This is a genomic window from Caloramator sp. CAR-1 (genome assembly GCF_030546345.1).
In the GTDB taxonomy this organism is placed as follows: Bacteria; Bacillota; Clostridia; order Clostridiales; family Caloramatoraceae; genus Caloramator; species Caloramator australicus.
The window spans coordinates 1-47,898 of sequence record NZ_JAUONW010000005.1; the positions used below are offsets into that span (position 1 = coordinate 1).

47 protein-coding genes are annotated in these 47,898 nt (G+C 31.1%); 40 read left to right on the forward strand and 7 right to left on the reverse strand.

Going from position 1 to position 47,898, the window contains the following annotated elements; all coding sequences use genetic code 11:
- From Q3V94_RS00995 to Q3V94_RS01015, 5 genes are all read left to right on the forward strand, one after another.
- Positions 1-219 (forward strand): zinc ribbon domain-containing protein (locus Q3V94_RS00995; protein WP_303524659.1); only part of this gene is annotated, 219 nt, incomplete at its 5' end.
- Between the two features lie 224 nt (positions 220-443).
- Positions 444-1,871 carry a carbon starvation protein A gene (locus Q3V94_RS01000; RefSeq protein WP_303524661.1) on the forward strand — a complete coding sequence of 476 codons (1,428 nt, stop codon included), beginning with the start codon at positions 444-446 and terminating at the stop codon, positions 1,869-1,871.
- Positions 1,872-2,201: 330 nt separating this feature from the next.
- A complete protein-coding gene (locus Q3V94_RS01005; RefSeq protein ID WP_303524663.1) occupies positions 2,202-2,567 on the forward strand; it encodes a hypothetical protein in 366 nt (121 codons plus the stop codon).
- A gap of 39 nt (positions 2,568-2,606) precedes the next feature.
- Entirely contained in the window at positions 2,607-2,927 is a 321-nt protein-coding gene (locus Q3V94_RS01010; RefSeq protein ID WP_303524664.1) for a hypothetical protein, read from the forward strand.
- Between the two features lie 118 nt (positions 2,928-3,045).
- Complete coding sequence (locus Q3V94_RS01015; RefSeq protein WP_008909263.1) at positions 3,046-3,555, forward strand: ferritin; 510 nt, start codon at positions 3,046-3,048, stop codon at positions 3,553-3,555.
- Positions 3,556-3,720: 165 nt separating this feature from the next.
- On the opposite strand, the gene Q3V94_RS01020 is transcribed toward Q3V94_RS01015, so the two are convergent.
- Positions 3,721-5,064: an amino acid permease gene (locus Q3V94_RS01020; protein ID WP_008909262.1), complete on the reverse strand. Its 1,344-nt coding sequence runs from the start codon at positions 5,062-5,064 to the stop codon at positions 3,721-3,723.
- Positions 5,065-5,312: 248 nt separating this feature from the next.
- Between Q3V94_RS01020 and Q3V94_RS01025 the strand changes: the two genes are divergently transcribed.
- Positions 5,313-6,431 carry a DUF362 domain-containing protein gene (locus Q3V94_RS01025; protein WP_008909261.1) on the forward strand — a complete coding sequence of 373 codons (1,119 nt, stop codon included), beginning with the start codon at positions 5,313-5,315 and terminating at the stop codon, positions 6,429-6,431.
- Positions 6,432-6,450: 19 nt separating this feature from the next.
- On the opposite strand, the gene Q3V94_RS01030 is transcribed toward Q3V94_RS01025, so the two are convergent.
- Both Q3V94_RS01030 and Q3V94_RS01035 read right to left on the reverse strand, forming a co-directional pair.
- The gene (locus Q3V94_RS01030; RefSeq protein ID WP_303524666.1) at positions 6,451-7,488 is read right to left on the reverse strand and encodes a GerMN domain-containing protein; all 1,038 of its coding nucleotides are present in this window, start codon (positions 7,486-7,488) and stop codon (positions 6,451-6,453) included.
- A gap of 90 nt (positions 7,489-7,578) precedes the next feature.
- Positions 7,579-8,532, reverse strand: coding sequence for an SLAC1 anion channel family protein (locus Q3V94_RS01035; RefSeq protein ID WP_303524667.1), 954 nt, complete (start codon positions 8,530-8,532; stop codon positions 7,579-7,581).
- Positions 8,533-8,693: 161 nt separating this feature from the next.
- Here Q3V94_RS01035 and Q3V94_RS01040 point away from each other — a divergent pair, with 161 nt between their 5' ends.
- On the forward strand, positions 8,694-9,050 hold the full coding sequence (locus Q3V94_RS01040; protein ID WP_008909258.1) for a NifB/NifX family molybdenum-iron cluster-binding protein: 357 nt from the start codon (positions 8,694-8,696) through the stop codon (positions 9,048-9,050).
- 15 nt (positions 9,051-9,065) lie between these two features.
- On the opposite strand, the gene Q3V94_RS01045 is transcribed toward Q3V94_RS01040, so the two are convergent.
- From Q3V94_RS01045 to Q3V94_RS01055, 3 genes are read right to left on the reverse strand one after another with little or no spacing between them, the layout of a single operon-like run.
- Positions 9,066-9,695: a TetR/AcrR family transcriptional regulator gene (locus Q3V94_RS01045; RefSeq protein ID WP_303524668.1), complete on the reverse strand. Its 630-nt coding sequence runs from the start codon at positions 9,693-9,695 to the stop codon at positions 9,066-9,068.
- A 6-nt stretch (positions 9,696-9,701) separates the two neighbouring features.
- On the reverse strand, positions 9,702-11,927 hold the full coding sequence (locus tag Q3V94_RS01050) for an ABC transporter permease (protein ID WP_303524670.1): 2,226 nt from the start codon (positions 11,925-11,927) through the stop codon (positions 9,702-9,704).
- Complete coding sequence (locus Q3V94_RS01055) at positions 11,927-12,625, reverse strand: ABC transporter ATP-binding protein (protein WP_303524672.1); 699 nt, start codon at positions 12,623-12,625, stop codon at positions 11,927-11,929. The genes Q3V94_RS01050 and Q3V94_RS01055 overlap by 1 nt, the downstream gene beginning before the upstream one ends.
- A gap of 136 nt (positions 12,626-12,761) precedes the next feature.
- On the opposite strand from Q3V94_RS01055, the gene sfsA reads away from it, so the two are divergent.
- The 8 genes from sfsA (at position 12,762) to Q3V94_RS01095 (ending at position 21,217) form a co-directional block, all read left to right on the forward strand.
- Positions 12,762-13,448 carry a DNA/RNA nuclease SfsA gene (gene sfsA, locus Q3V94_RS01060; protein ID WP_303524674.1) on the forward strand — a complete coding sequence of 229 codons (687 nt, stop codon included), beginning with the start codon at positions 12,762-12,764 and terminating at the stop codon, positions 13,446-13,448.
- A 61-nt stretch (positions 13,449-13,509) separates the two neighbouring features.
- On the forward strand, positions 13,510-13,935 hold the full coding sequence (locus Q3V94_RS01065; RefSeq protein WP_274767245.1) for a hypothetical protein: 426 nt from the start codon (positions 13,510-13,512) through the stop codon (positions 13,933-13,935).
- A 14-nt stretch (positions 13,936-13,949) separates the two neighbouring features.
- Entirely contained in the window at positions 13,950-15,239 is a 1,290-nt protein-coding gene (locus Q3V94_RS01070; protein WP_303524675.1) for a Na+/H+ antiporter NhaC family protein, read from the forward strand.
- Between the two features lie 3 nt (positions 15,240-15,242).
- Positions 15,243-18,161, forward strand: coding sequence for an insulinase family protein (locus Q3V94_RS01075; protein WP_303524677.1), 2,919 nt, complete (start codon positions 15,243-15,245; stop codon positions 18,159-18,161).
- 90 nt (positions 18,162-18,251) lie between these two features.
- A complete protein-coding gene (locus Q3V94_RS01080) occupies positions 18,252-19,547 on the forward strand; it encodes a nucleoside-triphosphatase (protein ID WP_303524679.1) in 1,296 nt (431 codons plus the stop codon).
- Positions 19,525-20,052: an ECF transporter S component gene (locus Q3V94_RS01085; protein ID WP_303524680.1), complete on the forward strand. Its 528-nt coding sequence runs from the start codon at positions 19,525-19,527 to the stop codon at positions 20,050-20,052. The genes Q3V94_RS01080 and Q3V94_RS01085 overlap by 23 nt, the downstream gene beginning before the upstream one ends.
- A 4-nt stretch (positions 20,053-20,056) precedes the next feature.
- On the forward strand, positions 20,057-20,530 hold the full coding sequence (locus Q3V94_RS01090) for an HAD family hydrolase (protein WP_274767253.1): 474 nt from the start codon (positions 20,057-20,059) through the stop codon (positions 20,528-20,530).
- A 36-nt stretch (positions 20,531-20,566) separates the two neighbouring features.
- Positions 20,567-21,217 (forward strand): molybdenum cofactor guanylyltransferase, encoded by a 651-nt coding sequence (locus tag Q3V94_RS01095; RefSeq protein ID WP_274767254.1) that lies wholly within the window; start codon positions 20,567-20,569, stop codon positions 21,215-21,217.
- 37 nt (positions 21,218-21,254) lie between these two features.
- On the opposite strand, the gene Q3V94_RS01100 is transcribed toward Q3V94_RS01095, so the two are convergent.
- Positions 21,255-23,021 carry a M3 family oligoendopeptidase gene (locus Q3V94_RS01100; protein WP_303524681.1) on the reverse strand — a complete coding sequence of 589 codons (1,767 nt, stop codon included), beginning with the start codon at positions 23,019-23,021 and terminating at the stop codon, positions 21,255-21,257.
- A gap of 140 nt (positions 23,022-23,161) precedes the next feature.
- On the opposite strand from Q3V94_RS01100, the gene Q3V94_RS01105 reads away from it, so the two are divergent.
- From Q3V94_RS01105 to Q3V94_RS01225, 25 genes are all read left to right on the forward strand, one after another.
- Positions 23,162-25,000 (forward strand): alpha-amylase family glycosyl hydrolase, encoded by a 1,839-nt coding sequence (locus Q3V94_RS01105; protein WP_303524682.1) that lies wholly within the window; start codon positions 23,162-23,164, stop codon positions 24,998-25,000.
- Positions 25,001-25,066: 66 nt separating this feature from the next.
- Entirely contained in the window at positions 25,067-28,135 is a 3,069-nt protein-coding gene (locus Q3V94_RS01110; protein WP_303524683.1) for a PD-(D/E)XK nuclease family protein, read from the forward strand.
- A gap of 4 nt (positions 28,136-28,139) precedes the next feature.
- The gene (locus tag Q3V94_RS01115) at positions 28,140-31,361 is read left to right on the forward strand and encodes an exodeoxyribonuclease V subunit beta (protein WP_303524685.1); all 3,222 of its coding nucleotides are present in this window, start codon (positions 28,140-28,142) and stop codon (positions 31,359-31,361) included.
- 77 nt (positions 31,362-31,438) lie between these two features.
- On the forward strand, positions 31,439-32,290 hold the full coding sequence (locus Q3V94_RS01120; RefSeq protein WP_303524687.1) for a formate/nitrite transporter family protein: 852 nt from the start codon (positions 31,439-31,441) through the stop codon (positions 32,288-32,290).
- A gap of 93 nt (positions 32,291-32,383) precedes the next feature.
- Entirely contained in the window at positions 32,384-32,698 is a 315-nt protein-coding gene (locus Q3V94_RS01125) for a hypothetical protein (RefSeq protein WP_274767266.1), read from the forward strand.
- Between the two features lie 137 nt (positions 32,699-32,835).
- Entirely contained in the window at positions 32,836-33,207 is a 372-nt protein-coding gene (locus Q3V94_RS01130) for a DUF6514 family protein (RefSeq protein ID WP_274767267.1), read from the forward strand.
- Between the two features lie 74 nt (positions 33,208-33,281).
- Complete coding sequence (acpS, locus tag Q3V94_RS01135; RefSeq protein ID WP_274767268.1) at positions 33,282-33,644, forward strand: holo-ACP synthase; 363 nt, start codon at positions 33,282-33,284, stop codon at positions 33,642-33,644.
- A 1-nt stretch (position 33,645) separates the two neighbouring features.
- The gene (locus Q3V94_RS01140) at positions 33,646-35,169 is read left to right on the forward strand and encodes an NAD(P)H-hydrate dehydratase (protein ID WP_303524688.1); all 1,524 of its coding nucleotides are present in this window, start codon (positions 33,646-33,648) and stop codon (positions 35,167-35,169) included.
- 56 nt (positions 35,170-35,225) lie between these two features.
- The gene (locus tag Q3V94_RS01145; protein ID WP_303524690.1) at positions 35,226-35,813 is read left to right on the forward strand and encodes an outer-membrane lipoprotein carrier protein LolA; all 588 of its coding nucleotides are present in this window, start codon (positions 35,226-35,228) and stop codon (positions 35,811-35,813) included.
- Positions 35,814-35,833: 20 nt separating this feature from the next.
- Positions 35,834-36,994: an alanine racemase gene (gene alr / locus Q3V94_RS01150; RefSeq protein ID WP_303524692.1), complete on the forward strand. Its 1,161-nt coding sequence runs from the start codon at positions 35,834-35,836 to the stop codon at positions 36,992-36,994.
- 134 nt (positions 36,995-37,128) lie between these two features.
- On the forward strand, positions 37,129-37,452 hold the full coding sequence (locus Q3V94_RS01155) for a CopG family ribbon-helix-helix protein (RefSeq protein WP_274767270.1): 324 nt from the start codon (positions 37,129-37,131) through the stop codon (positions 37,450-37,452).
- Positions 37,412-37,768 (forward strand): type II toxin-antitoxin system PemK/MazF family toxin, encoded by a 357-nt coding sequence (locus Q3V94_RS01160; RefSeq protein WP_008909234.1) that lies wholly within the window; start codon positions 37,412-37,414, stop codon positions 37,766-37,768. The genes Q3V94_RS01155 and Q3V94_RS01160 overlap by 41 nt, the downstream gene beginning before the upstream one ends.
- 59 nt (positions 37,769-37,827) lie before the next feature.
- Positions 37,828-38,658, forward strand: a complete 831-nt coding sequence (locus Q3V94_RS01165; protein WP_303524694.1) for a transketolase — start codon at positions 37,828-37,830, stop codon at positions 38,656-38,658.
- Entirely contained in the window at positions 38,651-39,589 is a 939-nt protein-coding gene (locus tag Q3V94_RS01170) for a transketolase family protein (protein ID WP_303524696.1), read from the forward strand. The genes Q3V94_RS01165 and Q3V94_RS01170 overlap by 8 nt, the downstream gene beginning before the upstream one ends.
- Before the next feature lie 92 nt (positions 39,590-39,681).
- Positions 39,682-40,029, forward strand: coding sequence for a hypothetical protein (locus Q3V94_RS01175; protein WP_303524698.1), 348 nt, complete (start codon positions 39,682-39,684; stop codon positions 40,027-40,029).
- Positions 40,030-40,042: 13 nt separating this feature from the next.
- A complete protein-coding gene (locus Q3V94_RS01180; protein ID WP_303524700.1) occupies positions 40,043-40,888 on the forward strand; it encodes a YitT family protein in 846 nt (281 codons plus the stop codon).
- Between the two features lie 113 nt (positions 40,889-41,001).
- The gene (ftsE, locus tag Q3V94_RS01185) at positions 41,002-41,688 is read left to right on the forward strand and encodes a cell division ATP-binding protein FtsE (protein ID WP_303524701.1); all 687 of its coding nucleotides are present in this window, start codon (positions 41,002-41,004) and stop codon (positions 41,686-41,688) included.
- The gene (gene ftsX / locus Q3V94_RS01190) at positions 41,672-42,565 is read left to right on the forward strand and encodes a permease-like cell division protein FtsX (RefSeq protein ID WP_303524703.1); all 894 of its coding nucleotides are present in this window, start codon (positions 41,672-41,674) and stop codon (positions 42,563-42,565) included. Before ftsE ends, ftsX begins: the two co-directional genes overlap by 17 nt.
- Positions 42,566-42,587: 22 nt before the next feature.
- Positions 42,588-43,751, forward strand: coding sequence for a murein hydrolase activator EnvC (locus tag Q3V94_RS01195; protein ID WP_303524705.1), 1,164 nt, complete (start codon positions 42,588-42,590; stop codon positions 43,749-43,751).
- A 70-nt stretch (positions 43,752-43,821) separates the two neighbouring features.
- A complete protein-coding gene (locus Q3V94_RS01200; protein ID WP_303524707.1) occupies positions 43,822-45,021 on the forward strand; it encodes a S41 family peptidase in 1,200 nt (399 codons plus the stop codon).
- Between the two features lie 48 nt (positions 45,022-45,069).
- Positions 45,070-46,374, forward strand: coding sequence for a PDZ domain-containing protein (locus tag Q3V94_RS01205; RefSeq protein WP_303524708.1), 1,305 nt, complete (start codon positions 45,070-45,072; stop codon positions 46,372-46,374).
- 291 nt (positions 46,375-46,665) lie between these two features.
- Entirely contained in the window at positions 46,666-46,830 is a 165-nt protein-coding gene (locus Q3V94_RS01210) for a hypothetical protein (RefSeq protein WP_303524710.1), read from the forward strand.
- Between the two features lie 22 nt (positions 46,831-46,852).
- Entirely contained in the window at positions 46,853-47,242 is a 390-nt protein-coding gene (locus tag Q3V94_RS01215) for a hypothetical protein (RefSeq protein ID WP_303524712.1), read from the forward strand.
- A gap of 35 nt (positions 47,243-47,277) precedes the next feature.
- Positions 47,278-47,607 (forward strand): hypothetical protein, encoded by a 330-nt coding sequence (locus Q3V94_RS01220; protein ID WP_303524713.1) that lies wholly within the window; start codon positions 47,278-47,280, stop codon positions 47,605-47,607.
- A 105-nt stretch (positions 47,608-47,712) separates the two neighbouring features.
- Positions 47,713-47,898, forward strand: a 186-nt coding sequence (locus Q3V94_RS01225) for a UPF0236 family protein (protein WP_303524714.1), incomplete at its 3' end; no start/stop codon positions are given.

The following is a 47,898-nucleotide window of genomic DNA, read 5'->3' on the forward strand; positions in this document are numbered from 1 at the left end:
GAATTTAGAAGGATGTTAGAATATAAAGCAAGATGGTATGGCAGAGAAATAATAATAGCACCACAAAATTATGCATCAAGTCAAACATGTAGTGAATGTGGATATAAAAATCCTGATGTAAAGAATTTAGCATTGAGAGAATGGAAATGTCCAAAGTGTGGTGCAGTTCATGATAGAGATATAAATGCAAGTAAGAATTTGCTAAAATTAGCCATGTGATTGGTATATATGGGGAAGGAACAGCCCTTTGAGCGTGGGATAACTTACTCCGCTTTGAGTATTGACCACGAAGCCACCACTTCTATAAGTGGGGTAGTTCACTGCATTTTAGGACGAAAATTTTGCATTTTGGGTTTAATTTTTTACAATTTACCCCTCGATAATTGTCGGAAAAATTTGATATGTGATAGCATAAAGGTGATAAAAAATATAGGAGGGGTATTATGTTATCCTTTATTGCAGGTATTGTAGTTTTAGTTTTAGGTTATTTTATTTATGGTAAATTTATTGAAAATCTATTTGGAGCTAATGAAAACAGGAAAACTCCAGCATTTACAATGCAGGATGGAGTAGACTATGTTCCAATGCCTACATGGAAGGTTTTTTTAATTCAGCTCTTAAATATTGCCGGCTTAGGACCTATATTTGGTGCAATTCAGGGGGCACTCTTTGGACCGGTTGCGTTTTTATGGATAGCATTAGGAAGTATATTTGCAGGAGCTGTTCATGATTATTTATCCGGTATGATTTCAGTAAGACATAACGGCGCAAGCTTATCAGAAATTCAAGGGGTTTATTTAGGTAAGAAAATACAGAATATAATGAGGGTATTTACAATAGTTTTACTTGTTCTTGTTGGTGTTGTATTCGTTACAGGACCTGCAAAGCTACTTGCAGCAATAACTCCTGATTATATGACATTAACCTTTTGGGTGGTTGTTGTATTTGCTTACTATTTCCTTGCAACTATTTTACCTATTGATGTTATTATAGGTAGGCTTTATCCACTATTTGGTATTGCCCTTGTTATAATGGCAGTTGGAGTAGGTGGAGGAATTCTATTAAAGGGTTATCATATTCCTGAAATACAATTTGTTAATATGCATCCTAAGAACTTACCAATTTTCCCAATGATGTTCATAACAATTGCTTGTGGTGCTATTTCAGGTTTCCATGCAACACAATCACCACTTATGGCAAGATGTATGGTTAATGAAAAGGAAGGAAGAAGAGTATTCTACGGTGCTATGATAGCTGAAGGAATAATAGCTATGGTTTGGGCAGCTGCGGGTATGGCCTTCTATGGAGGTGTTCAGGGACTTGCTGGAACTTTAGGAAAAGTTGGCCCAAGCGGTGCGGTTCTTGAAATTACAAAGACTCTTTTAGGACCATTAGGCGGTGTTCTTGCAATGCTCGGTGTTATTGCTTGCCCTATAACATCAGGTGATACTGCTTTTAGAGGCGCAAGACTTATGATTGCTGATATGATAAATTATAAGCAAGATAAAATATCAAAAAGATTACTTTTAGCAGCACCTTTATTTGCAGTAGGTATAGCGTTAACATTTATTAACTTTGATATAATCTGGAGATATTTTGCTTGGGCAAACCAAACTCTTGCAATGGTTACCCTCTGGGCAGCTGAAGTTTACCTTGTGAAGAAGAATAAGAACCACTGGGTTGCAACTATTCCAGCAACATTTATGTCCTATGTAAGCTCAAGCTATATATTACAGGCAAAGGAAGGGTTTAAACTTCCAGCAACAATGTCAAACATAGCAGGGATTTTAATAGCAATAGCTTTACTTGCAATATTTATGACAGCAGGAAAAAGATTTGCACAAACTATAGAACTTGAAGAAACAGCATAGTTAAAGGGACGGTTCATAAGAAATATTAATTTTTTAGCAAATAAGCACATATTTAGATATAAACACCCCACTTTTCATAGAGTGGGGTTTAATATTATAGTAAAAGAATAAAACGGAAGATTTTAAGAATGAAGAAAGGCATGTGAATCATTAATATGGAAAAAATTTACATAAGTAATTATATATACTATAATTATATTATATAATCGTTTTATTTAATGTTTTTAATTTAAAGTCTAGAAGGAGGAGGGGTTATGAGGAGGTTAACATCCATTTTGTTAATTTTGTTATTTTTGTTTAACTTTTCGAAGGGGGTTTTTGCTGAACAAAATGGAATTAATTTTAACTATGCCTAATCTATTACCTTCAGAACCGTATGCTGAAATTATATATGAATCTGTAAAAAAAACCTATAACAATAATGATGTTAAGATTGCTGCTGAATTTATAACTTCCTTCTTAATTAGTAAGATTCCGGTTAAAATAACTAAAAACTTTTTGTTAAATTTTGTATTAAACAAATTAACTTCTTGGACAGATGTAATTAAACCAACCTATGTTGAAGCATGGGGGTGGAGGACTTACAGTTATTCAGAAAAGTGCTATATTTATTATGTGACATTAGTTCACTATTCTGATAGTTCTTTTACGAAACCAATTCACACTAGTGTAATTGAAGTAAAAAGGGAATATTAATTTTACTATATATCTTTATTTTAAAAAGGGGGAAAAGAATTGAAGCTTAATAAACACTTTTATATTTACGAATTTTTAGTATTATTTGTATGTTTAATAGCCTACATTATAAAATATAAAGTTGATAATCCAATTACTATATTCTTAGCGATATTTATTTTTGTTGTTATGTTGGCATACTATAGAAAGTTAAGTAATTTTAAAATCTTTAAAAAAATAAAAGCAAATAAAATTTATTATTATTTATTTATTATATTATCTATTATACTTATTTATTTTACTTGGTCTAAACCTAATGCAATTATATTATATATACTAATATTAGCTTTTGAAATATTAATTATAGGGGACGGTTCATAAATATTTAAGTAAAAGAATCAAATACAAGATTCTTAGAATATTATAAAGTTTATGAACCGTCCCTTTCTTTTTTTGGGAAGAAGTGATAAAATAAAGTAAAAAACAAAGGAGTGGTCTTATGGTATCAGAAAGATTGTTTAACGCTCTAAACGATCAATATAACTTCGAGTTATATTCTGCTCATATTTATGTGGCTATGGCAGCATATTTTGAAGACCAAGATTTAGAAGGTTTTGCTAACTTTTTTAAGGTTCAAGAGCAGGAAGAAAGATTCCATGCATCAAAGTTTTATACATACATAGCTGAGAAAAATGGAAGGATTAGGGTGGATGGCATTCCAACACCAGAAAATGATTTTGAGTCGATTATAGATGTATTTAAAAAAGCTATTGAACATGAAAGAAAGGTTACAGAAAGAATATACAATCTTATGAATATAGCAATGGAAGAAAAGGAACATGCAACAGTTAGCTTTTTGAAGTGGTTTGTAGATGAGCAGACAGAAGAGGAGGCTATGTTTAATAAGATTATTAAAAAGCTTGAGAGGATAAAGGATGACCCAAATGGAATTTATATGCTTGATGCAGAACTTGCACAAAGAGTTTTTACACCACCAGCTAATGCGTGAAAATTAGATTTTTGTCTATATTTAGGGTGGGCAATTTACCTAAATGCCCACCTTTCTTATTAGGGACGGTTCATAAAAATTATAAATTTATTTCCTTAATGAATTAATAACTTAAAGTAAACGTTATTAGTATTTTGATAAAATTATGAACCGTTTCCTGAAATTTTATTCGTTACTAATATCTCCATTTTGTATTTTTTGATATACATAGAATGGTATTCCAAGAAGCATCAATATGAAGCCATACATAACAACTTCTGCACCCGTTCCATAGATTGCATAAATAGAGTATGCAAAAGCTAAAAGCGCTATAAATGAACTTTTAATAAAGTTCCAGAGATTAAAGTTTTCGGACTTATTTCTCAAAAGAAGTATTTCAGCTGCAGCAGTAAATGAATATGCAGGTAAAAATGCTAAAGTCGCAAGTAAAAGCATAAAGTTAAATGCAGCTGTAAGGCTCGATACATAGTTCATTATAAGAAGAATATTTGCTGCAATACCGCTTATAATTAGTGATGCAGAGGGAGTATTATATTTAGGATGAACCTTTGCAAAAATCTTTGGGAACATTTTATCCTCTGCAGCAGCAAAGGAGCTTCTTGCAGTTACAAGAATCCATCCTGAAGTTGCACCAAGGGTTGATATAAGGGCACCTAAAGCTATAAAGGTTCCTCCCCAAGTTCCACCTGTTGCAAAGTTTATTATATCCGCTAAAGGAGCGTTAGACTTTGCAAGTTCAACCTGAGGCATCGCGCCTATTGCAAAGATGCTTATTAGGATGTATATTAAAGCTGTAATTAATGTTCCGTAAATTGTGCTAAGCCTTATATTTCTTTCAGGGTTTTTAATTTCTCCAGCTGGAATTGTTGCACATTCAAGTCCGACAAAGGACCAAAGTGTAATTGCAATCGCTGCAGGGATTGTTGACATTCCAGCAACCTCAGGTGCTGAAACTGTTGAGAAATATGAAGGATTAAAATGCATAGCAGCAATTATTGCAAAAACAATTAATGGAACGATTTTTAGAACTGTTGTTATGATACTTACTATTCCAGCTTCTTTGACACCTTTATAATTGATGTAGGTTAATATCCATAGAATTGCTGAGGAAGCTATAAATGCAGCAGCTCTGTTATTACTGAAAATCGGGAAAAAGTATGAAAGATAATTCATAAGTGCAGTGATAATAGCTGCATTTCCTACCCAAGAACCAACCCAATATGTCCATGCAATTAAAAAGGCAGCAAATTTTCCAAAGGCCGCTCTTGTGTAAACTATAGGACCTCCAGTTTGAGGCATTTTAGCTCCTAGCTTTGCAAAGCTTAGAGCAATAAGCATTGAACCTAAAGCTGTAATTAACCAAGCTATTATAGTTGCCTTTGGATTTGAGGCAGCCGCAAGACCTTGTGGAGCCATAAATATTCCAGAACCGATCATATTTCCAACCACTATCGCTGTCGCAGCTACAAGACCTAATTCTCTTTTAAGATTAGTATTATTGTTTTCCATTTTCTTCACCTCGATATATTTTTTTCTGCCCGGGCGTTTTTTAAAAATTATATTAATAAATATACAACAATTTTCGACAAAGTCAATATATAAATTTATAAATATGCAAAGTTTTTATATTCAAAATTGGATGAATTGTGCAAAAATATTTGAACTAATGAATAAATATTATAAAATATTCTATTTGAAGTTTGAATATAATCATTTATAATTATTTTTATAAGACTTTTTCCTTTGGAGGTGTTGACATGTCAAAATCAAAAGTGTATTTTACGGATCTTAGAACTAAACCTGGTTATAATATGCTCGACAAACTTGAAAGACTTGTAAAATCTGCTGGAATAGAAAAAATAGATTTTAAAAATAAATATGTAGCCATAAAAATTCATTTTGGTGAACCGGGCAATTTAGCATATATAAGACCTAACTATGCCGCAAGAATAGTAAAATTAATAAAGCAGCTGGGGGGTAAACCCTTTTTAACGGATGCTAATACCTTGTATACAGGAAGAAGACATAACGCATTGGACCATCTTGATGCTGCTTATGAGAATGGATTTAACCCATTAACTGTGGGTTGCCAAATAATTATAGCTGACGGTTTAAAAGGAACAGAGTATAGAGAAATTGAGGTTAATTTAAAGCATACCAAGTCAGCCAAAATAGGCTCGGCAATTGCAGATGCCGATATTATAATTTCCATGAATCATTTTAAAGGACATGAAATGACGGGATTTGGAGGAGCTTTAAAAAACATTGGAATGGGTTCTGGTTCAAGAGGCGGAAAGCTATTTATGCATTCCTCATCTAAGCCTGTAATAAAGCTTAAAAACTGCGTTGGTTGTGGAATGTGTGTAAGAAGCTGTGCCCATGATGCAATTACTTTAAATGAAAATAAAAAAGCTGTAATTGATTACGAAAAATGTGTAGGATGTGGGCAATGCGTTGCTGTATGTCAATTTAATGCTGCGCAGGTTAAATGGGATGAAGCAGCAGTTGTTGCAAGTGAAAAGATAGCTGAATATACATATGCAGTATTAAAGGATAAACCCCATTTCCATATTAATTTTATTATGGACGTTTCACCAAATTGCGATTGTTGGTCAAACAATGATATGCCGATTATTCCTAATTTAGGAATAGCTGCATCCTTTGACCCAGTTGCACTTGATAAGGCGTGTGCTGATATGGTAAATAATGCACCAATGCTTCATGGATGTGCCCTCGAATCAGTTGAGCATGTTCATGTAGATGGGGAATTTGATAAATTTACAAGCCTTTACCACAAAACAGATTGGAGAGCTACGTTAAAGCACGGAGAAGAAATTGGACTTGGAAGTCTTGAATATGAGCTTATTAAAGTATGAAAAGCTGCCAAATGGCAGCTTATTTTAATTCAATTGCATTGTTATAATCCACCTTAAAATATTCATCCTTGCTGATTGCAATATGACCTGATTCATAAGGTCTTCCGTCTAAAGAAATATATACTTTATCAACGTTATAATAATCACCAAGGGTATTCACAAGACTTTGAATTATCATAGCCTCAAGGGAGGAACCTGCATTCATATCGCTTACAAATTCCTTTGATAAATCGATATAAACTTTATTTTCATTTGGTATTAAATATAAGCTATTTATTTTTGAATTAGGACCGAGTATCTTAGTTAACCCTTCCTTTGGAGGAGTTTTAAGAAAAGATTCAAACTTTTGAATTACAGTATCATTTGTTTTGAATTCTAATTTTTGTTTTACAAAAGCTATTCTATCATTTTCAAAATCAGGGTAGTAAAATTTTACGGTTTGAACAACGGGAATATCTTGTTCTATTTTTTCAATGGTAGTTTCTATTTTATTTCCGTTAAAGTCAAAAACACTTTTTACATGGCCGACATTTATAACATAATAGTCATAGGTTTTATAATCCTTACCTTCTGTCGTAACCTCCAAAGCCTTAAAGGAACCATAAGGGGTTACTATTTCCTTTTCTAAATCAGAAATATACCTTTTATTTCCTTCCCTTGTTGTCCAGGTTGTTCCAACTTCAATTGGTTCTTTTAAAAGAATTTCATAATTTGAGTTTTGAGAATCTATTATATTGTCCCTATAATAGAATTCCTCTTGAGATCTTATAAACCTAAGTTCTCCATCTTTGATTTCATAAACTTGAGCTAGAGTTGTTCCAGGGTTTATAACTCTAAGCTGAATACGATTGTCCTTTATAAAATCCACATAAACATCTTTTTCGGCATATTCATTGCCTATACCTTGGTATTTCATTCTTCTATCAGCAACAAAGGGGAAATAATCTTTAACAGTGTATTTTTTAGATGGTTCATTATTTTGATTTGTATTTGGCAACTTTTGAGCACAGGATATAAAAAACATTGATATTAAGAATATGACAAATATTTTTTTCATACGAACTACTCCCTTCTAAAATGGAACCTTAATTATATTATTACACTAATTAGCTTAAAAGTCTACAAAAAAAAGGAATGAGCTGAAAGCTCATTCCTCCTCTATACATATTTGCTTTTTTGATATAGCGTAAATTGTTTTATAGGATATTATTACTACTAAGAGAATTATCAGAAGGAAAATAGCTGTAAACAATGTTTTGAAAAATATAAGCTTTGTATTATTTAGCATTACAAAGGTTGCAACCGAAAAGGCTGAAAGTGGAAAAATGTATGCCCACCATGATAGATAGAATTTTATTTTTGTAAACATTTTATATTGCGAGAAAACTAATAACAAAGTAAATAATGCAAAATAATACAAGATCCTAGCAAAGTTATCTATACCTTCAGTTAGTTTAAAATATGCTATCAATCCAACCGAAGGTGGAGCAATAAGGATAAATAGCGTTGGCATTAGTTTTTCCGGTAGATTGTTATGAAAAATTATTCTATACAAAAGCATCGTTAAAAAGGGAAGATAAAAAGCAATCCCTATACTAAAAAAGAACCATAAAATTTCCTTTGAAATAAATTTTGTTCCTGCTATTGGAACTAATAAATTACCTAATATTGGGATAAACCAAGCAGGATTAAAATGTTGAATTTGAAAATTTGTGTGCTGGACCCATTTAGTTATTGTGTTTAAAGAGAAAAATAGATGCAGTGGAGCACCAATAAAAAATAAAGTTTTTGAAATAGATGCATCGATTTCTAAAAAGGCAATAGAAAGCAAAAGCATACTTATAGATATAGTTGGAACAAACGCCATTCTTATTGGATGGTTGAAGTCTCCTTTAACTTCATCATTATATTTAATAAATTTTAATACATATGTTAATAATATTATAAGAAATAAAGTTAAATCAATATAACCTAATGGGTGGCTCAGTTTAAAAGTTTTATAAATTATTTCAAACTTTTGCATTGCTATTATAGATCCTGAAAGACCCATAATAATTGAAAAAAATGATATTGGAAAATGTTTTAAACGTGAAGTTGTCATATATTTACCCTCCTTAAAAATGTTATTATAGGCATATGTTCAAAATAAATTATATTAAAATTATGGGTATATGTCAAATTATTGTTTAAGATTATTGAAATAACAAAAGCAATAAAATATAATTAAATTAAACATATACCCAAAATAAAAGAGGTGATCGTATGAAAATTGCTATTGCTGTAATTGGCAACGAAGTTTCACAACATTTTGGCCAAAGTGAGAGCTTTTATATTTATGAAGTTGAAGGAAGGGAAATAAAAGCGAGGGAGATAAAAAAATCACCAGGACATGGACACGCTTTAATTGGAGGATTTTTAAAGGAAAATGAAGTAGAGCTTGTAATTTCAGGCTGCATGGGTGAGGGTGCCTTTAATGGTTTGAAGGCCCAAGGAATAAAAGTATTGACAGGTGCAGAGGGAACTCCTGATGAGATAATTAAAGATTACATTGAAGGCAAACTAAACTTAAAAGAAGATGGATGTATCCATGCCGGTGGACACCATCACGGACATCATTAATTAAAGGGGCTAAAATTAGCCCCTTATACATCCATATTTTAATATTTCTAAATATTCATCTATATCCTTTAATATTCTTTCTGTATCTATTACTATATTCCCCTCATTATCCATATTCTCCTTCATATATTTATTGCCGTAATTTTCTAAGGTCCAAACTATTGTTTCTACTGCTTTGTTTTTATCTATACCATCTCTAAATTTTGAATAATCGATATTAGCAAATAAAAGTTTAAATCCTTCTTGAGCATAATTTTGATATCTTTTTAAGACTTCTTCTTTTACTTCCTCAGGAATATCTGAAAAGGCTCTTATTAAAAATTTGCTCTCTAAGGATAGCTTTTCAAATATATTAAGCTTAGCAACCTGCCAATTTTTTAATCTCTCAAAGAAATCCCCTATATTCATATCTGCAGTTTTAAAAAATTCATCGAAAATTACTGGAATTACATAATCGATGAGATATAAATATAATCTCTTTTTATTTTTAAAATAGTGAAACAGAAGGCCCTTTGAAATTTCAGCCTTTTCAACTATTCTATTAGTAGATGCCTTTTCATATCCATTGTTTGCAAACTCCTCAAGGGCTGCTTTAATTATTTTGTTTCTTTTTTCTTCTGAAAGTTTTTCAAATGCCTTTAACAAGTTGATCTACTCCCTTTGTGTTTTAAGTGCTTCCGACATAGGAATTTTGAATATATTTTTCTTTGAGAAATATTTTGAGACTTCAAAGGTAATATAAAGAATTAAAAATCCTAAAATTATGGAAACAGTGTTTAGCTTTAACGGAAAAGCAAAGTCAATGTTTTGAGCAAAGCTGTTTAACAATGTATCCATTGACTTTATTAACAATGGGATGGAAAGAATGAAACCTATTATAATAGGAATAGTGAAGGTATTTAAAATTAAATCGTTTATTTCTTTGTGAGTATAACCTAATATTTTAAACATCGATATATTGGTTTTATTTTCTTCAATCGAAAGTCCTGTTACTACATATATTACAATAAGAGCTATAAAAAATGCAACAAAGGATACAAGTCCTAATGAAACTCTAAGAGGATTTATTATAGCTTTAAAAGCCTCTTTAATATCATTTTTGGTTTCAAATTTTAATATTTTTTCCTCAGGAATGTTTAATTTTTCCTTTGAAAAAATTCCAATAAAGCTGTTGGAATCAAATCCTAATAGATTGTTTAGTTGAGAAAGCGGCATATAAATATTGTTTCCTGTATAGATTTCAGCAATTTTATCTATTTTTATAGTATAATCATCGTTATTATATTTATTTGTGATTACTATAGTATCTCCCTCTTTTACCTTTAATGTTTTGGCAAGAGGTTTAGTTATTATTACATTATTCTTTGAAATAGGATTACTATTTTTATCGACGAGATTTATATATTGTGAATTTGGGTTTATTCCAAATACAACAAAACTTTCTACCTTTCCATTAACCTTAAAAACAGAAAAGTTATATTCTTCGCCTCCATAGATGTTACTAGTCTCATAGGACTTTAAAACATAATTATACTCGTATTTAAAAACATCATTTAAACTTTGATTTAAAAGATAGTCTATAGAATTTCTATATAAGAAACCTAAAAGAAGGAACATCGAGGCAAGTGTAATTCCAAAGATTAGGACAAAGAGCCTTGGAATGCTTTTTGCGATTTCCCTGATTTTAAATTTTGCAGGAAATCTCAGCTTTTTTAAGTTTAGACTTTTTTCAATAAAACCAACTTTAGAATTCTCAGTTTTTCCTCTCATCAATTTTACAGGCGAATATCTTAATGCTTTAAATAAGACTATCAGGATAGTTGGAATTATAAAAATATAGGGGATTAATAAACTGCCTAGGATATACTTATAATCAAAGGAATTATCTATAAGAGGAATGTTAAAATAAAAAGTAAAATACTCTGATAAAGGCTTAACCAAGAATAGTCCAAATATTGTTCCAATTATTCCTCCAGTTAAAGCGATTATATTAACAAAGGACAAATAGTGCAGTCCTATTTCCTTTTTAGAATATCCTAAAGCATATAAAGTTCCAATCTGAGTAAATTCGGTTTTTATCATTCGCCAAAGGACAACGGCAACCAGCAGGGAGGTTAATAGGAGAATCATAGCAGGAAGAGCGATTGCCATCTTTGCTGAGCCCATAAGCTTTGCATTTACAAAGGAGAATCTTGGGTTGTCGTTAATTTCCTGCCAGAATATTATGAAATGATTCTCTCCAAGGTATTCTTTGATTTCTTCTAAACTATTAGAGTGAGATTTTAAAAGATAGTAGACAGTTCCTTTAATAGGCATTTCATTCATCGCTTTATCTGATATTATAGCAGTTCCAAATATCTTATAATTGACCATAATATCTCCTTCGGATTTTAAAGGATATATATAATCTGGCATTGCAAAGAATCCAACTATTGTAAACTCTTTATCCAAAATATTAATCTTATCACCTAAATTATATCCGTTGGTTTTTGCAAAGTTAGGCTCAAGGAGTATTTCGTTCATGTTTTTAATATCATTGCCTTCTACTATATATGGAATATTTACTTTGCTTGTTTTTTCAAATACTCTAATGGTAGTATTTTCACTTATATTAGTATCAAACTGACGTCTTGCCTCTATGGAAATATTAAATTTGTCCTCAAGCTTCTTTATATCATCGATAGGCCTTTGCAGTATTGCCTTTGCATCTTCAACCTTAGTTTTTTCTAAAAATAAATCCTTGTTTTTCTCAACGTTTTTCATTGCAATATTTAAATTAGAATAAAGCAAAGAACTTAACATAACAAGCACTATAGAGCCTATATAAATAGCCTTTTGCTTTAACAGAACCCTAAAAATTCTTTTATTTAAAATCATTACCACTCAACTCCTTCAGCAGAAATTTTTGCTGAATTAACCTTGTCTTCCACAATTTCACCACTTCTTAATCTAATAATTCTATCTGCCATTCCACTTATTGCAGTATTGTGGGTTACGATGAATATTGTAGTATTGTATTCCTTGTTTATTTTTTCAAGTAGCATTAATATTTCTTTTGCAGTTTTAAAGTCAAGGGCACCGGTGGGCTCATCGCATAGAAGTATTTCGGGATTTTTAGCAAGGGCTCTTGCAATTGAAACCCTTTGTTGCTCTCCACCGCTTAATTCCTGAGGAAATTTATCTTTTTTATCTAGCATACCGACCGAATCTAATACTTTTTCAAGGCTAAGGGGGTTTTTGCTTATATTTGCAGCTACCTCTACGTTTTCGTAAACATTAAGGTTGGGAATGAGATTATAAAATTGAAAAACAAAACCTATCTTGTTTCTTCTATAAAGAGTTAGGTCCTTATCACTTAGCTTAGAAATATTCATATCCCCAATTAAAATATCTCCGCTATCAACCCTATCAATTCCTCCGATTAGATTTAAGAGTGTTGATTTTCCTGAACCTGATGGACCAAGAATTGTAATTATTTGTCCTTTGTTTACATTAAAAGAAATGTTTCTGAGGGAAAAGACTACATTTTTGCCACTTGTAAATTCTTTGTTTACATTGTGAAGTTGAATAAACATTAAATCACCCCTTTAATATAATTGACCATATGGTCAATTATATTATATACCTTTTTTTGTAAATAATCAATACCTAAACTTGACATTTTAAAAGGTGGCTGATATTCTTTAGAAAAATAGTTTAGGAGGCATAAGGATGGGATATAAAATACCAGGAGAAAAGATAGAAGGAAGATTTATAAAAAGGCTAAATAGGTTTGAAGCCATAGTTGAAATAGAAGAAAAAGAAATACTTTGCCATGTGCCAAACACAGGCAGATTAAGGGAGCTTTTACTTCCAAATGCCAAAGTGTTTTTGGTAAGAAGCAACAATAAAAACAGGAAAACCGAGTGGACATTGATGTTTGTTGAAAAGAATAAAGGGTTAGTTTGTATAAATTCTGCTATGGCAAACAGGGTGCTAGAAAGTGCCATTAAGGAGAATGTAGTTAAATTAGAAAAGGGAGTTTTAAAAAGGGAGGTTAGTTTTTATAATAGTAAATTTGATTTTTTTATAGATGGAAATGAAAAGACATTTATTGAAGTTAAATGTGCTACCTTTGAGGAAAATGGCATTGCAAAATTTCCAGATGCTCCAACCGATAGAGGAAGAAGGCATATTGAGGAGCTTATAAAGGCGGTTGAATTAGGCTATAAGGCTAAAATTATTTTTGTTGCCTTTATGGATTTTGTAAATCTTTTTACGCCATATAAGGAGATGGATGAAAAATTTGCATTAACTTTAAAAAAAGCAAAGGAAAAGGGTGTTGAAGTTATAGCATATAGATGTAGTATAGAATTAGATGAAATAAATGTAATAGATAAGATAACGGTTGAGCTCTAAAACAATGTTGAGATATGGAATTTATTGGTTTATAATAATTTTAAATGGAAGGGGGGATTTTATGTTTAAAGTGGGAGATAAAGTTAAGATCCTTTCTGTCGGGGAGGGGATAGATAAAATATTCATAAATAGAATAGGATACATCGATAAGATAGATCCTAAAAGTTATTATCCATATCATGTTAGATTCGAGGACATAATTTTAAACGAAGAAGCAAGGTATTTATGGTGGAATGAAGAAAATTTAGCTTTGACGGATGAAAAGGATCCAGCAAAAGTTGACTATGAAAATTTAAAATGTTTAAGATGTGGTGGGAAGATGAAATTTTTAAAGGAATACAGATTTGATACCCAAAAGGAATATAGAGATTTTATATCAACGATTATTGATTATGAAGAGGCTATAGTTTTTAACGTTTATGTTTGCGAAGACTGCAGGCATACAGAATTTTTCTTTGTAGGAATAAGAACAGGAATAGATGTTTAACTAAGGGGGATAAAATGGTTTACTTTATATTTTTGCTGCTTTTTATATTTATCTTTATTTCGATGCTTCTAAATATATCAATAATTTATCCTTTAATCATAGGTCTTTTACTTTTTTCTTTTTATTCTTATAAGCTCGGATTTTCTTTTAATGAAATCTTAAAAATGATATTTAAAGGTGGAAAAAAATCAACGGTAGTTATAAAAATTTTTATTTTAATAGGAGCAGTAATGGGGGTATGGCTATCCTCCGGTGTTGTTCCTTATATCGTTTATCTTGGGATTAAATTCATGAATCCTAAATTTTTCTTGGTTTATACATTTATAATTTGTAGCATCACATCATATTTAATAGGAAGTGCCTTTGGAACGGTAGGAACAATTGGGATAGCACTTATAATCCTTGCAAAGGGGGCAGGGATAAACATCAATTTAGCAGCAGGAGCAATTCTTTCGGGCTCTTTTTTTGGTGATAGATGTTCGCCTATGTCTTCAAGTGCAAACTTAGTTGCAAATTTAACTGAAACAGAGCTTTATGTTAATGTGAAAAATATGATTAAAAACTCATTAATCCCTACAGTTATTACAATTTTAATATATTTACTTTTATCAATAAATTTAAACATATCTATGGTGAATAAAAATATTGTTAAGGACATTAGTAAGGAGTTTATATTAACGCCATATTTATTACTTCCTGCCATAATTATTATAATTTTATCCTTATTTAAGGTGGATGTGAAAAAATCGATATCTGTAAGCATTATTGCAGCTATATTTTTAGATGTTTTTGTTCAAAATAGGAATATAGTTGAAACATTAAAATATATGATATTTGGATTTAAAATAGACAATAATAATTTAGTAGCACAGATAATTAAAGGCGGAGGGATTTTATCAATGCTTAAGGTGTCCATGATTGTATTTTTATCCTCTGCCTATAGTGGAATATTTGAGGAAACAAAAATGCTACAAAAAATAGAGGGAGGAATTGCAAGATTAAGCGAAAGAATTGGTAATACTCCTTCTACAATAATGGTAAGTATTATTACTTCTATGATAGGTTTTACTCAAGCCCTTGCGGTTATACTTGCTGTTCAATTTGCTAAAGGTCTTTATAAGGATAAATATAAATTGGCCCTTGATATAGAAAATTCCGCCATAGTCATTGCACCTTTAATTCCTTGGAACATAGCTGGAGCAGTTCCGGCAAGTATAATGGGTGTTAATAGTGGACTTATAATATATGCCGTATATTTATATGTCCTGCCAATATACAATATAATTTTAAGCAAGAGGAGGTAAAATATGGAAATTGATAAAGTTTATCATGGATTTAGACTTTTAGAAATAAGGGATATCAAAGAAATTAATTCAAAGGCCTACATATTTGAACATGAAAAGACTGGTGCAAGACTTTTAAAAATTCATAACGATGATGATAATAAAGTGTTTTCGATTTCTTTTAGAACTCCACCTAGCGATAGCACAGGAGTTCCTCATATTATTGAACATTCTGTTTTGTGCGGTTCAAGAAAATTTCCGGTAAAGGAACCCTTTGTTGAGCTTATTAAAGGTTCCCTGCAGACCTTTTTAAACGCTATGACATATCCTGATAAAACAATGTATCCTGTTGCAAGCAAAAATGAGAAGGATTTCTTTAATCTTATGGATGTTTATCTTGATGCTGTTTTCTATCCTAACATATATAAAACTCCTGAGATACTTATGCAGGAAGGATGGCACTATGAACTTTTTGACAAAAACGATGAGCTAACCTTAAGGGGAGTAGTTTATAACGAAATGAAGGGAGCTTTTTCTTCCCCAGAATCAATTCTCTTTAGAAAGATAAGTGAAACTCTTTTTCCAGATACTACATATGGCTACGAATCTGGAGGAGACCCAGACCATATACCAGAGTTAACATATGAAGAATTTATTGAATTTCATAAAAAATTTTATCATCCTTCAAACAGTTATATCTATTTGTATGGAAACGGCAATATTGAAAAGGAACTTCAATTTATAGACGAGTATTTAAAGGATTTTGAAAAGACAGAAATATATTCAGAAATAGATTTTCAACCGCCCTTTGAAGATATTAAAGAAATCGAAATGGAGTATCCTATCGCTGATGATGAAGACACAAAAGAGAAAACATTTTTAAGTTTAAACTTTGTGACCGGCGATGCAAGAAACGTTGAGGAGACATTGGCTTTAGAGATACTAGAGCACATTCTTCTTGGCACCTTTGCATCACCACTAAAGAAGGCACTCGTAGATGCAGGGTTAGGTAAGGATGTATTTGGTAGCTTTGAAGGAAGCATTCTACAGCCTATGTTTAGCATTATTGTTAAGGGTTCAGAGATAGATAAAAAGGAAAAATTTAAAGAGGTAGTTTTTGAAACCCTTAACAAGCTTGTTAAAGATGGACTTGACAAAAAACTCATAGAAGCTTCCATAAATAAAATAGAATTTCAAATGAGGGAAGCGGAACACGAATACGCACCTAAAGGACTTTTATATGGAATTAAACTTATGAATAGTTGGCTATATGATGCCCATCCGACAGCATATTTAGAATATGATGCTCCTCTTCAAAACATTAAAGATGGAGCAAAGGGAAGGTATTTTGAGGAGTTAATAGAAAAGTATTTATTAAATAATAAGCATGCTTCGGTTTTAATATTAAAACCAAAGAAGGGCATGCTAAGGGAAAAGGAAAATGCCCTTAAAGAAAGGCTACAAAAAATAAAGGAGTCAATGACAGATGAGGAGCTTGAAAGGATAATAGAAAACACCAAAAACCTTCTTAAAAGGCAGGAAACTCCGGATCCAAGGGAAGCCCTTGAGACAATTCCATTACTTTCTATTAGCGATATAAAACGTGAGGCTGATGTATTGCCCCTTGTTGAAAAAGAAATTCAAGGCTGTAAATTGCTTTTCCATCCGGTATTTACAAATAAAATTGCCTATACTAATTTTTACTTTGATATGGATAAAGTTGAGATTGAGCTTATGCCTTATGCTTCCCTTCTTTCAACACTACTTGGCAAACTTTCAACAGAAAACTATTCATATGAAGAACTTGCAAAGGAAATAGATATTAATATTGGTGGAATTAAGTATTATCCGCAAATAATAGAAAAAATAAATAATATTGATGAATTTAAGCCAATATTCGTAATTGAGTCAAAGGCACTGATGGATAAATTACCAAGAATGTTGGAGCTTATTGGAGAAATAATTAATAGAACTAAATTTGATGACAAGAAGAAGATTAAAGAAATAATTCAACAAACAAAATCAAGACTTGAAATGGTTATTATAGAGAAGGGCCATACCGTTGCATCTAAAAGGCTTACTTCCTATTTTTCAAAGGCAGCAAAAATCAATGAAACTATGAATGGATTAGAGTTTTATAAGTTTATCGCAAATTTAGAAAAGAATTTTGATGATTTTTATGATGATTTGATTAATAAGCTCTATAAGGTTAAGGACAGGATATTTAACATAAATAATTTATTACTCAGCTTAACCTGTGAAGAGAGGGATGCTAAGCTTTACGAAGACAACATAGTATATATTTTAAAGGATCTTAAGAAGGATAAATTAGAAAAGACAAACCTTGATGTAGAATTAAGCAAAGATAATGAAGGCTTATTGACACAGGCAAATGTCCAATACGTGGCAAAGGGATATAATTATAGAAAGCTTGGATATCAATATAATGGAACAATGCAGGTATTAAGGACAATTATAAGCCTTGACTATTTGTGGAATAAAGTAAGAGTTCAAGGTGGAGCCTATGGATGTTTTATGAATATCGAAAGAAACGGAACATTGACCTTTGCTTCCTATAGGGATCCTAATTTAAAAGAAACGATTAAAGCTTATGATGATACCGTAAAATTTATAGAAGGCTTAGAAATAGACGATAGGGAAATGACGAAATATATCATAGGAACAATGAGCAAGCTAGATTTTCCATTAAATCCTTTCCTTAAAGGCAGAATATCTGATGAAAATTATATGAGGGGAATAACCCAAGAGGACATTCAAAAAGAAAGAGAAGAAGTATTAGATGCTAAATTAGAAGGCATAAAATCCTTAAAAAATGTTATCGAAGATGTAATAAAGCAAGAATATATATGCGTTTTAGGAAATGAAAATAGGATTAAAGATAATCAAGATATATTTAACAAGCTTGTTAAGGTATTTGAATAAGGTCTGCAAAAGCAGACCTTATTATTTTTTGAAGGAATTTGATAATTTTTGTAGAAATATATAAGTATAAAAGTTAAATGGGGGATGGGGATGAAGAATATTTTTTTGACAGGGGAGAAGGGAATAGGTAAAAGCACGCTGCTGTTTAAAATTTTAAACCTCCTTGATTGTTCTATAGGAGGATATTATGAAAAAAAGATTACATGTGAAGATGGAATCAAGTTTGATATGATTTCACTTTATGACGGAAGTTTTAATAATATAATAGGGATAGTTGATTTAAAGAGTTTAAGGCCTCAAATTTTTGAGGAGGTTTTCGAATCAGTTGGTGTGGACATAATAGATAAGAGCCTTAAGAATAGAGATTGCATAGTTATGGATGAGATTGGCTTTTTTGAATCTAAATCGGAGGGGTTTAAAAGGCAGATTTTTAGAGCCCTTGATAGTAATAAGCCTGTAATTGGAGTTTTAAAAAAATGTAGCTCAGAATTTATAAGTGAAATAAAACAGAGGGATGATGTTGTTGTTTTTGAAGTGACTTTGGAAAATAGGGATTTTTTATTAAATAGAATAATAGGCTATGTTAAATCATTAGGGATACCTATTAAAGGCAAAAGAACCTTCAATATAGATAAAAAAAGTGTGGAAGAATATTTAAGGGATATAAATCTTGATATAAACGATTATCCTAAGAAAATACTTGAGTATATAAAGGATATAGTTGGAAATTTTCATAATTTAACGGTATTAGATATAGGAAGTGGACCTGGAACCTTTTCAATTCCTGTTGCGAAGCTTGGTGCAGAGGTTGTTGCTGTAGATTCATCGATATACATGTTTGATGCCCTTATAGATAGAATAAAAAAAGAAAATCTAAATAATATTAAATGCCATTTATCGCCATGGGAGACCTTTGAACCACCCCTTTGTGATGTTGCTATCTGTGCATTTGCGGCTAACTCCCTTAAAGAAGAAAGGCAGTTTAAAAAACTTTATGAAAAGACTAATAAATACATATTTGTAATTACTCAAACTTTAAGCAAGGAATATGAATTTGGATTAAATAAGGTTTTGGAAGCTTTAAATATTAATATTCAAGAAAACAAACCATATTTAAATCTAGTTAAGATGCTCTTAGATTATGAAAGCCCATTTATCATAAATTTCTCTGAGGTAGATTTTCATAAATCCTTTGAGAAGGATGAAGATATTTATGAATTTATTTGTCAAAGGCTTAACATTAAGCTGGATAAAAAATTTTTATTTAAAACTATTAAAGAGCATATGCTAAAATATGGTGGTTATGTCCTACTTTTAAATACAAAAAAATGTGCCGTTATAACAATTATAAAGGGGGATAAATATGAGGGGAAAATTTACCGTTAGTGAAATGATTTTAATTTCTTTAATTGCAGCTATTTCTATAGTTACAAAGCCTTATCTAAAGGCATTGGCGGCACCACTCCCAATTGCAGGAGTTGTTATGGGAGCTTTTTATATGATGTGGGTAGTGTTTATTGCCCTTTTGATTAATAAAAGGTATTCAGCTACTCTATTTTCCCTTCTTCAAGCAGTTCTTGCATTAGCATTAGGGGTAGCAGGAAAATGGGGATTATGGGTATTTGTGGGTTATACTATTCCTGGCCTTGCAGTGGATTTTATTTTTATGAGCAGAACTTCCAAACTTGTAAAGTCAATATTATCGGGTGCTGCAGCAAATTTTATTGGAAGTTTTATTGCTATGTTAATTTTTACGCCTAATATTGGTAATAAAATATTTTTGCTTGCTCCTTCTATTTTTTCGGGGGCAATTGGTGGCTTTTTAGCTTTAAGCTTACATAAATTTATTGATAGAATAGGTTATTACAAAGCAAAAGAATATGGGGAGTGATATAATGTTAAAAGTTAATATTCCGGGATGGAAAGAGATAGAGATTAAAAATGTCGTATTTGATTATAATGGAACAATTGCTGAAGATGGAATAATAAGAAGCGAAGTCAAAGAAAAAATAGAAAAATTGCATGAAATAGGATTAAATATTTTTGTTCTAACAGCAGATACTTATGGATGTGCAAAACAAAGATTAGAAGGCTTACCAATTGATTTAAAGATTTTTGATAATCATAATGCAGCAATAAACAAGAAAAAAATAGTAGATGAAATAGGAGGTAATTTAACTGTTGCTATTGGGAATGGAATGAATGATGTTGAGATGTTTAAAGTAAGTGCACTATCAATAGCTGTTATAGGAAAGGAAGGATGCTGCGTAAAAGCACTATTCGAAGCAGATATAGCAGTTAATGATATATTAGATGCCATTGAACTTTTGCTAAAGCCTGAAAGAATAGTTGCTACTTTAAGAAGATAAAGAAATATATATAGCCTTTCTAAATGAAAGGCTGGTTTGGCAATTAGTATGTTCTTTGGTGCAGCAAAGCTAAATTCGGACTTATTAAAGGAGGATCCGATGAGATTACTAGGAACAGCAGCCATTTTATGTGGTGGGAAAAGCACAAGAATGGGATTTGATAAATGTAGCATTAAAGTAAAAGACAGGCTATTATTAGATATAATAATTGAAAAGCTTTCACAAGCCTTTGAAGAAGTTATATTAGTAACTAATGATAAGAGTAGGTTTCCTAATTATAAAAATGTTTATGTGGATGAATATAAAGATTGTGGTCCGGCGGGAGGAATTTATACAGCTCTATTATACTCAAAATCAAAATATTTGTTTGCTATAGGCTGTGACATGCCATTTGTTAATTTAGAATATATAAGTTACATGAAGGGATTGATAAAGGAAAATAAATATGATTGTATTTTAACACAAAAGGGGAATTGGGTAGAACCGTTATATGCCTTTTATTCTGATGATATGATTCCTTTGTTTAAAAGGAGTTTAGAGGAAGGTAGATATAAACTTATTGATATAATAAGCAAATCAAACTATTTCATAGTAGAAGAAAAAATAGCACGAAGTTTTTCAAAATATCTTGAGATATTCAGCAATTTGAATTTTATTAGTGACCTTGAAATATTGAAAAAAGTTTAAAGCATGGAGGTAGAATAAAAGGCTGCTGAGCAGCCTTTTATTCTACAAGGGAAATAAATTCTTCTATTTCTTCTTTAATCATTTCTAAAGATTTTCTCCAGAAATCTTTAGAATGAAGATCAAAGCCCATTATTTTGCCAAGGTCATATAGATTGTTTTTACCTGTTAAGGACAAAAGCTTATTATAATCATCAACAAAGCTATTACCGCGACTTCTGTATTCTGCAATCAGTCCCCTTACGAAAAGTTCACCAAAGGCATAAGGGAAATTGTAGTAGTTAGCGTCAGCATAGTAGTAATGGGGTTTGTTTACCCACATATATGGATGTAGATAATTATGATCAAGACCGTCTCCATAGGCTTTTTTCTGGGCGTCTAACATTATTTCTTTTAATTCATTAACGGACAAGTAATGATCTTCTCTTCTTCTGAAAAGTTCATCTTCAAATAAAAATCTTGAGTATATATCAACTATTGTTTGGGTGGAGCTTTGAATAGAATTTTCTAGTATAACTATTTTCTCCTCCTTTGTTGCAACTTTAAGGGCAGCCTCTATAATTAGATTCTCGCAAAAGATAGAAGCAGTTTCAGCAATTGGCATTGGATAGTGTGAATTTGCAAAGGTTTCATTCATTAGGCAGTTGCCATGATAGGCATGACCAAGCTCATGGGCAAGGGTAGTCACATTTGAAAAGCTGCCATCGAAATTAGCAAGTATTCTACTTTCCTTTATAGGATGAAGATTATAACAGAATGCTCCACCGCGTTTTCCTTCCCTTGGTTCTGCATCTATCCATTTGTTTTCAAAGGCGTTATCTGCAAATTCAGATAGTTCTTCGCTAAATTTTCTAAAGTTATCTACGATGAATTTTCTTGCCTCATCATAACTAAATTTCATATTTACTTTGCCAATAGGTGCAAAAATATCATAGAAGGGTAATCCGTTTTTATGGCCTAATAATTCAGCCTTCTTTTTTAGATATTTTCTAAAGTAAGGAAGGTATTCTTTTATAGCTTCAAGCATTGCATTTAATGTTTCAAGATCCATCCTGCTGCTATCTAAGGTCATTTCAAGAGGTGAAGCATATCCTCTAAGTTTTGCTAAGGTTATAACTTCTCCCTTTATGCCGTTAAGGGCTGCTGCGGAGGAATTTTCTATTTTCTGATATGATTTTAATTCAGCATAATATGCAGTTTTTCTTATATAAGGATCCTCACTGAAGGCCATATTTCTAACGACAGGAAGTGGAAGTTTTTTGTCTTCACCGTTTAAGCTGATTTCCACAAGATGGGTTGATGTTAAAAATTCTTGAAGTTTTGCCCAGGCATTTGAACCAGTATTTTTCATTTTAGCGATGATTATTTCTTCCTGTTCTGATAACATATGTTTTGATTGATTGAGTAACTCCTTTAAATGGAATTCATGTTCCTTTATAAATTCTGATGAATTAATGACATCATCTAAATTATCTATCGTTTTTAGCCATCTTTTAAATATTACTTCAGGTTCTGTAGCTTCAGTAATGATCCTTTCAATTTTTTCAAGGGAATTTAATGCGGATTGATTTTTTGCATCAACGCTTAGAGAAAGTTCAGCATAGGCCATTATTTTGTATACAAGATCTCCCAGCGTATTGGAATGTTTTAAGTAGTGCTCAATTTTTTCTTTAGCATTTTCTGAAGAGTTCAAGTTATTTTTTGCCCATTCCTTTAAATCTTCGATCATTGAAACGACAATTTCATTATCCCGTAAAAATTCGTGGGATTCAAAGGAAGTATAAAGATTATCCAAAGACCACCTCATGTTTATCCCCTCTCTTTTTTAGAAAATTATTACAATATCATTGTAAAATATTGGACAAATATGGTCAACAATAAAAAAGTTTTTATTATTTTTGTTATATGTTATAATATAAATGCAAACGATTGCAAAGGAGGATTATTATGCAAGTAAATTGGATGGATAGCGTTTTTTCAGATGGTTCAATAAGGTTTGTTAGCAATCCTTTACCTCAGTTGAATGAAAAGATAACTATTTCAATTAGGATGCTCAAGGATTCACCTGTAGAGAAGGCTTACATAAGGTATACTTTAAATGGAGAGGAAAGAGTTGTTGAATTAGAAGAAAAAGATATAAAGGGTAATTTTATTTATTATTGGACAAGAATAAAAATAGAGGAGCCGGTTTTAAAATACCATTTTATCTTATGCACGAGGGATAATGTTTACTATTATAATCAAATGGGGTTATTTGAACATTTTATAACGGAAGATTATGATTTTAAATTAATTGCTGATTTTGAGAAGCCAAGCTGGGTTGATGATGCTATATTTTATCAAATATTTGTTGATAGATTTTATAATGGAAACACTGAAAACGATGTAAAGGATGGAGAATATACATATAGAGGCTTTAGTTCTAAAAAGATGAATTGGCAAGACAAGCCAGGTAAATATGAAATATATGGTAACTTAGACTTTTTTGGTGGGGATCTTGAAGGTATTGCACAAAAAATAGATTATTTGAAGGAGCTTGGTGTAAATGCTCTTTATTTAAACCCCATATTTGAAGCACCATCAAATCATAAATACGATTGTGCCGATTATTTTAGCGTAGATAAACACTTTGGGGGTAATAGGGCTCTAGAGCAATTAAATAAAAAACTTCATGAGGAAGACATGAAGATAATATTAGATATATCTATAAATCATACCGGTGATACCCATCATTGGTTTAAAGAAAAAAGGGATTTTTATTATTTTTATGATGATGAAAACTATGAATCATGGTGTGGAGTAAAAAGCTTACCGGTTTTAAAATATGAAAATCCTGAAGTCAGGAATGCGATATATAAAGATGAAAAAAGCGTCTTGAAGTATTGGCTAACGGAGCCCTATTGTATCGATGGATGGAGATTTGATGTTGGACACTATACTGCAAAAGTCAAAGGAAGCACGATTTATAGGGAAATCTGGAGGGAAATAAGAAGGGAATTAAAAACCTTAAACAAAGATGCATATTTGATTGCTGAACATTGGACGGATGCAGAGGAGTATTTACAGGGGGATATGTGGGACTCTATCATGAATTATTTTGGATTCTTTAGACCGGTTAGAAAATATTTAGGGGAAAATGATCTTTTTACAGGCTGGAAAATAAAAAATCCTATGAAGACTAAAAATGGAATCAATTTTTCAAAGGAGGTTATGCAGCATTTTGCAAGGCTTCCTTATATAATACAAGGCATGCAATTTAATCTTTTATCCAGCCATGATGTTCACAGGTTCCACAATTCTCCTACTATAAGTAGAAAAAATATATTAACGGGTATAGTTATGCTTCTTACCTTTATAGGAATACCTTGTATATATTATGGTGATGAAATTGGACTTGAAGGGGATTTAGGGGATCTTAGCAATTGCAGATATCCATTTAATTGGGATGAGAAAAAATGGGATAAGGAAATTTATGAAACATATAAAAGGCTAATCGCATTAAGAAGAAAAGAAAAAGTTTTAATTGATGGATCCTTTAAAATTTTAACAGCCGATGACTCTTCAATATCCTATGCAAGATTTAACGAAGATGAAGCTATAATTTTTATAAATTCCCAAGACAAAGAGGAAAGAACCATTTATATTCCATTATTAACAATTGGAGATTTTAATAATTTTGAGGTTATTTTTAATAATGGAGAAGAAAGTGAAATTGCTTATGAAAATGGTTTAATAGTTGTAAATTTAAAACCAGAACAGACTTATTTAATTAAATTTTATAGATAACAAGGTAAATTATTCTTTTGCCAACCACCTTCCAGTTATATTAAAATATGATTGGAGGGTGGTTTTATGTTGGAAAGAGTTATTCAAACGGTGAAAAATGGTAAAAGGGCAATTTATCTTGCACCATCAAGGGAAGTTATTTCTTCTGTTAGAGAAAGTATAATTGAAATATTAGGTGGTTTATTTTACATAGATGTTATAACCTTTGATGACCTTGCAAGAAATATAGCAAAGGATAAATTAACATCCAAGGAGCTGATTTCAACAGATTCATCTATTGTTATTTTAGAGGAGATATTAAAAAGCAATTCAGATATTGTTCAGTATTATAAAAAGGTATCAGACAAAAAAGGGTTTGTTGTCAGCATTTATAATACTATAAGGCAAATAAAGAAGGCAAATCTAACATCTGAAGAATTTCTAGAAAAGGTTAATAAAATCGATGATGAGATAATAAAACTAAAATCGAAGGATGTATATGAGGTTTATAAAACTTATAATTCAAAACTAAAAGAGCTGAATCTTTATGACATGGATGATGTAATAAAGGAGGCTATAGACAATATCCCCTATTCAAATTATTTAAGGGATATTGACGTTATATTTTTAGACGGATATTTAGATATTTTTAAAAATGAAGAAATGTTATTAAAAGCAATAAAGAAGAATTATCCGTCCATTGAGTTCTATGGGAAAATTCCCCTGAAAACTAATACTATAGAAACATTTATTAATGATGAAATCTTGAGGGTTTATAGAGAAATAGGAGCAAATGTTTATTATAATAATGTTCAGAATAAATTTACTAAGTTGGCAAAATCTTTATTTACCTTTGAAAAAACAAACATAGAAATAGATTCATTTAAATTAATAAATGCACCCTGTATAGAAGATGAGATAAGACAGGTTGCAAAAATGATAAAAGATATTTTATTAAATGAAAAGGTGGATTTGGATAAAATAGCTTTAATAACTAATGATATGGAAGACTATGAAGATTATATTATAGAAATATTTGATGAATATGAAATTCCTGTAATGTTATCTGTTCATGAAAAGCTATCTAATGTTCCTCTTATTAGAAATATTTTAAATTTAATAAGTTTAAAAATTGAATTTTATGATGCAAATAAGTTAGAGGATATTCTTTTATCTCCTTATATCTTTGATATAGATGATAAACAAGTTTTAAGGCAAATCCTAAAGGAGGTTTTTAAGGGAGAAAACATAGCTGAATACATTGATAAGCTTATTGAAAATGATGCCGAAAATAAAGAAAAGCTTATACAATTAAGGGCTCTGTTAGATGACATTGCAAATTTAATTAATTTTAATGATGAGGGATATTTTAAGGAATTTAAAGATAATATAGTTGATTTAATTGACAAGCTTAAAATAAAACACAGAATAATAAATGCATATAATAGCGGATTAATCGATCTTGATATTATGACAAGGGATCTAAAAGCCCTGCTAGGCTTTTTAGAATTATTAGAGGACCTTCAAAATGTTTATAAATTCGTAGAAAATAAAATAAATTTTGAGGATTTTTTAGAAATAATTAAAGAGAATATAATAAATTCAACAGTAACGATCAAAACGAAACCAAGCTATGGTGTAAAGGTATTATCTCCAGACCTTATTAGAGGAACAAATTATGATTATGTATTTATATTAGGGCTTAATGAAGGAATTTTTCCAAAGGCTATTAATCCTATAGGTATTTATACAACAAAGGAAAAGGAAATGCTAAGTAGCATTGGAGTTAATTTGGGGACAAAGTCCTTTGAACAGGAGAAGGAGAAAATAAGATTTATTCTATCTATCGCTTCAGCTAAAAAGGGACTTGTTTTGAGTTATAGAACATCAAAAGAGGATGGCTCCTATACTATAAAATCTCAATATTTAGATGAAATAATATTTGTATTAGACTTAAACAAGAAATTAAATGGAATAAGAGCAAGATGCATGAGGGACAGATTTAGATTTAAAGCAACTGATATTTATACAAAAAAAGAACTTATCAGCAGTTATTCTATTGGTTTAAATATAAAAGAAATTGAAGATGTTTTAGCAGGACCTTTCGATTTACATCATATTAAAGCTCATATCGATAAAGGAAGATATATTGAAAGATTAAGATGGATAGAAAAAAGTTTTTCTAATTTTGATGGTTTGATTGGAAGGGAAAAGGCTAGTATTTTTAATGAAGAATACCCCTTTAATGCATCAAAAATAAATTATTATTCTAATTGTCCATTCAAATTTTATGTTGAAAATTTACTTCAAATAGAGAACGAAGAGGAGGATGATTTATTTTCAAGCATATCGGAAGGTAACATTTTTCATGAGGTTTTAAAGGAATATTATAAATATTTTATTGATAGAAACTATGAGATTGAATATGATGAAGATTTCATTGAGGATATAATTGAAATATTGATGAACAAAAAGGGATTTTTTCAAGAAAACATTTTATATAAAAGAAAAAAGCAAGAAATATTAGATGTAATTAAAAACTTTTTAAAAACTGATATAGAATTTATAAATTCTGCTAATTTAAGGCCTATTTTATTAGAACATTCCTTTATTTCAAATGATATTATAAATGGAGTAAAGATAAAGGGGAGAATAGACAGAATTGATATGGAAATAATTAACGGTGAACCTACAGGATATTTCGTTATATATGATTATAAAACAGGGGATGTTTCAAAGAAGAATTTACCTGGGCTCTTAAAGGGAACTGATGTTCAAATTGCAATTTATTCCTATGTCGTTGAAAAAATATTAAGAGAAAAAGGATTTAATCCAAAATTTATAGCTCTTTTATATTACAGCATAAGCAAAACGGCTAAGGACGGTAAACCAAGATTCAGCGGGATCATTATTGAAGAAACTAAGAAGAAAATAAATGTTGCTGGTTCTACTGCCACTTTAATACATGAAAATCTCGATGTAGTCCTTGAACATATAATGAAAAATTTTATTGAAGCAAGAATTGAAAAAATAAGAGATGGGGACTTTATTCTTCCACTTGATTGCCCTAACAATAGAGAATATAGTAAATTCAACTGCCCCTTTGAAGGTGTGTGTAGATTTGATTTTGATAGAATAGCACAAAAGGTTAGGTGATGTTATGGATATTAATTTTATAAAAGAAGTTTATGAGGTAAATGATGAACAGGCAAGGGCCCTTGATATAAACAAAAACATAGCCCTCCATGCCGGGGCAGGATCTGGAAAAACAAGAGTTTTAACAAGGAGATTTTTAAGGATTTTATTAGAAGAAAACTGTGGAGTAGACGATATAGTTGCTATTACCTTTACGAAAAAGGCAGCCCTTGAGATGAAGGAGAGGATATTAGATTTAGTTAATCAGTTTCTAATGAAGGGTGAGGATAGTTTAAAAAATAAATTAAAAAGAATCAAAGAAAATTTGGATGGAGCAAATATTTCAACCTTTCACAGCTTTTGTGACAAGATTATAAGGGAATATTATTATAAAATTGGTCTTGAACCGATGTATCAGATAATCGAAGAGGTTGATTCAGAAACAATTTTATCGAAATTAACGGGTGAAATTCTAGAGGAGTTTTTAAGGGATAAAAGATATTTTGAAAACTTTGATTTTTTATTTGATGAATTTGGAGTAGATTATGTTTCGAGTGGGGCTTTAGGTTTTGAAGTTAGAAAAATATATAAAAAAATTAGAGAAAAGGCAGATGATATTGAAACAAAGGTAAGGAAAATAACCTGTGATAATTTAATTAGGTTTTATGGAATTAATAATGAAACTTTAAATAAATATCAAAAGATTCAAGGCCTATTTTTGGAACTAATTAATGAGCTTGATAAAAGATATACGGCTTTTAAGCTTCAGGAGGGACTTGTGGATTTTAATGATTTGGAAATATTTTCTTTAAAACTTTTGACGGATTATAAAGAAGTTAGGGAAGCTTTAAGAAAAAGATATAAATATTTCTTAGTAGATGAATTTCAAGATACAAATGATATTCAGTTAAATATTCTTTATAATCTTGTGGCTGATGATGAAGGAAAAATTGAAAATGGAAAGCTATTTGTCGTTGGGGATATAAAACAGTCCATATATGCTTTTAGAGGAACTAACTATAAAGTATTTGATAAAATAACTAAGAAAATTCAGGAGAATGGGGATAAGCTCCTTTTATCGACTAATTATAGATCCCATGATAGTTTAGTTAAAATAATCAATGAACTTTTTAATGATTTGCTACCTAATTATGATTCATTGATTGCTTCTGGAAATATTGATGGGGAGGCCTTGTTTGATTTTTGCTTTTTTGAAAAGGAGGAAACGACTTCTAATCAAAAGAGCAATGAGGCTGATATTATAAAGAAAAAATTAAAATCAGAAAAGGTTACATTAGATGAACTTAAGGTTTTTTGTGAAAACGACAATATATGTGCAAGAGGTAGAAATGAAGAACTAAGTTATATTATCCAAAAGATAAGGGAACTTATTGAGAAAGGGTTTGAATATAAGGAAATTGCTATCCTTTTAAGGGATAGGAGCAATATAGATGAGTTTGAAAGGGAACTTAAAAAGAACAATATCCCATATACTTTAGTTGGTGGGATTGGATATTTTGAAAGGCAAGAAATAATGGATATTATAAATATCATAAAATACTTTTATAATCCTAATGATGAAGTTGCCCTTTTAGGTTTTCTAAGGAGCCCATATGTAGGAATATCAGATGATCTTGTTGTTGAGGTAATAGATGAAATTAGAAAAGGTAATGATTTAGCTAAGATATCAACAAGGGAAATCTTTGATGATGTAACGAAAACGATTTTAAAACAAATAGATTACATTAAAAAGTTGGTTCCTTTTTATACTACAACCAGATTAGTAAAAACTGTCATAGAAGAGTTTAAAATTAAAGAGATACTTTTAGCACAAGAGGGAGGAATTCAAAAATACAGAAATATTGAAAAGTTCGTTGAGATAGTAAGAGATTTTGACAGCAAGGGCATTTTTACTCCCTTTGATTTTATAGACTATATAAACAATCTAAAAACCATATCTACAAAGGAGGGGGAAGCCTTTTTAGATACTGAAGAAAGCGATGCGGTAAAGATTATGACTATCCATGCATCAAAGGGTCTGGAGTTTGAAGTAGTTTTTGTTCCTGGACTTGATAGAAAGTTAAAAAATGAGTATAAAGGAAACTTTGTTTATGATGATGAGTATGGAATAATAGTTTATCATGAATTAAAGGATGTAGAAGATAATTTATTTAAAAAAATAAAGCAAAGGATTGATGAAGATGAAATGTATGAAGAGTTAAGAATTCTTTATGTTGCAGCAACAAGGGCAGTAAGGGTTTTAGCTCTTTCAGGATATAAAAAGGATGAAAAGGCAGTAACTTACATAAGTAAATTAACAGAAAAAAATTTATATGAATTTAAAAATCTAACAAGCCAATTTGAAAATTTTAAAAAAGTAAAAGAAAAAATGCCAGTCGAAGAAACAGAAGAAAAGATAGATTTATGTAAAAAGTTAAGTTTTAAAATAGATTTTTCATCTAAGGCTACGATTAGTATTTCGAGATATATGACATATAAAGAGTGCCCAAGAAAGTATTACTTTAAATATATAGCCAAGATAGACCAAGATGATTTATTAGATTATTATGAGGATCTAAGTGAAAAAGAGGGGATAAAACTGATTAATTCCATGAAAAAGGGGACTTTAATTCACAGTATTTTAGAAGATTTAACTAAAAATGCAGAATATAGCATTCGAAAAAAAATTAAAGAGGTATTAGGGGCTGAAAGCCAAGAAGTAAAAGAAGAAGTTGAAAGATATATTGATAATTTTCTAATAATAGAGGAAGAATACAAGTCTTTATGTCGTGGTAATAAAGTGAAAAGCGATGCAGAGTTGAGCTTTAAAGTTCCCCTACCAAACAGTAGCTTATCCGTTTTTGGGATAATAGATAGGGTAGATATTTTTGAGGAGGACGGTAGCTTAAATATTAATATAATTGATTATAAGACTAACAAGATAAAGAGGGATGAGGACATAAATAAAATAATTGAACATTACAGGCCACAATTTATGATTTATTCCTATGCTTATAATGCTTTTTTAAATAACTTATCGATAGGATTAAAGAAAATAAATAATTATTTATACTTACTTGATATAGGTAAAATAGTTAAGATTGATTATAGTCAAGAAGATTTAGAGTTTATTTTAAATGACATTAAGAATATATTTTCAAACATAGAAAAATCAAATTTTAATGATTTTAAATCTTTAGGATGCATTGGAAATTGCAAATATAATGTTTTTTGTGGTCTAAAATAAAAATTGAATATGAATAAAAAATAAAGTATAATTTTGAATAGGTTTGTTTTTTTAATCTATATTGAAAGGAGAATAATATGGAGAAACGAATGTTAACGCCGCCTGAAATAGTGGATGAGGCAATCAATGTAGGCGTGAAAAAATCTAAAGGAAGCTTTTATACTACTCTTTTAGGTGCAATTTTCGCAGGGGCATATGTAGCCCTTGGAGCAGTTTCGGCTGCAGCAGCATCCCATAGTATAGAAAATTATGGACTTGCAAAATTTGTTGCAGGAGCGATATTCCCTGTTGGCCTTATGATGATTATTTTTAACGGTGCAGAATTGTTTACCGGAAACACGTTATTGCTTGTTGGACATAAGGATGGGAAGATACCCTTTACTAAAGTTTTAAGAAACTGGGGAATCGTTTATTTAGGTAATATTATAGGCTCTATCTTAATTGCATATTTAGCCTATGCAGGTGGGGTATTTGATGCTAACGGAGGGAAGCTTGGAGGCTATTTTATTAAGATTGCTGCATATAAAGGAGGACTTAAATTTTCCACTGCCTTCTTCAGCGGTATTTTGTGTAATATAGTTGTTTGTCTTGCTGTTTGGGCTCAATATGCAGCAAAGGATATAATATCCAAGGTATTTGCAATATGGTTCCCTATTATGGCCTTTGTAGTTGCTGGATTCGAACACAGCGTTGCCAACATGTTCTATTTTACTGCAGGTATTTTGGCAAAATTAAACCCTGTTTATGCAGAAGCATTACAACTTCATTCGGACAAGCTTGCTAAGGTAGATATAGCTCATGCAATTTCAAATATCATTCCAGTAACATTAGGGAATATTGTTGGTGGAGGAGTAATAGTTGGTTTATCATATTATTATTTATATAAAAAGTCATCAGTAAAAGTTGAAAATGTCCAAAAGGCGGTGTAGTTTGTAAAAAATATTTTAAGCAGAGGGTAAAATCCCTCTGCTTACATTTTTTGTAGAGTTTTGGGCAGACTATAAAAACAGGGAGGTGACAAAATGGATAAAGATAGAACTAATGAAGTTTTTATAAGCAACACCTATCCGCCAATAGCCTTTCATGTAAACGACATAAATAACAGCAAAATTCAGCATGATTCCTATGAGGTTTATGTAGATGGTGAGTATATAGGAGAGAAAATTTTATTTGCCCAAAACGAAAAACCTGAAGATATACCTGCATATTTAACAAAAGAAGGATATAAAGATTTTCAATTCCAGATAGAAGGTAATAAAATATTTATAAATACTATTAATAGAAAAATCTCAGAAGAAATGAGAAATCACTTGGAGGTATATTTGAATATTAAATAATAAGAATGAGGAAAATTATGTTGAATAGTGTCGCATTTTATAATATTTTTTTAGTTTTTTCATCCTAAATTACAACAAATTTTTAAGGGGATAAATGATAAAATTTATTCAAAAGAAAATTATGTGGGGTGGGGAGAATGCAAATTAAAACAGAGCTTTATCACTGTTATGTGGTTGATGATAATTTTAGAAACATATTGTTTAGATATTACTTAGTTGAAACCAGCAAGCTAATAAATTTTAAGGAATATTATGTTAATGTTGTTGGATATGGTGTAAGTATAACATCAGAAGAAGTAGTAGAGGAGACTGGAGAAATTTTATATGAGGAAACAATAGAATTTGTTACTCCATACAAGGAAAAAATGGTAAAGCTTATTGATGAACTTGCAAGAAATCAAGTATCGCCGATTCATTTGATTGATGTAATTGGAGAAATATGCGATAATTGGTCCTCTGACTTTGAGGAGGATTTGAAACAAAAATATATTAAATATGCAATAGCTTAAATATGGAGAATTTTCTCCATATTTTTGCTTTTTGCAACAATTTATTTTATAATTTAAGTAAGGAGAAGGTGAGTATGATAATTGGGGTTGGAGTAGATATAATTGAAATAAAAAGAATCGAAAGGGCTATAGAAAGGAATAAAAGATTTTTACTAAAGATATATTCTGAAAGAGAATTAGAAGAGTTAAAGGGAAAAAATATTGAAAGCTATGCAGGTTACTTTTCAGCAAAGGAAGCCGTGTCCAAGGCTTTAGGAACAGGTATTTTAAATTTTAAGTGGACTGACATAGAAATAGTAAAGGAAAATTCAGTTCCAAAGGTTGTTTTGAATAATAATGCAAAAAAGATTTCAGAACAAAAAGGGATAAAAAGGATCCATATATCGATATCACATTCTAGAGAATATGCTACTGCTTTTGCAGTTGCGGAGGGATAAGATGAAGGTTGTTAATGCAAATGAGATGAGGGAAATAGATAAAAGGGCAATAGAAAAATATAAAATACCTGGGATTATATTAATGGAAAATGCAGCTTATGGTCTTTTGGAGGAAATAGAAAGATTAAATGGAAAAAGAATAACAATTGTTTGTGGAACGGGTAATAATGGTGGAGATGGTTTTGCCCTTGCAAGACTTTTACTTATAAGAGGTTATGATGTAGAAGTTTTTTGTTTTCCAGACCTTGAAAAGGTAAAAGGGGATGCTAGGATAAATTTAGATATTTTATTAAATATGGGGATAAAAATTTATAATGATTTAAACAAACTGGAAAATAGCATACGATATTCTGACGTTATTGTAGATGCTCTTTTAGGAACAGGACTATCAGGAGATGTTAAAGAGGAATTAAAAAAAGTTATTGATGCCATTAATAAAGGTAGGTTGAAACTTTCAGTGGATATCCCATCAGGAATAAATAGCGATACAGGAAGTATTATGGGAACTTGTGTATTTGCAGATATTACAGTAACTTTTGAATGCTTAAAATTAGGCCATATCCTATTAGAAGGTAAAGAAGCCTCTGGAAAGGTTATAGTTAAAAAAATTGGTATTCCTGTTAGTTGTATTGAAGAGCAAAGTATTAAAATATTTACAAGTGATAAAGAATATCCAATATCTCTAATTAAAAAAAGAAGGTTGGATACTAATAAAGGTGATTATGGAAAGGTTGCAATTATTGGTGGTAATTATAAAATGTCAGGAGCCATAATACTTGCTTTAAAGTCTGCCTTGAGAAGTGGTGCAGGACTTGTTTACGGGGTTTTTCCAAAAACTATTTTGGATAGAGTAGGGGCATTAGTTACAGAGGCAGTATATTTTCCATGTGAAGAGAAACATGAACATATATTTTTAGACGATTACAGTTTAAATATTTTATTTCAAAAGTCAAGTGCTATTGGATTTGGAGTTGGCATAGGGAACTTTGATGAACTTTTACATCCACTTCAATATATTTTAGAACATTATGAAGGCCCTTTAGTGATTGATGCGGATGGACTTAACGTCCTATCAAGAAATAAAACTATATTAAAATCGGCAAAATCTAAAGTTATATTAACTCCACACCCAGGTGAAATGGCAAGATTAACTGGTTATGATATCGATTATATAAACAAAAATAGGATAAATGTAGCAAAAAGTTTTGCAAAGGAGTATAATTCAATTGTTCTTTTAAAAGGCTCTAGCACTGTTGTTACTGATGGAGAGCTTATATATATAAATAGAACTGGTAATCCTGGTATGGCAACGGCAGGAAGTGGAGATGTGTTAACTGGAGTTTTAGTTTCACTTTTAGGGCAGGGATATAGTCCCTTTGAAGCTGCAATATTAGGTAGTTTTATTCATGGAATATCTGGAGACAGGGCATATCAGAAGCATGGCTATGGATTAACGGCTATGGATTTGGTTGATAATTTGGGATTTTTATTTAAAAAAGACATAGGCAGTATAAAATTAGAATAATATTTTATTGAAATAAGATTTATGGTGATTTTGTGTTCTATAAAAAAGTTATCTTTTTGGTTATAATTATTTTTGTTTTTTTTACATCTTGTTCGAGAAAAATTGCCTATGAAGACGTAAAAAAGAGATTACAAGATATGAAAAGCTATGCAACACAAGCAGATATAGATATATATGGTAACAAAGGTGTATCACATTATAAAGTGGTTCAGTATTTTAAAGAACCCAATCTTATTAGAATTGAAACAATTGTTCCATCCTTTTTGAAGGGGAAAATATTGGTATATGATGGAAAAAGATATACAATCTACCACCCGATAATTGAACAAAGGTATTTTCTTGAAAATTTAAAAGATGATGATGTTTTTATATTTTTAGGGGTTATCGACAAAAGGATTTTTTTAAAGGAAAATTCGATCTTTAGCAGTAAAAGGGTTGATGGAAAAGAATATATTACGATAAAAAGTGAGCTTGATGAATCGAGTGCTTATCGTAAATATGTAGAGATATATTTTAATTCTGTAAATTTAATACCTGAGATAATGACCTTTTATGATGAAAAGGAAAACATAAGGGTAAATATCGTTTACAAAGAGTTTAAATATAATCCTACAATTCAAGAGGGGTTATTTAAAATACAATAGACAAAGCAGGGGGGAAGGGTATGTTTGACAACGTAAGACCATATTATGCAGAAATAAACCTTGATAATTTTAGGCATAACTTCAGGGAGGTTAAAAGGTTAGTTAAGGACAGAAAAATATTTGGAGTTATTAAAGCAGATGGATATGGACATGGTGCTGTGGAACTTGCAAGGGTTTTAGAAGAGGAAGGTGCTGACTTTTTTGCAGTTGCAGTAATAACAGAGGCCATTGAACTTAGAAAAAATGGCTTTAAAAGGCCTATTTTAGTTATGGGATTTACACCTCCAACCTTTGCAAAAGAAATTGTAGAGTATGATATTACACAGGCAGTATTCAGTTTTGAGTTAGCAAAGGCATTATCAGATGAGGCTGTAAAGCAAAATAAAGTGGCAAAGATTCATATTAAGATTGACACAGGAATGGGAAGAGTAGGGTTTATTCCTAACGAAAAGGCTTTAGATGAGATAGAAAAAATTAATAATCTGCCCAACTTAAAATTAGAAGGAATTTTTAGTCATTTTTCATCCGCAGATGAAAAGGATAAGTCCTTTACTAATTTGCAACTAGATCGTTTCATAAAGACCATAAAAGCTTTAGAGGAAAGAGGTATTACATTTGAATTAAAGCATCTAGCTAATAGTGCCGGGATTATAGATGTAGAGGAGGCTTATTTTGATGCCGTAAGGCCGGGAATTATGCTTTATGGTTATTATCCTTCAAATGAAGTTGATGTTAATAGGGTTGATCTAAAGCCTGTAATGACGTTAAAGGCTAAAATTGTTCATGTCAAAGAAGTTGATAAAGGAACTCCAATAAGCTATGGTAGAAGGTTTATTACAGAAAGAAGAAGTAAGATTGCTACACTACCCTTTGGATATGCTGATGGGTTTACAAGGCTATTTTTTCAAAAGGCACAAGTTATAGTAAACGGTGTTCTTGTTCCTGTCGTAGGTAGAATATGTATGGACCAATGCATGATAGATGTAACTGATTGTGGAAATATTAATGTAGGTGATGAAGTGATCATTATGGGGAATTTTAATGAAATTAAAAACGATGCAGATGTATTAGCTCAAAGGCTTGGAACAATAAGTTATGAAATTTTATGCATGGTTTCAAAGCGTGTTCCAAGGGTTTATGTTGAGAAGGGGAAAATAGTAAAAATAAAAAATTATGTGTGACATAATTTTATAATAACATGGAAACAATGTTAAAGAGGTATAAATATTTCTACTTGTGGCAATTATAAAGTAGTGTTATAATAAAGTGAGTATTTATAAGATACATAGGTTAATTGTTTTTAGGAGGTAATACGATGGCAAATAATAAAAAGATCCTAATTAGCCTCCCTGAATATTTGCTAGATGAATTAGATGAATTTGTAAATATAAATACCTTCAAAAATAGAAGCCAATTAATAAGAGAAGCAATCATATCATATATAAAGGAGCGCAAGAGAATAGAAATGATTGAAGCTATGAAAAATGGTTATGTTGAAATGGGAAAAATAAATATAGAGCTTGCAGAATGTGGTATTACTTTAGAATGTGAAGAATTAGCCGAATATGAAGCAAGTTTGGCGGAGAGTGATAATTCAAATGGCTCAACCGGTGAAAAGAGGAGATATATTTTATGCTGATTTGAGCCCAGTTGTTGGCTCGGAACAAGGCGGGGTAAGGCCTGTTCTTGTTATACAAAACGATATTGGAAATAAATATAGTCCGACGGTCATCGTTGCTGCTATAACATCTCAAATTAATAAGGCTAAATTGCCGACACATGTAGAGATTAGTAGCGATGAGTATGGTTTAAATAAGGATTCTGTTATTTTGCTTGAACAGATACGAACGATAGATAAAAGGCGCTTAAGGGACAAACTTGGTCATATTAGTGATGAAATGATGAAACAGGTGGATTATGCCCTTAAGATAAGTTTAGGGCTTGTTGATATATAGGGCACTTAAGATTATTCTTAAGTGCCTATCAATATGTAAAATTATACCAGGGAGGGAAGATGATGAGAGATATCCAAAAGCTTAAGGAAATAGCAGTAACCTTAAGAAAAGACATCATTAAAATGCTTACAGAATCAGCATCCGGTCATCCAGGAGGTTCATTATCAGCAGTAGAAATATTGACTGCTCTTTATTTTAGTGAAATGAGGGTGGATCCTAATAACCCAAGATGGGAGGATAGGGATAGATTTGTATTATGCAAAGGACATGCGGCACCTGTTCTTTATGCTACCCTCGCAGAAAAGGGATTTTTTGATAAGTCCCATCTAATGACATTAAGGAAATTAGGATCAATACTACAAGGACATCCTAATATGAATGATACACCAGGTGTAGATATGTCAACAGGGTCATTAGGTCAGGGGCTATCGGTTGCTAATGGTATGGCTCTTGCAGCAAAGCTCGATAATAAGGATTATAGAGTTTATGCACTATTAGGTGATGGAGAAATAGAAGAAGGACAGGTTTGGGAAGCTGCAATGACAGCTGCTCACTATAAACTTGATAATTTAACAGCCTTTTTAGATCACAATGGCTTACAAATAGATGGTCAAGTTACTGAAGTAATGAACGTAGAGCCGGTTGATGAAAAGTTTAAAGCCTTTGGATGGCATGTTATTGTAATTGATGGACATAATTTTGAAGAGATATTTAAGGCTATTGATGAAGCAAAGTCAGTAAAAGGAAAACCTACAATGATTATAGCAAACACTATAAAGGGAAAAGGCGTATCATTTATGGAAAACGCTGTAGGTTGGCATGGAACAGCACCAAGCAAAGAACAATGCGAAAAGGCTTTAGCTGAACTTGGAGGTGAAAACAATGCCTAATTTAGCAACTAGAGAGGCTTACGGTAAAGCTCTTGTAGAACTTGGAAAGGAAAATAGAAATGTAGTTGTTCTTGATGCAGACCTTTCTAAATCTACAAAAACTGCTGATTTTGCAAAGGTTTTTCCAGAAAGATTTTTTAATATAGGTATAGCAGAGGCAGACCTTATGGGAACTGCGGCAGGACTTGCAACATGCGGTAAAATTCCATTTGCCAGCACCTTTGCAGTATTTGCAACAGGAAGAGCCTTTGAACAGATAAGAAATTCAATATGTTATCCTAATTTAAACGTTAAGATTGCAGCAACACATGCCGGTATAACAGTAGGAGAGGATGGAGCATCCCATCAATCTATAGAGGATATATCTCTTATGAGAACAATTCCAAATATGACTGTTATTGTTCCATGCGATGATGTTGAAACAATGGCAGCAATAAAGGCTGCAGCAGAATACGTTGGACCTGTTTACATTAGACTTGGACGTTCATCAGTTCCAACAATCAATGATGAACATACATATAAATTCGAAATAGGAAAGGTAGTTAAATTAAGAGAAGGTAAAGATGTAACGATTTTTGCAACAGGAATTATGGTGAGTGAGGCTCTGAAGGCTTATGAAATGCTAAAGGAAAAAGGCTTTGAAGCTGAAGTTATAAATATCCATACGATAAAACCAATCGATGCTAAGGCAATAGTTGAATCGGTAGCTAAAACAGGCTGCGCTGTAACATGCGAAGAACACAATATTATAGGTGGTCTTGGAAGTGCTGTTTGTGAAGTTCTTGCTGAAAACAAACCTGCACCAGTTGTTAGGGTTGGAGTTAAGGATACATTTGGCGAATCAGGAAAGCCAGCAGAACTTATGAAACATTATGGTCTTACTGCAGAAAATATAGTAGAGGCCGCTTTAAAGGCGATGAGCAAAAAGTAGTATTCCGGGGTTTTCCCCGGATTTTTTGTCGATAAGCTAGTTGTTTAACTTATAAAAATATGGTATATCTATAATAACGGGGGGATGAATAAATGAAAAAAATAAGATTATTCATTAACGACGCTTTAAAAGCTATGGGAATAGGGTTTGCTATATCATTAATAATTTTGTCTATTTCCTGGGCAATATGTTTTATTGTGTATAAAGGCAATACATTTTTAGTGTTTAATGGTGTCAAAAATTCTCTTTATTATATAGGTATTTTAATACTCTTTTTAAGTGCAGCTTTTTTTATTCAGAGGGATGCTACAAGGCCGTTAAATTATGAAGATGAATGGAAAAAGCATTTTAAGGTTTTAAATCTTGGATTTGTTATATTGTTTATTGGAATTGCTATTAACGTTGCTGGAATGGTAATTCAAAATATAATAGAAAAGTGAAGGAGGGACAGCTTTGAAGAAAATTAAGGAATATATTTTAATAACAATAGGATTAGTTTTTGTAGCAGCAGGTATTGAATATTTTTTGGTGCCTAATGATTTGGCTGCAGGTGGAGTTAGCGGTCTTGCTATTGTTATAAATTATTATTTTCCATCTATATCCGTTGGAACCTTTATGCTTGCTGCAAATATAATATTATTTATTGTAGCATTTATATTGATTGGACCAAGCTTTGGAGCGAAGACCATTTATGCAAGCTTGGGATTGTCTGGAATTATATGGGTTATGGAAAAATTTTTCCCTATAGCAAAGCCTCTTACAAATAATCTCCTTTTAGAACTTATATATGGCATTTTAATTTCCGGAGTTGGTATGGGAATTGTTTTTAACCAGAATGCTTCAACAGGTGGAACTGATATCATAGCTAAAATTTTAAATAAGTTTTTCCATTTTAACATTGGAAAAGCACTTTTAATTTCAGATTTAGTTGTAACTTTAGGTGCTTTAATAACCTTTGGTGCTGAAAAGGGTATGTATGCTCTTTTAGGTGTTATACTAAACGGTGCAGTAATAGATGAGGTGATACAGGGTATTAATACTGTAAAGGAAGTTAAAATAATAAGCAGCAAGAATGAAGAAATCAAAAAATTCATATTAGATGAATTAGGAAGAGGAGTTACAATATATTATGCCCGTGGTGGTTTTACAAATGAAGAAAAGGATATGCTGGTAGTTTTATTAAGTAGAAGAGAATTTATTAAACTTAGGGAGTTTATAAAAGATATCGATGAAAGGGCTTTTATAACTGTAAGCAATGTCCATGAGGTCTTTGGAGAGGGATTTAAAAGTTTTGATTAATGCTCCGACACAAAATTTTTGTGTCGGAATTTTTTTGTTGCAAATTGTTAAATAACAAAATATTTTGTGCTATAATACATGTAGGACAAAAGTCGAAGCAAGGAGATGTGTGTATGATAGAGTTTAAGAATGTTTCAAAGGTATATGGAAATAATCATATAGCGCTTTCAAATATAAACTTAAATATTAAAAAGGGAGAATTCGTATTTTTAGTTGGTCCAAGTGGAGCAGGTAAAACAACATTTATTAAGCTTTTATTAAAAGAAATTGAACCGACAAACGGTGAAATTATTGTAAATGGAACCAATATTACACAGCTTAAAAGAAAAAAGATACCTTATTATAGAAGAAACATTGGGGTGGTTTTCCAAGATTTTAGACTTTTATCGGACAAGACTGTTTATGAAAATATAGCCTTTGCTATGGAGATTGCTGATGTAAGCTCAAAGGATATAAAAAGAAGGGTTCCGCAGCTTTTAGCTCTGGTAGGTTTAATTAATAAAGAAAAACTCTATCCTCATCAATTATCCGGCGGTGAGCAGCAAAGGGTTGCTATTGCAAGGGCCCTTGCGAATAACCCAAGTTTAATTATTTGTGATGAGCCAACGGGAAATCTTGATCCGGATAATTCATGGGCGATAATGGAGCTTTTGAATGAGATAAACAAAAGTGGGACAACCATTGTTATGGTAACCCATGCCAAGGATATAGTTGATAGAATGAAAAAAAGGGTAATTGCACTTGAAAAGGGAGTTATAATCAGAGACGAACAAAGGGGCGTTTATGGATATGAAGATTAAAAGGATTAAGTATTATTTTATAGAAAGCATTAAAAATTTAGCAAGAAACAGGGTTATGGTTGTTGCATCAATAGGAACTGTTGCAGCATCACTATTTATATTAGGTATATTTCTTATATTGGCTTTAAATGTCAATAATGCAGCTGAAAGCATAGGAAAGACTTTAGAAATAAAGGTGTATTTAAAGGATGAAGTAACTACCCTAAAAAGGATGGAACTTGAAAGAGATATTAAAAATATAAAAGGTGTAACTGAAGTGGTTTATATCTCAAAGGAACAGGCATTAGAGGATTTAAAGAAAAAGCTTGGTGAAAACAAAGCTATTGCAGAGGGATTTGAAATGGATAATCCTCTGCCACAATCTTTTGTAATCAAAGTTGAGAAACCCGAACTTATATCAAAGGCATCATATGAAATATCAAAATTAGATGGTATTGAAAAGATATATGATGGGAAAGGCATAGTTGAAAAATTAATTAAATTTACCAATATAGTAAGAGTTGCAAGCTATTTTCTTATGGGAATCCTTGCAATAATTTCAGCCTTTTTAATATCAAACACAATAAAACTTGCTGTTTATGCAAGAAGACGTGAAATAAGTATAATGAAATATTTAGGGGCAACCGATTGGTTTATAAAGTGGCCTTTTGTAATCGAAGGAATTTTATTAGGACTTTTAGGGTCTGTATTGTCAATTTTAGTTTTGTTTTTCTCATACCAATACTTAACAAACAATGTATCTTTGAATTTACTTTTATTTAATTTTGTTTCAGCTCAAAGCCTTTTATCTTTTATATTACAAAAATTTATCCTAATGGGAGCATTGATTGGAGGTTTTGGAAGTTATTTAGCAGTTAAAAGATACCTTGTTTTATAAAATTCCGATGGGGGGTTCGAAAGTGCACAAAAGAATAGCCAGCTTTTTATTGTTAACAATACTTTTAGGCACATTGACTGTTAGAGCAGATGAGCTTACAAACAAAAAGAAACAATTGAATGAAGTAAAATCAAATATTAAGGAATTGAAGAGTAAAATTGAAGAAATTAAGGATGAAAAAGAAGATGTAATGCAAAAAATTAAAGAGTATGAAAATAAAGTAACAAGAATTCAAAATGAAATAGAGGATTTGAATGATAAAATTAAATCAAAGAAGGATGAAATAGAAACAACCAATAAAGAACTTGAAAAGGCAATTGAGGATTTTGAAACAGAAAAGGACCTTTATGCAAAAAGGCTTAGGGCTTTGTATATAGAAGGTAATGTAGGCTATATTGATGTTCTTTTAGCATCTGAAAGTTTTTCCGATTTTATTTCGCAGTATGAAATTTTTAACAGGATTATTGAATACGATAAAAATCTTTTAAAGGAAATGAAGGAGAAGCAGGAGGATATAAAGGCTAAAAAGGAAAGACTTGAAAGTCAAAAGAAGCAGCTTTTAGTCCTTCAGCAGAACCAGATGAATAAAAAATATGAACTTGCCCAGGCAACAGAAGAGCAAAAGAGCTACTATAAAAAACTAGAAGCAAATCAAAATGAACTTGAAAGATTGCTTGATGAAGAACTTAGAGAGTCTAAAAGACTTGAAGCACAAATTAGAGAGCTTCAGGCAAAACTTGCCCAAAGAAATGGGGGATCAAAATCATATTCTGGATCTAAAACAGGAATAATAAAGGTGAGCGACATAGGTTATATGCCTAAGGTTACATCATATTTTGGTAATAGATTTCATCCGATTTTAAAAAAATGGAAAATGCATACAGGGATAGACATTGGTATTCCAAGTGGGACTCCCATTTATGCTATGTCTGATGGGGAAGTAATTATTGCCCAATATCTTAATGGCTATGGATATACTGTTGTTATTGACCATGGTGGAGGAGTTACATCCCTCTATGCCCATCTATCGAAAATTCTTGTAAAGGAAGGTCAGGAAGTAGAAAAAGGACAAATGATTGCAAAATCCGGAAGCACAGGTTATTCAACAGGACCGCATCTTCATTTTGAAGTGAGAATAAATGGGGATCCTGTAAATCCTGAACCTTATTATATCGTTGGACAATAATTTGCCGTTATAAAAACATATAATAAATAATATAATAACAAAAGAAGACTTGACTTTCGAGGTGTTAATTATGAATAAAAATATAAAGTTAAAAAATGCTATAATTGCCATCATAATAACTAATTTAATAACTGTATCCCTTGTTGTGCTTTTACCCATACCATTTTTTGGTGGAAAAAGACTTATTTCAAAGGATCTATATGATTTTATAAAAAGGTATGATAAACTTTTAAAAGTTGAGAATCTTATAAAAAACAATTATGTGGATAAAAAGACGATAGATGAGAATAAGTTGATTGAAGGTGCTATAAATGGGATGGTTGATTCAATTGGAGATCCGTATACAGTTTATTTAGATAAACAGCAATTTGAGGATCTTTTAACACAAACCAGAGGAAGCTATGGTGGCGTTGGAATAGTTGTAGGGGAAAAAGAGGGGAAATTGACAGTTATAGCTCCTATTGAAGATAGTCCTGCTGAAAAGGCAGGTATTAAGGCGGGAGATATAATATTAAAGGTTGATGGAAAAGAAATTTCAGCAAAGGAACTTGAAAAGGCCGTTTCAATGATGAGGGGCAAGGAAGGAACAAAAGTTATTCTAACTATTTTTAGAGAAGGAAAAGGAGTAAAGGACTACGAGCTTACAAGATCTATAATTGTTTTAAAAACAGTAAAAAGCCAAGTTTTAAAGGGAGATATAGGATATATAAGGATAACTTCCTTTGATGAAAATACTGCTGATGAGTTTGAAAAGGCCTTTGAAAAATTACAAAAACAAAACATAAAGGGACTTGTGCTTGATTTAAGGGATAATCCCGGTGGACTTTTAGATACATCAGTTGCTATTGCAGATATGATATTACCACAAGGAACAATAGTTTATACGATAGATACCAATGGCAAAAAGGATGTTTGGAAATCAGATCCTCAAAATATAAATATGCCTTTAGTCGTATTAGTAAATGAGGGAAGTGCAAGTGCATCTGAAATTTTATCAGGAGCAATTAGAGATTTTAAAGCAGGAACATTAATTGGGACTAAAACCTTTGGTAAGGGCCTTGTTCAAAATATTATCGACCTTAAGGATGGAACAGGGCTTAAGGTTACAATTGCTAGATATTATACTCCATCAGGAGAGTGTATTCAAGGAAAGGGCATTATGCCTGATATAGTTTATGATTTACCTAAGGAATTGAAGGATAAACAGTTGCCAATTGATGAGGATCCACAAATAAAAAAGGCAATTGAAGTGTTGATGTCTAAAATATGATGGGTGTCATTAAGGCACCCGCTTATTAATATTCATGGGAGGTTATATATGGGTTTATTAACATTGATTAACTTTGCCATTAAGGCCTATGCACAGGGGGTTGTTGGTTTCTTATTTCAACCGATTGCATGGATATTTTTATTTATTTTGTATATTCAGTATAAAAGAATGTATGCACTACAAAGGGAAGTTTATTATGGAGACTTTAAATATAGCGTTAAGGATATGATGACGACTGCAATATTAGCCGGGCTTTTAGCCGGATTAGTTGCAAATATATTGATAACGTTAGTAGGAATTACATTTTCAAATAGTGTAGGACTGCAGATAGTTGTTTTAATTTCACTGCTTCTTTTGGCTATAAATCCAAGGTATGTATGTTTGTCATATTCAGGAGGATTATATAGTTTATTTTTATTAATAAGTCTAGGCTTAATTCAAAAGGGCATAATAAAATCTAATATATTTATAGAAATAATAAACTTAATAAAAATAGATATTCCATCGTTATTAGCTATCGTGGGTATAATGCATTTTATAGAAGCTATTTTAATGTGGTTTGATGGACATAGGGCAGCTATTCCTGCATTTATAAAAAAGGATGGGGAAATTACAGGAATATATGTCCTTCAAAGGTTTTGGCCGATTCCGCTTATTTTTTTCTTTTTAACTGCTGGTCCTATTCCACAAGGGGATTTAATTACAACGCCCGATTGGTGGCCTTTAATAAAGCCTACATTAACAAATATTGACGTAAGAAATGCTATATTTATGGCTGTTCCTGTATTTGCTATGCTTGGATATGGAGATTTTGCAATTTCCACTGATGTTAAAACAAAGGTTAAAAGAACATCTTCTCTGTTGGCTTTATTTAGCGGCATTTTGATTGGCTTATCACTTGTTGCTACTAAAGTATATATATTTAATTATATTGCAGCTATTTTTTCACCACTTGCCCATGAAGCTTTAATATTATATGAAAGATATATAGAAAAAAACGGACGTCCTTTGTGGAGAAGAATGGAAGAAGGGGTAGTTGTTTTGGATTCCATGCCTAATTCGCCGGCAGAAAAGATGGGCATTACTGCTGGTGACATTATAATATCAATTAACAATCAACCTATAAGGGGATTAGAAGATATTATTAATTTTTTCCAAAACTACAATAATTATATTTGGGTAGAAACTATTGATATTTTTGGAAAAAGAAAGCTATATGAATATAGGGATTATCAAAATGGCATTGATGAACTTGGAATATTGACTATTCCTAAATATAGTTTTAATGTTCCAATAATAGAAGATAGAGGTGGATTATTTAACATAATTAAATCCAAGTTTAGAAAACAATAAATGGCTGCCTATTAAGGCAGCCTATATTTGTGGGTATATATTCAAGTTATTGAAAAAATTACAAATAAGTTTTAAAATATAATTAGAATATTATAAAGGATGGCAAATATGAAAAATTTTATTAAAGAAGTCTTTATATTTCTGGCAAAATCCATATTAATTATTTTAATTGTCATAGCATTGACTTATTTTGCTTCGTGGAAATATGATTATAATTTCTCAACTTTGTTATTTTACATTGGATTAATGTTTATTCTTATAGGCTGTTTCTCATGGTTGGGGAGACTTAGGATGGAAACTAGTCAAGCTTACGTATTAACAAAGACAATCACCAATGAAGGCACATCTAAGAATTCACATTTAGACTATTTATCAAGGGATACAAGTCTTCATTTTTTACTAATTATGGCTTGGATAGGAATATGGTTGATTGTTTTGAGTTATTTTTTAACTTGATTTTGATTGGAGTGGTAAATAAATGTATATTAAACGCATATCAGTCTATATTTCCCTTTTACTTTGCATCTTTATTTTTTCCTCCTGCCAAAGCCCAAACGTTCTAAAACCTGATACCCCTGAAAATACAGTTTGGCTTTTTAAAAGAGCTGTTGACGATGGTAAATATGATAATTTGAATAAACTTTTTATGGATGAGAGAAAGAATGCTGTTTCAATAGATACCTTTAAAAAACTAAAGGAAATTTCAACGCCCGGCGCAAGTTTTAAGCACTATCAACTTTTGACTTTTACAAACGGTGAAATGGTGCTCATAAGATTGAGCCCTAACAAAATCGAAGGAGAATACAGAATAGAGGATGTAATAATAGTTCCAGAAGAAGCAAAGAAATTGTTTATGGATAATAAATGAAAGCTTTTAATTTGTAATTAAGGAGGTAAAATTCAGTGGAAAAATTAAATGAAAAATTGTATGGAGGAATTATAGTTTTAGCTATAGCAATTTTAACTTCAAGTATAATTCTTTCCTATACGGCCATAAAAATCACTAATCAAATTCAGGCTAATACTGTGAATAATAATAAAAAATTATTAACAATAAACGAAGCATCAAAACATATAAATCTTTCAGAAGAAGAAATATTAAAGATTATTTATGAAGAAGAAAAGCAATTAATCACATCTCATATTATTACAAGACCAAGATTTCCTTATTTAAAGATAAATGATAAATATTATATACCCAAAGATTTGCTTGATGAATGGATTAAAGCATAGTGTAAAATTATTGTAGGACGAAAAAGGACAAAAAATTTAAAAGAGACAACCCCTGTGGTAAAATAAAAAGTGGAAAAAACACAAATCAATAAGGGGGTGTCTCTTTTGAATAATATTATACAACATGATATTATACAACAACATTTAATAAATTTCACTACTAAATTAATAAAAAATGTAGAAGAAATGCTGTCAAAAGAATGGGATTTTACAAAACTTGTTGAGGTAGTTAAAGAATCGACTGATGAACTTGGAAGGAATATAATAAAAGACTTTTTAGAAGAATTAGAT

Bases quoted from the DNA above. Each gene is read 5' to 3' on its own strand.
- Q3V94_RS01000 (WP_303524661.1), top strand. From the start codon at position 444: ATGTTATCCTTTATTGCAGGTATTGTAGTTTTAGTTTTAGGTTATTTT.
- Q3V94_RS01005 (WP_303524663.1), top strand. From the start codon at position 2,202: ATGGAATTAATTTTAACTATGCCTAATCTATTACCTTCAGAACCGTAT.
- Q3V94_RS01015 (WP_008909263.1), top strand. From the start codon at position 3,046: ATGGTATCAGAAAGATTGTTTAACGCTCTAAACGATCAATATAACTTC.
- Q3V94_RS01020 (WP_008909262.1), bottom strand. From the start codon at position 5,064: ATGGAAAACAATAATACTAATCTTAAAAGAGAATTAGGTCTTGTAGCT.
- Q3V94_RS01025 (WP_008909261.1), top strand. From the start codon at position 5,313: ATGTCAAAATCAAAAGTGTATTTTACGGATCTTAGAACTAAACCTGGT.
- Q3V94_RS01030 (WP_303524666.1), bottom strand. From the start codon at position 7,488: ATGAAAAAAATATTTGTCATATTCTTAATATCAATGTTTTTTATATCC.
- Q3V94_RS01035 (WP_303524667.1), bottom strand. From the start codon at position 8,532: ATGACAACTTCACGTTTAAAACATTTTCCAATATCATTTTTTTCAATT.
- Q3V94_RS01040 (WP_008909258.1), top strand. From the start codon at position 8,694: ATGAAAATTGCTATTGCTGTAATTGGCAACGAAGTTTCACAACATTTT.
- Q3V94_RS01050 (WP_303524670.1), bottom strand. From the start codon at position 11,927: ATGATTTTAAATAAAAGAATTTTTAGGGTTCTGTTAAAGCAAAAGGCT.
- Q3V94_RS01055 (WP_303524672.1), bottom strand. From the start codon at position 12,625: ATGTTTATTCAACTTCACAATGTAAACAAAGAATTTACAAGTGGCAAA.
- sfsA (WP_303524674.1), top strand. From the start codon at position 12,762: ATGGGATATAAAATACCAGGAGAAAAGATAGAAGGAAGATTTATAAAA.
- Q3V94_RS01065 (WP_274767245.1), top strand. From the start codon at position 13,510: ATGTTTAAAGTGGGAGATAAAGTTAAGATCCTTTCTGTCGGGGAGGGG.
- Q3V94_RS01070 (WP_303524675.1), top strand. From the start codon at position 13,950: ATGGTTTACTTTATATTTTTGCTGCTTTTTATATTTATCTTTATTTCG.
- Q3V94_RS01075 (WP_303524677.1), top strand. From the start codon at position 15,243: ATGGAAATTGATAAAGTTTATCATGGATTTAGACTTTTAGAAATAAGG.
- Q3V94_RS01080 (WP_303524679.1), top strand. From the start codon at position 18,252: ATGAAGAATATTTTTTTGACAGGGGAGAAGGGAATAGGTAAAAGCACG.
- Q3V94_RS01085 (WP_303524680.1), top strand. From the start codon at position 19,525: ATGAGGGGAAAATTTACCGTTAGTGAAATGATTTTAATTTCTTTAATT.
- Q3V94_RS01090 (WP_274767253.1), top strand. From the start codon at position 20,057: ATGTTAAAAGTTAATATTCCGGGATGGAAAGAGATAGAGATTAAAAAT.
- Q3V94_RS01100 (WP_303524681.1), bottom strand. From the start codon at position 23,021: ATGAGGTGGTCTTTGGATAATCTTTATACTTCCTTTGAATCCCACGAA.
- Q3V94_RS01105 (WP_303524682.1), top strand. From the start codon at position 23,162: ATGCAAGTAAATTGGATGGATAGCGTTTTTTCAGATGGTTCAATAAGG.
- Q3V94_RS01110 (WP_303524683.1), top strand. From the start codon at position 25,067: ATGTTGGAAAGAGTTATTCAAACGGTGAAAAATGGTAAAAGGGCAATT.
- Q3V94_RS01115 (WP_303524685.1), top strand. From the start codon at position 28,140: ATGGATATTAATTTTATAAAAGAAGTTTATGAGGTAAATGATGAACAG.
- Q3V94_RS01120 (WP_303524687.1), top strand. From the start codon at position 31,439: ATGGAGAAACGAATGTTAACGCCGCCTGAAATAGTGGATGAGGCAATC.
- Q3V94_RS01125 (WP_274767266.1), top strand. From the start codon at position 32,384: ATGGATAAAGATAGAACTAATGAAGTTTTTATAAGCAACACCTATCCG.
- Q3V94_RS01130 (WP_274767267.1), top strand. From the start codon at position 32,836: ATGCAAATTAAAACAGAGCTTTATCACTGTTATGTGGTTGATGATAAT.
- acpS (WP_274767268.1), top strand. From the start codon at position 33,282: ATGATAATTGGGGTTGGAGTAGATATAATTGAAATAAAAAGAATCGAA.
- Q3V94_RS01140 (WP_303524688.1), top strand. From the start codon at position 33,646: ATGAAGGTTGTTAATGCAAATGAGATGAGGGAAATAGATAAAAGGGCA.
- alr (WP_303524692.1), top strand. From the start codon at position 35,834: ATGTTTGACAACGTAAGACCATATTATGCAGAAATAAACCTTGATAAT.
- Q3V94_RS01155 (WP_274767270.1), top strand. From the start codon at position 37,129: ATGGCAAATAATAAAAAGATCCTAATTAGCCTCCCTGAATATTTGCTA.
- Q3V94_RS01160 (WP_008909234.1), top strand. From the start codon at position 37,412: ATGGCTCAACCGGTGAAAAGAGGAGATATATTTTATGCTGATTTGAGC.
- Q3V94_RS01165 (WP_303524694.1), top strand. From the start codon at position 37,828: ATGATGAGAGATATCCAAAAGCTTAAGGAAATAGCAGTAACCTTAAGA.
- Q3V94_RS01170 (WP_303524696.1), top strand. From the start codon at position 38,651: ATGCCTAATTTAGCAACTAGAGAGGCTTACGGTAAAGCTCTTGTAGAA.
- Q3V94_RS01175 (WP_303524698.1), top strand. From the start codon at position 39,682: ATGAAAAAAATAAGATTATTCATTAACGACGCTTTAAAAGCTATGGGA.
- ftsE (WP_303524701.1), top strand. From the start codon at position 41,002: ATGATAGAGTTTAAGAATGTTTCAAAGGTATATGGAAATAATCATATA.
- ftsX (WP_303524703.1), top strand. From the start codon at position 41,672: ATGGATATGAAGATTAAAAGGATTAAGTATTATTTTATAGAAAGCATT.
- Q3V94_RS01200 (WP_303524707.1), top strand. From the start codon at position 43,822: ATGAATAAAAATATAAAGTTAAAAAATGCTATAATTGCCATCATAATA.
- Q3V94_RS01205 (WP_303524708.1), top strand. From the start codon at position 45,070: ATGGGTTTATTAACATTGATTAACTTTGCCATTAAGGCCTATGCACAG.
- Q3V94_RS01210 (WP_303524710.1), top strand. From the start codon at position 46,666: ATGGAAACTAGTCAAGCTTACGTATTAACAAAGACAATCACCAATGAA.
- Q3V94_RS01215 (WP_303524712.1), top strand. From the start codon at position 46,853: ATGTATATTAAACGCATATCAGTCTATATTTCCCTTTTACTTTGCATC.